Annotated in this window: 58 protein-coding genes and 1 tRNA gene (1 of these 59 cut by a window edge); 38 read left to right on the top strand and 21 right to left on the bottom strand. The window is 62.8% G+C overall.

The genetic code is table 11. The features are described from left to right. Window positions 1-244: 244 nt before the first annotated feature. From trxA to QN084_RS10745, 5 genes are all read right to left on the bottom strand, one after another. Window positions 245-571: a thioredoxin gene (gene trxA, locus QN084_RS10765; protein ID WP_021473158.1), complete on the bottom strand. Its 327-nt coding sequence runs from the start codon at window positions 569-571 to the stop codon at window positions 245-247. 31 nt (window positions 572-602) lie between these two features. Then, on the bottom strand, window positions 603-1,559 hold the full coding sequence (gene trxB / locus QN084_RS10760) for a thioredoxin-disulfide reductase (RefSeq protein ID WP_069696587.1): 957 nt from the start codon (window positions 1,557-1,559) through the stop codon (window positions 603-605). A gap of 239 nt (window positions 1,560-1,798) precedes the next feature. Further along, window positions 1,799-3,394, bottom strand: a complete 1,596-nt coding sequence (locus tag QN084_RS10755) for a hypothetical protein (protein WP_021473156.1) — start codon at window positions 3,392-3,394, stop codon at window positions 1,799-1,801. Window positions 3,395-3,535: 141 nt separating this feature from the next. After that, window positions 3,536-5,554, bottom strand: coding sequence for a murein biosynthesis integral membrane protein MurJ (gene murJ, locus QN084_RS10750; RefSeq protein ID WP_062098900.1), 2,019 nt, complete (start codon window positions 5,552-5,554; stop codon window positions 3,536-3,538). A gap of 27 nt (window positions 5,555-5,581) precedes the next feature. Next, window positions 5,582-6,085, bottom strand: a complete 504-nt coding sequence (locus QN084_RS10745; protein WP_021473154.1) for an NUDIX hydrolase — start codon at window positions 6,083-6,085, stop codon at window positions 5,582-5,584. Between the two features lie 184 nt (window positions 6,086-6,269). Here QN084_RS10745 and QN084_RS10740 point away from each other — a divergent pair, with 184 nt between their 5' ends. From QN084_RS10740 to QN084_RS10720, 5 genes are all read left to right on the top strand, one after another. Continuing rightward, window positions 6,270-7,736 carry a CCA tRNA nucleotidyltransferase gene (locus tag QN084_RS10740; RefSeq protein ID WP_021473153.1) on the top strand — a complete coding sequence of 489 codons (1,467 nt, stop codon included), beginning with the start codon at window positions 6,270-6,272 and terminating at the stop codon, window positions 7,734-7,736. Beyond that, the gene (locus QN084_RS10735; RefSeq protein ID WP_021473152.1) at window positions 7,737-8,315 is read left to right on the top strand and encodes a histidine phosphatase family protein; all 579 of its coding nucleotides are present in this window, start codon (window positions 7,737-7,739) and stop codon (window positions 8,313-8,315) included. Window positions 8,316-8,905: 590 nt separating this feature from the next. Then, the gene (locus QN084_RS10730) at window positions 8,906-9,046 is read left to right on the top strand and encodes a hypothetical protein (RefSeq protein ID WP_164888676.1); all 141 of its coding nucleotides are present in this window, start codon (window positions 8,906-8,908) and stop codon (window positions 9,044-9,046) included. Window positions 9,047-9,260: 214 nt separating this feature from the next. Further along, complete coding sequence (locus QN084_RS10725) at window positions 9,261-10,751, top strand: glycosyltransferase family 87 protein (RefSeq protein WP_285751673.1); 1,491 nt, start codon at window positions 9,261-9,263, stop codon at window positions 10,749-10,751. Continuing rightward, window positions 10,744-12,189, top strand: a complete 1,446-nt coding sequence (locus tag QN084_RS10720; protein ID WP_062098898.1) for a phytoene desaturase family protein — start codon at window positions 10,744-10,746, stop codon at window positions 12,187-12,189. The genes QN084_RS10725 and QN084_RS10720 overlap by 8 nt, the downstream gene beginning before the upstream one ends. Before the next feature lie 3 nt (window positions 12,190-12,192). Here the strand turns inward: QN084_RS10720 and QN084_RS10715 are convergent, their stop codons facing one another. Next, window positions 12,193-12,798, bottom strand: a complete 606-nt coding sequence (locus tag QN084_RS10715; protein WP_069696586.1) for an NAD(P)-dependent oxidoreductase — start codon at window positions 12,796-12,798, stop codon at window positions 12,193-12,195. Window positions 12,799-12,879: 81 nt separating this feature from the next. Here QN084_RS10715 and QN084_RS10710 point away from each other — a divergent pair, with 81 nt between their 5' ends. Beyond that, window positions 12,880-13,281 carry a winged helix-turn-helix transcriptional regulator gene (locus QN084_RS10710; RefSeq protein WP_021473147.1) on the top strand — a complete coding sequence of 134 codons (402 nt, stop codon included), beginning with the start codon at window positions 12,880-12,882 and terminating at the stop codon, window positions 13,279-13,281. Here QN084_RS10710 and QN084_RS10705 read toward each other — a convergent pair. Both QN084_RS10705 and QN084_RS10700 read right to left on the bottom strand, forming a co-directional pair. Then, window positions 13,278-13,976 (bottom strand): ABC transporter ATP-binding protein, encoded by a 699-nt coding sequence (locus QN084_RS10705; RefSeq protein ID WP_021473146.1) that lies wholly within the window; start codon window positions 13,974-13,976, stop codon window positions 13,278-13,280. The genes QN084_RS10710 and QN084_RS10705 overlap by 4 nt on opposite strands. A gap of 26 nt (window positions 13,977-14,002) precedes the next feature. Next, complete coding sequence (locus QN084_RS10700) at window positions 14,003-15,076, bottom strand: ABC transporter permease (RefSeq protein ID WP_069696585.1); 1,074 nt, start codon at window positions 15,074-15,076, stop codon at window positions 14,003-14,005. A 194-nt stretch (window positions 15,077-15,270) separates the two neighbouring features. On the opposite strand from QN084_RS10700, the gene QN084_RS10695 reads away from it, so the two are divergent. From QN084_RS10695 to QN084_RS10665, 7 genes are all read left to right on the top strand, one after another. Next, on the top strand, window positions 15,271-16,557 hold the full coding sequence (locus tag QN084_RS10695) for a sensor histidine kinase (protein WP_170828589.1): 1,287 nt from the start codon (window positions 15,271-15,273) through the stop codon (window positions 16,555-16,557). Next, window positions 16,554-17,210: a response regulator gene (locus tag QN084_RS10690; RefSeq protein ID WP_021473143.1), complete on the top strand. Its 657-nt coding sequence runs from the start codon at window positions 16,554-16,556 to the stop codon at window positions 17,208-17,210. Before QN084_RS10695 ends, QN084_RS10690 begins: the two co-directional genes overlap by 4 nt. Before the next feature lie 68 nt (window positions 17,211-17,278). Further along, complete coding sequence (locus QN084_RS10685) at window positions 17,279-19,267, top strand: penicillin-binding transpeptidase domain-containing protein (RefSeq protein ID WP_069696657.1); 1,989 nt, start codon at window positions 17,279-17,281, stop codon at window positions 19,265-19,267. 12 nt (window positions 19,268-19,279) lie between these two features. Next, the gene (locus QN084_RS10680) at window positions 19,280-20,539 is read left to right on the top strand and encodes an FAD-dependent oxidoreductase (RefSeq protein WP_031216747.1); all 1,260 of its coding nucleotides are present in this window, start codon (window positions 19,280-19,282) and stop codon (window positions 20,537-20,539) included. A gap of 97 nt (window positions 20,540-20,636) precedes the next feature. Then, window positions 20,637-22,319 carry an ABC-F family ATP-binding cassette domain-containing protein gene (locus QN084_RS10675; protein WP_285751772.1) on the top strand — a complete coding sequence of 561 codons (1,683 nt, stop codon included), beginning with the start codon at window positions 20,637-20,639 and terminating at the stop codon, window positions 22,317-22,319. Window positions 22,320-22,505: 186 nt separating this feature from the next. Beyond that, entirely contained in the window at window positions 22,506-23,261 is a 756-nt protein-coding gene (locus tag QN084_RS10670; protein ID WP_021473338.1) for a DeoR/GlpR family DNA-binding transcription regulator, read from the top strand. Then, window positions 23,258-24,457 (top strand): MFS transporter, encoded by a 1,200-nt coding sequence (locus QN084_RS10665; protein WP_069696584.1) that lies wholly within the window; start codon window positions 23,258-23,260, stop codon window positions 24,455-24,457. Before QN084_RS10670 ends, QN084_RS10665 begins: the two co-directional genes overlap by 4 nt. Here QN084_RS10665 and QN084_RS10660 read toward each other — a convergent pair. Continuing rightward, window positions 24,393-25,097, bottom strand: coding sequence for a phosphatase PAP2 family protein (locus QN084_RS10660; protein ID WP_069696583.1), 705 nt, complete (start codon window positions 25,095-25,097; stop codon window positions 24,393-24,395). The two genes, QN084_RS10665 and QN084_RS10660, sit on opposite strands and share 65 nt — an antisense overlap. 83 nt (window positions 25,098-25,180) lie before the next feature. Here QN084_RS10660 and QN084_RS10655 point away from each other — a divergent pair, with 83 nt between their 5' ends. The 9 genes from QN084_RS10655 (at window position 25,181) to QN084_RS10615 (ending at window position 35,225) form a co-directional block, all read left to right on the top strand. Continuing rightward, on the top strand, window positions 25,181-26,686 hold the full coding sequence (locus QN084_RS10655) for a bifunctional phosphatase PAP2/diacylglycerol kinase family protein (protein ID WP_021473335.1): 1,506 nt from the start codon (window positions 25,181-25,183) through the stop codon (window positions 26,684-26,686). A 167-nt stretch (window positions 26,687-26,853) separates the two neighbouring features. Next, window positions 26,854-27,801, top strand: a complete 948-nt coding sequence (locus tag QN084_RS10650) for an ABC transporter ATP-binding protein (protein ID WP_021473334.1) — start codon at window positions 26,854-26,856, stop codon at window positions 27,799-27,801. Further along, window positions 27,801-28,652 (top strand): ABC transporter permease, encoded by an 852-nt coding sequence (locus tag QN084_RS10645; protein WP_069696582.1) that lies wholly within the window; start codon window positions 27,801-27,803, stop codon window positions 28,650-28,652. Before QN084_RS10650 ends, QN084_RS10645 begins: the two co-directional genes overlap by 1 nt. An 18-nt stretch (window positions 28,653-28,670) precedes the next feature. After that, the gene (locus QN084_RS10640) at window positions 28,671-29,951 is read left to right on the top strand and encodes a sensor histidine kinase (protein ID WP_021473332.1); all 1,281 of its coding nucleotides are present in this window, start codon (window positions 28,671-28,673) and stop codon (window positions 29,949-29,951) included. After that, complete coding sequence (locus tag QN084_RS10635; RefSeq protein WP_021473331.1) at window positions 29,951-30,658, top strand: response regulator; 708 nt, start codon at window positions 29,951-29,953, stop codon at window positions 30,656-30,658. The genes QN084_RS10640 and QN084_RS10635 overlap by 1 nt, the downstream gene beginning before the upstream one ends. Window positions 30,659-30,677: 19 nt before the next feature. Next, window positions 30,678-31,979, top strand: a complete 1,302-nt coding sequence (locus QN084_RS10630; protein WP_069696581.1) for a M18 family aminopeptidase — start codon at window positions 30,678-30,680, stop codon at window positions 31,977-31,979. Window positions 31,980-32,215: 236 nt separating this feature from the next. Next, window positions 32,216-33,631, top strand: a complete 1,416-nt coding sequence (locus tag QN084_RS10625; RefSeq protein WP_021473329.1) for an amino acid permease — start codon at window positions 32,216-32,218, stop codon at window positions 33,629-33,631. A gap of 190 nt (window positions 33,632-33,821) precedes the next feature. Then, entirely contained in the window at window positions 33,822-34,802 is a 981-nt protein-coding gene (locus QN084_RS10620) for a DMT family transporter (protein WP_069696580.1), read from the top strand. A gap of 75 nt (window positions 34,803-34,877) precedes the next feature. Then, window positions 34,878-35,225 (top strand): ArsR/SmtB family transcription factor, encoded by a 348-nt coding sequence (locus tag QN084_RS10615; protein ID WP_069696656.1) that lies wholly within the window; start codon window positions 34,878-34,880, stop codon window positions 35,223-35,225. Between the two features lie 119 nt (window positions 35,226-35,344). On the opposite strand, the gene QN084_RS10610 is transcribed toward QN084_RS10615, so the two are convergent. Beyond that, window positions 35,345-35,698 (bottom strand): cupin domain-containing protein, encoded by a 354-nt coding sequence (locus tag QN084_RS10610; RefSeq protein WP_021473326.1) that lies wholly within the window; start codon window positions 35,696-35,698, stop codon window positions 35,345-35,347. Window positions 35,699-35,835: 137 nt separating this feature from the next. Between QN084_RS10610 and QN084_RS10605 the strand changes: the two genes are divergently transcribed. Beyond that, a tRNA-Leu gene (locus tag QN084_RS10605) sits at window positions 35,836-35,918 on the top strand. 82 nt (window positions 35,919-36,000) lie between these two features. Here the strand turns inward: QN084_RS10605 and QN084_RS10600 are convergent. Then, on the bottom strand, window positions 36,001-36,339 hold the full coding sequence (locus QN084_RS10600; RefSeq protein ID WP_021473325.1) for a YnfA family protein: 339 nt from the start codon (window positions 36,337-36,339) through the stop codon (window positions 36,001-36,003). A 225-nt stretch (window positions 36,340-36,564) separates the two neighbouring features. On the opposite strand from QN084_RS10600, the gene rpsF reads away from it, so the two are divergent. The 4 genes from rpsF to rplI all read left to right on the top strand — a co-directional run bounded on the left by rpsF (window position 36,565) and on the right by rplI (window position 38,282). After that, window positions 36,565-36,870 (top strand): 30S ribosomal protein S6, encoded by a 306-nt coding sequence (gene rpsF, locus QN084_RS10595; RefSeq protein WP_021473324.1) that lies wholly within the window; start codon window positions 36,565-36,567, stop codon window positions 36,868-36,870. Between the two features lie 50 nt (window positions 36,871-36,920). Beyond that, on the top strand, window positions 36,921-37,508 hold the full coding sequence (locus QN084_RS10590) for a single-stranded DNA-binding protein (protein ID WP_021473323.1): 588 nt from the start codon (window positions 36,921-36,923) through the stop codon (window positions 37,506-37,508). Window positions 37,509-37,571: 63 nt separating this feature from the next. After that, a complete protein-coding gene (rpsR, locus tag QN084_RS10585) occupies window positions 37,572-37,811 on the top strand; it encodes a 30S ribosomal protein S18 (protein WP_003800144.1) in 240 nt (79 codons plus the stop codon). 18 nt (window positions 37,812-37,829) lie between these two features. Further along, entirely contained in the window at window positions 37,830-38,282 is a 453-nt protein-coding gene (gene rplI, locus QN084_RS10580; protein ID WP_021473322.1) for a 50S ribosomal protein L9, read from the top strand. 140 nt (window positions 38,283-38,422) lie between these two features. On the opposite strand, the gene QN084_RS10575 is transcribed toward rplI, so the two are convergent. Next, window positions 38,423-38,845 carry a DUF1801 domain-containing protein gene (locus QN084_RS10575; protein WP_069696655.1) on the bottom strand — a complete coding sequence of 141 codons (423 nt, stop codon included), beginning with the start codon at window positions 38,843-38,845 and terminating at the stop codon, window positions 38,423-38,425. 57 nt (window positions 38,846-38,902) lie between these two features. Between QN084_RS10575 and QN084_RS10570 the strand changes: the two genes are divergently transcribed. Beyond that, window positions 38,903-39,754, top strand: coding sequence for a PhzF family phenazine biosynthesis protein (locus tag QN084_RS10570; protein ID WP_069696579.1), 852 nt, complete (start codon window positions 38,903-38,905; stop codon window positions 39,752-39,754). A 24-nt stretch (window positions 39,755-39,778) separates the two neighbouring features. Further along, a complete protein-coding gene (locus QN084_RS10565; protein WP_069696578.1) occupies window positions 39,779-40,678 on the top strand; it encodes a diacylglycerol/lipid kinase family protein in 900 nt (299 codons plus the stop codon). A 2-nt stretch (window positions 40,679-40,680) separates the two neighbouring features. Here QN084_RS10565 and QN084_RS10560 read toward each other — a convergent pair whose 3' ends face one another. After that, window positions 40,681-41,562 carry a hypothetical protein gene (locus tag QN084_RS10560; RefSeq protein WP_069696577.1) on the bottom strand — a complete coding sequence of 294 codons (882 nt, stop codon included), beginning with the start codon at window positions 41,560-41,562 and terminating at the stop codon, window positions 40,681-40,683. A gap of 110 nt (window positions 41,563-41,672) precedes the next feature. Between QN084_RS10560 and QN084_RS10555 the strand changes: the two genes are divergently transcribed. From QN084_RS10555 to QN084_RS10540, 4 genes are all read left to right on the top strand, one after another. Then, the gene (locus QN084_RS10555) at window positions 41,673-42,122 is read left to right on the top strand and encodes an SRPBCC family protein (protein ID WP_069696576.1); all 450 of its coding nucleotides are present in this window, start codon (window positions 41,673-41,675) and stop codon (window positions 42,120-42,122) included. A gap of 322 nt (window positions 42,123-42,444) precedes the next feature. Then, window positions 42,445-42,927, top strand: coding sequence for an alpha/beta hydrolase (locus QN084_RS10550; RefSeq protein ID WP_021473316.1), 483 nt, complete (start codon window positions 42,445-42,447; stop codon window positions 42,925-42,927). A 93-nt stretch (window positions 42,928-43,020) separates the two neighbouring features. Continuing rightward, window positions 43,021-43,644, top strand: coding sequence for an FMN reductase (locus tag QN084_RS10545; RefSeq protein ID WP_021473315.1), 624 nt, complete (start codon window positions 43,021-43,023; stop codon window positions 43,642-43,644). A gap of 49 nt (window positions 43,645-43,693) precedes the next feature. Further along, entirely contained in the window at window positions 43,694-44,047 is a 354-nt protein-coding gene (locus QN084_RS10540) for a TFIIB-type zinc ribbon-containing protein (RefSeq protein WP_236593392.1), read from the top strand. Here QN084_RS10540 and QN084_RS10535 read toward each other — a convergent pair. Continuing rightward, a complete protein-coding gene (locus QN084_RS10535; RefSeq protein ID WP_021473313.1) occupies window positions 44,044-44,619 on the bottom strand; it encodes a hypothetical protein in 576 nt (191 codons plus the stop codon). The genes QN084_RS10540 and QN084_RS10535 overlap by 4 nt on opposite strands. A gap of 8 nt (window positions 44,620-44,627) precedes the next feature. Continuing rightward, window positions 44,628-45,080: a hypothetical protein gene (locus QN084_RS10530; protein WP_062098863.1), complete on the bottom strand. Its 453-nt coding sequence runs from the start codon at window positions 45,078-45,080 to the stop codon at window positions 44,628-44,630. Between the two features lie 626 nt (window positions 45,081-45,706). Between QN084_RS10530 and dnaB the strand changes: the two genes are divergently transcribed. After that, a complete protein-coding gene (dnaB, locus tag QN084_RS10525) occupies window positions 45,707-47,092 on the top strand; it encodes a replicative DNA helicase (RefSeq protein ID WP_031216797.1) in 1,386 nt (461 codons plus the stop codon). Window positions 47,093-47,098: 6 nt separating this feature from the next. Here the strand turns inward: dnaB and QN084_RS10520 are convergent, their stop codons facing one another. The 6 genes from QN084_RS10520 to QN084_RS10495 all read right to left on the bottom strand — a co-directional run bounded on the left by QN084_RS10520 (window position 47,099) and on the right by QN084_RS10495 (window position 51,763). After that, the gene (locus tag QN084_RS10520) at window positions 47,099-47,482 is read right to left on the bottom strand and encodes a VOC family protein (protein WP_069696574.1); all 384 of its coding nucleotides are present in this window, start codon (window positions 47,480-47,482) and stop codon (window positions 47,099-47,101) included. A 21-nt stretch (window positions 47,483-47,503) separates the two neighbouring features. Continuing rightward, a complete protein-coding gene (locus QN084_RS10515) occupies window positions 47,504-47,773 on the bottom strand; it encodes a DUF1304 family protein (RefSeq protein ID WP_231942036.1) in 270 nt (89 codons plus the stop codon). A 102-nt stretch (window positions 47,774-47,875) separates the two neighbouring features. Continuing rightward, on the bottom strand, window positions 47,876-48,334 hold the full coding sequence (locus tag QN084_RS10510; protein ID WP_021473308.1) for a ribose-5-phosphate isomerase: 459 nt from the start codon (window positions 48,332-48,334) through the stop codon (window positions 47,876-47,878). Window positions 48,335-48,344: 10 nt separating this feature from the next. Next, on the bottom strand, window positions 48,345-50,084 hold the full coding sequence (locus QN084_RS10505) for a dihydroxyacetone kinase family protein (RefSeq protein ID WP_069696573.1): 1,740 nt from the start codon (window positions 50,082-50,084) through the stop codon (window positions 48,345-48,347). A gap of 33 nt (window positions 50,085-50,117) precedes the next feature. Further along, window positions 50,118-50,891, bottom strand: coding sequence for an SDR family NAD(P)-dependent oxidoreductase (locus QN084_RS10500; RefSeq protein ID WP_021473306.1), 774 nt, complete (start codon window positions 50,889-50,891; stop codon window positions 50,118-50,120). Next, window positions 50,888-51,763, bottom strand: a complete 876-nt coding sequence (locus tag QN084_RS10495; RefSeq protein ID WP_021473305.1) for a sugar phosphate isomerase/epimerase family protein — start codon at window positions 51,761-51,763, stop codon at window positions 50,888-50,890. The genes QN084_RS10500 and QN084_RS10495 overlap by 4 nt, the downstream gene beginning before the upstream one ends. Window positions 51,764-51,964: 201 nt before the next feature. Here QN084_RS10495 and QN084_RS10490 point away from each other — a divergent pair, with 201 nt between their 5' ends. The 4 genes from QN084_RS10490 to QN084_RS10475 all read left to right on the top strand — a co-directional run. Beyond that, on the top strand, window positions 51,965-53,302 hold the full coding sequence (locus QN084_RS10490) for an MFS transporter (protein WP_021473304.1): 1,338 nt from the start codon (window positions 51,965-51,967) through the stop codon (window positions 53,300-53,302). Between the two features lie 63 nt (window positions 53,303-53,365). Next, window positions 53,366-54,256, top strand: coding sequence for a transketolase (locus QN084_RS10485; RefSeq protein WP_021473303.1), 891 nt, complete (start codon window positions 53,366-53,368; stop codon window positions 54,254-54,256). Continuing rightward, entirely contained in the window at window positions 54,253-55,263 is a 1,011-nt protein-coding gene (locus QN084_RS10480; RefSeq protein ID WP_021473302.1) for a transketolase family protein, read from the top strand. Before QN084_RS10485 ends, QN084_RS10480 begins: the two co-directional genes overlap by 4 nt. Window positions 55,264-55,374: 111 nt before the next feature. Beyond that, window positions 55,375-56,000, top strand: partial view of a GntR family transcriptional regulator gene (locus QN084_RS10475; protein WP_021473301.1) — the 5' portion only. 31 nt of this gene lie beyond the right edge of the window; the window shows 626 of its 657 coding nt (coding positions 1-626); it begins with the start codon at window positions 55,375-55,377; its stop codon lies off the right edge, out of view.

Raw genomic sequence — 56,000 nt, 5'->3', positions numbered from 1 at the left:
GTTTCACGTGAAACCACCCACCACGATTCAGCAGCACCGTGGCTGAGAAGCGCTCCGCCCTAAGCGTTTCACCGCCATACGGGTACCTCATACCCATCCAAACACCAGACCGCTCAGGGAAAGCTCGTCCACGGCATAGAGCACGCAAAATAAACCGAAGTGAATTTATTTCAAAGAAAAACAGCAAAGACCGGCGGCTCCACTCCCGCAGGAGCGGAACCGCCGGCCTTCTGAGCCCGGAAGACTAGGACAGTACGTCCGCGAATTCCTTTTCAAAGAACTGCTTCGGCTTGGCGCCGATGACGGTGCTCTTCACTTCGCCTCCGCTGAACAGGTATACAGCGGGAATGGAAGTGATGCCGTACTCGGCGGCAATGGCGGGGTTGTCGTCTACGTTCAGTTTCACGACGTCCACCTTGTCGCCGTACTCGACAGAGATCTCATCGAGGATCGGGCCGAGCTTGCGGCAGGGACCGCACCACTCTGCCCAGAAGTCAACGATGACAGGCTTCTCGGAAGCCAGGACATCGGTGCTGAAGCTTGCGTCGGTAACGTCTTTAGCGTTGCTCATAACTCTTCCCTTCTTTTGGTTGCGATGAAGCTTAGGAGTTCAGGTCGGCCAGGTAGTGCTCTACATCCAAGGCAGCTACACAACCGGAGCCGGAGGCGGTGATTGCCTGGCGGTACGTGGGGTCGATGACGTCGCCGGCAGCGAAGACACCCTTGATGCTCGTGCGTGAACTACGGCCCTCAACAGCGATGGTGCCCTCAGGAGTCAGTCCCACCTTCCCCTTCACCAGGTCGGTGCGGGGATCGTTGCCGATAGCCACGAAGACACCGGCGACAGCGAGTTCGGACTCAGTACCGTCAACCACGTTCTTCAGCTTCAGCCCGGTGACCTTTTCGCCGCCGAGAACATCGTCGACTGCGGTGTTCCACAGGAAGTTGATCTTCTCGTGGGCAAGAGCACGGTCTGCCATGATCTTGGAAGCCTTGAGGGTGTCGCGACGGTGCACCACCGTGACGGACTTGGCGAACTTGGTCAGGAACAATGCTTCTTCCATTGCGGAGTCGCCACCACCAATAACAGCGATGTCCTGGTCCTTGAAGAAGAAACCGTCACAGGTTGCACACCAGCTGACTCCGTGGCCGGAGAGGCGCTTTTCGTTCTCCAAGCCCAGCTCGCGGTAGGCAGAACCGGTGGACAGGATAATGGCCTTGGCCTGGAAGGTCTCCCCCGTCCCGATCGTGACCTTCTTGATGTCGCCGTCGAGATCCAACGCGGTGACGTCCTCGAAGAGGATCTCGGTACCGAAACGTGCGGCCTGCTTCTCGAAGTTTTCCATGAGATCCGGGCCCATGATGCCCTCGGGGAAACCAGGGTAGTTCTCAACGTCAGTGGTGTTCATGAGTTCGCCGCCTGCGGTGACGGAACCGGCAATGAGCAGAGGCTTCATGTTGGCGCGAGCGGTGTATACGGCAGCTGTGTAGCCGGCCGGGCCTGAGCCTACGATGATGACGTCACGCACCTGCGATGCGTTGTTTTCTGCAATGCTCACGTGGCGTGAACCTCTTTCCTGATCGAAGCTGCGGCTTTCGGGGCAGCCACCTGACTCAACCCCGGCAACTGTTCAAATATTCCGTTGCTTCAGGGGACGCGAAGGGACCCCAAAAGCCACCATCATTCAGGGTACCGGTTGAAGGGGCGCTGAATCGAAGCGGTGACGCCAATGTAGGTAGCAGTAGGGGCCGTTCTGACGAATCAAAACGGCCCCTACTGCGACTTAGTTGGGTGGAGCTACTGGACGGTGACCTCAGCCAACCGTAGTCCGTAGCCGAACCGGGTCTTGGGGGCAGCCAGCTTGGGCAGCGACTTGATGACCACAATGACGTACTGGGTCTGTGTCGGCGCCGCCAGTGGCATGGTCAACTCAGGCGACGTGAAGCTGTTGGTGCCCACCAGCTTGGCGCCATCCATCGCCGGACGGTCGTTGGTGAAGACGCTGATGCTGCCGCCGGATCCGCCCAGCTGGTTAAGGACAACCGACTTAACCTCTGCCGGTTCCTTGAGCTTGATGACGAGCGGCATCTCCCCCGAGAGTCCGCCCCAGTCCGGAGTAGCGAATTCCATGTCGGACCAGTAGCTGGCAGCGTTGCCGTCGAAGGCCTTGGGCAGATCCTTGTCGAACGTCGCTGCGAAGTCGAAAGTACCGAGGCGGGTGATCGAGTCAACGGCCGGCGGCGCCGAAGGGGCTGAGCTCTCGGTCGGTGTCGGTTCCTGGGACTGCGTGCCCGTAGCCGGCGGCTCGGTGGTGGTTTGGGCAGCCGTAGGCTGGGAGCTCGGCAGGAGGCTGCCCAGGTTCGTGACAGCCAGGACCAGACCAACAATGAGCACGGCAGCCAGGAGCCCACCTACCAGCCAGCGCAGCGACCGCGGCTCCTTGGCGGGCGCTTCGTCTTCGTAAACCTCGTCATCGTAGTCTTCGTCCACCACGGCGGCGGAAGCGGGGAAGCTACTTGCCGCACGGTCATATCCGGGGTCGGTGGTGTTTGAACCCGCAGCACCCCCCGCAGCACCATAGTCTTCCTCGGACCACAGTGACACCTTCGGTTCGGCAGCCGGTTCGCGGGGAGGCTGGGGTGCGGTCTGTGGCTTGCTCACAGGCGCAGGAGGCGGCGAAGAAACCGCCTGGGTCGGCGGCTCCACGTCGTTACCCGCGGCTCCGTTCCCGGCAGCGCCAGCGGCCACACCGGCGTCGTGGTTCTTGGTACCTGCCTGCTTCAGGGCAGCAGCGGCAGCGGCTCCTGCTGCTCCCGCTCCGGCAGCCGCGGCAGCGATCTTGGCCCCAAAACCCTTTGCGGACCCCGGGCTGGCCTCAGGCCTCGGCGGAACTGCGGGCGCGGCAGGAACTTCTGCGTCACCCTCCCGGTGGATGGGGTAGCCATCGCGGTCATATTGGATGTATTCGGCCTCGTGCTCGTCGTCCTCGTAGAGGCCGTCATAGGTTTCGGGCTCGTAGGTACGGGACTGGCCGAAGATTTCGCTGCCGAGGGTTTCGGTGAAGAACGGCTCAACGTACGGGGGGTTGGTGGCAACCACCAGGTCCAGGAGATCCGGAGCCGTACTGTGGTTGGTGATCAGGTAGGTGGTGTTGTCGCTGACGCCGAGGTCCAGGATCTGCACGTGGCCAGGACGTTCCCCCGTAGCCACTTCCCGTGCGCTCTGGGCTACCTGCTCTGCGTTTCCCGGCCCGGCAACAAGAATGCTCACGGGACGGTTGAGAACCTGGTCGACGCCGTCGAGCACCAGATCTTGGTCATGCGAGGTCAATACGGTGGCTGTGACTTTATAGCGGCCGCCAAGCACTGATCCGACGTCGATCGGGTGGGACACGTGTTCCTCCTAGGCTGTCCGGGAGCTGCGGGTCCTGCAGGCGGCACGCCCACTGAGCCGGGCCGAACCGCTTTTGCAACTACCAATATTCGTTTCTAGCCTAGCCGATAGCCACCCGGCGCCCGTGTTGACGGCACCGGTTTACTTGCTTCCTTGGTCCTCGGACGGGAAGTAGGGATTCTGCCCGGCCTCCCCTTGGTAAGTCCTGCGCCCCGGGAGCGGCACCTGCGGACGGAACCGTCCGCCCTTAGCGGTGCTGGGTACGTCCTCGTCCGGAAGATACTCGGAGGCCCCCGGCACTTCAGGGTGCTGTTCAGCCGACTGTTGTGGTTCCACAGCCGGCCCGGCGCGGAAGGACGCGGCGTCGAACTCGCCCGAGATGCGTGGAATCAGGCCGGTATCGTCGGAAACCGTGGCGCGTGCCGGCGTCGTGCTTTCTTGTTCCTGGTCCCGTCCACCAGCACTGACGGGCACGCCGCGGCCGAAGCGTCCCAGGAGCGGTCGCATGAGGTCGCGCAGTTCGGTGACCCGGAAGGCCTTCAACAGCAGGAGGTAGGCAACCAACATGACAGGCCCGACGACGACCACCGTCACCACTGCGGCGGGGCGGCTGCTCCACGCAAAACCGTCGGCACGGTAGCTGCCCAGGAGCCACAGGGCCAAAGCGCCTGCCAGGGCGGATCCCAATCCCGCGTAACCCATGCGGATATAGGAATTGGCAATGCGCGGACCGTCGAGGTGGCCCAGCATGCGGCGGAGGAAGACGACGCTGATCACGACGGAAAGTATGTTGCCCAAGGTATATAGGACGGCGATCGCGTAGATGATCTGGCCGACGGGCAGGAACTGGATGACGAAGGCCCCCACCACGTAGACCACGGCCAACAACAACTGGACGTAGAGGGGCGTGCGGGCGTCCTCGTTGGCATAGAAGACGCGCGACATCATGAAGTTCGCGCTCATGAACGGCGTGCTGAGCGCCAGGATAGTGAGGGTCTGCGCCAGCATGACGCCGTCCTGGGGTTCACCGCCGGAGAAGAACATGCCCAGTGGTCCGGCAAGCGCGAACAGCGCCAGCGCCCCGAAGACCGTAGCGACTGCCATGGTCCGAAGACCGTGGGAAAGGGCGTCACGCAGTTCGTCCTTGTTCCCGTCCTGGGACGCCCGGGTCATGCGGTTAAAGAGGACAGTGGCCAGGGACAGCGCGATGATGGAGTGCGGCAGCAGGTACAACTGGCTGGCGACTTCGAGGATGGCGTTACCGGGAAGCGTGGAGGCCGCGGTGGTCTCCCCCGCATTGGCAAGGCGCAAACGCTCGGCGCCGGGGATGGTGGCCACCTTCATGACGTACAGGAAGGCCAACTGCCCGACGGCGGCGGTCAGCAGCGTCCAGACGCTCAACTTGGCGGCCTGGCCAAGTCCCACGCCACGCCAACCGAAGCGGGGCCTGAGGCCAAGCTTCAAGCGAATGACAGGGATCATCAGGATGGCTGTTTGGGCCACGACGCCGATGGTGGAGAACCCTGCCACAAGGAAAGTCTGCGTGGGGCCCCAGTTGTCCAGGGTGTGCGGATTGGTGGCGTTGGCGCCGAGGAGCCAGATGAACATCCCCAAGCCGGCGATGGCTACGAGGTTGTTGAGGATCGGCGCCCACATGGCAGGTCCGAAGGCGCCGTGCGCGTTCAGTACCTGCGTCAGGAGTGCGTACAGGCCATAGAAGAAGATCTGCGGCAGGCACCAGAACGCAAAAGTGACAGCCAGTGCCTTTTGTTGTTCCGAGTAGCCCTGGGTAGTGAGTTCGATGACCAGCGGCGCAGCCAATGTGACGAGCGCCGTGAGGGCGAGCAGGAGCAGCACCGCGAGGGTCAGGAGCCGGCTGAGGTAGTCCGCTCCACGGTCGGGGGCTTTGCTGGCCTTGATGATCTGGGGAACCAGGACGGCGTTGAAGACACCGCCGGCTACCAGGAGGAAGATCAGGTTGGGCAGGTTGTTCGCGTTGATGAACGTGTCAGTGACCGTGGATCCGAGGCCCAGGGCGGCGGCCAGCATCCAGGTTTTGGCGAAGCCAAGGACCCGGGAGACCAAGGTTCCAGCCGCCATAATGGCGCTGGAACGGGCTTCACCGGATTGAACGGACTGGGTGGTTTTGGCTTCAGACATCGCCTTTATCGTCCCACGTCGAGGGGCTCAGAGGTGTTCCGGCAGCACTTCCCGTGCCAGATCGGCAATGCGGCGCTCATTGGGGAACGACAGTTTGCGTGCCAGTTCCTGAATAGGAACCCATGCTGCGTCCACCGCTTCCTGGTCCGGATCGTTCTCAATGGTCAGTTCCCCGCCCGTTGCCCGCAGGAGGAAGTGATGGACGGTCTTGTGGACGCGGTGGCCACTCACAGTGAACCAATAATCGATGCTTCCCAGCGGGGCCAGGATGCTGCCCTCGATGCCGGTCTCCTCCGCGATCTCGCGGACAGCGGCTTCCTCATTGTTCTCCCGGCCCTCAGGGTGTCCCTTCGGCAGGCACCATTCAAGCCGGCCACCCCTATTAAGGCGGGCGATAATCGCAACCCTGAGTTCGCCGTCGGACGTATCTACTACGACGCCACCGGCCGAGATTTCCTCAACGGTGGGAAGCGAGGCCTGGACCGGGTGCTGCGGGGCAGGCGCGACGTGCGCTCCGATTGCCGACGGCAACGGTGCGTTTGTCCTCCTGCCAGGAGCGCTCGGGATCGGGTTGGCCATGAAGTCCACTCTAACGACTCTTGCCCGGGAGTGATGACCGGGACATGGCCGCAAGATGGACTGGAAACGACGGCGGTTGCATTTGACGCCTGGTCTGGCCCAATGCGGCCCAAAAATCTGCCAAGCTTAAGGGACTATGGCGCACGTATTGGACAGCTCTTCTGTTAACTTCACCATCGATCCGGTGGTGCTCGACCTCGGGCAGCGCTTTGTCGATGCCGGATTCGAGCTGTCCTTGGTCGGTGGGCCTGTGCGTGACCTGTTCCTCGGCCGGACCTCCCCCGATCTCGACTTCACTACCGATGCAACACCGGACCAGACCATCTCAGTCATCAAGAAGTGGGCAGATAACTTCTGGGAGATCGGACGGGCGTTCGGCACGATCGGGATGAGGAAGGACGGCTTCCAGATCGAGGTCACCACCTACCGCGCGGAGGCCTACGATCCCGACTCCCGCAAGCCCGTGGTGGCGTTCGGCAACTCGCTGACCGATGACCTCCTGCGCCGGGACTTCACTATCAACGCCATGGCCCTGCGGCTCCCGAGCCTGGAACTCGTGGATCCCTTTGGCGGCGTACGCGACCTGCACGCTTCCGAACTCTCCACCCCGGGCGCGCCGGAGGCCTCCTTCTCGGATGATCCGCTGAGGATGATGCGCGCTGCCCGCTTTGCATCCCAGCTGGGGGTTTCCGTCCACGATGACGTCCGGCACGCCATGACCCACATGGCTGAACGGATCAAGATCATTTCCGCAGAACGCGTTCGCGACGAACTGGTCAAGCTCATCAACGGCGCCCATCCGCGGGTTGGCGTGGATTTGTTGGTGGACACGGGACTGGCCGAGTTCGTGCTCCCCGAGGTCTCCGCCTTGCGGCTTGAATCCGATGAGCACCACCGTCACAAGGACGTATACCAGCACTCGCTGCAAGTCCTGGAGCAAGCAGCGGCCCTGGAAACGGACCGGGACGGAGCCGTGCCCGGGCCCGACTTCGTGCTGAGGTTTGCGGCCTTGATGCACGACGTCGGCAAGCCCGCTACGCGCCGCTTCGAACCCGGCGGCGCGGTGAGCTTCCGCCATCACGACGTAGTAGGTGCCAAGCTGACGGCCAAGCGGATGAAGGCCCTGCGGTTCGACAACGACACCATTAAAGCGGTGGCACGCCTGGTTGAACTCCATATGCGCTTCTACGGATACGGCGACGCCGGATGGACCGATTCCGCCGTCCGCCGCTACGTGACCGACGCCGGACCCCATTTGGAACGGCTCCACCGCCTGACCCGATCCGATGTCACCACGCGCAACCAGCGCAAGGCCGATCGTTTGGCCTTCGCCTATGACGACCTCGAACAGCGGATAGCCGCCCTTTTGGAACAGGAATCCCTGGCTGCCATCCGTCCCGATCTTGACGGTGCACAAATCATGGCGCTCCTGGGACTCAAGCCCGGACCCGTGGTTGGGCGGGCTTACAAGTTCCTCCTTGAGGAACGCATGGAGCACGGGCCACTCGCTCCCGAGGAAGCCGAGTCCAAGCTTCTGGCATGGTGGCAGGAACAGCCGGAGTCCGCCGTCGTCGAACCTTCAACCGAAACAGAGGAGTCCTAATTGAACGCGATCTCCCCGCGCCCGCAACTGTGGATCCTTCGCCATGGCGAGACTGAATGGTCCAAGAGCGGCCAGTACACCGGGTTGACGGACCTTCCCCTGACGGTGGAGGGCGAGCAGCAGGCCGTCGAGGCGCGCAAGGTGTTGGAAGGCATCGACTTCGACCTGGTGCTCACGTCACCGTTGCGCCGCGCCCGGCGTACCGCGGAGTTGGCCGGCTTTCCGGACGCTGTCCACGAGCCCTTGGCCGTGGAATGGAATTATGGGGATTACGAGGGCATCAGCTCCGACCTCATCCGCAAGGACAACCCGGACTACCTCATCTGGACCGACGGCGTGCCCAACGGGGAAACCCTGGACGAGGTGGCTGCCCGGGCCGACAAAATCATCGGCAGGGTCCTTGAATCCGGAATGGACAATGTCCTGGTGGTTGCGCACGGCCACTTCTCCCGCATCCTGACCGCCCGTTGGCTGGAAATGGACGCCAAAGAAGGGCGGCATTTCCTGTTGGGAACCGCGAAGGTATGCACTCTTGGGTGGGACAAGCGGACACCGGCGATTATCCGCTGGGGCCTCTGAGGAAAGAATTTCCAAATAATTTTGGGAATTTCCCAATTCCTGCTGGTATTTATGTCGGTGCTGCTGTACCTTGAATCTTGTTCCCAGAGCGTCTTGCCGGGAACGCGGCGTGCTTTCCCGGGTTAGTCAGTCCGGTTGAAGGCCATGACAGGTCGGCAACGGCCAGAGAAGGAGGTTGGGAAAATGATTACTTTGACTAGCGGATGGAAGATGACTTTCATTGCTGCCCCGGCCTCTGCTGTTGTCGCGCGCCGTCTTCGGAATCACCGGCACTAAAGATCTACCGGACCGGCGTTGACGCCGGCGGAGATTGGATCCTGTCCCTGCATCCCGGGGGGACAGCAGTGCGTTGTTCCCATGAGCGGAGCCCGGAAGCCGGGTACGCAGTTTCCCCATAGTTCAGAACCAGCTTCTTGTTGGGTGATTGCCGGCCTTTGCATGCAATTCCTCCGGCTCCTGAATTAGTCCGCTCTCCCTTTAAATCCATTTGGGATATTTTCTGTCCAATGATGGCCGGATTCTTTTGTGAATTCAAAGGCTCTAATTGGCGTGCCCAAATACTGAACAAACAATGAAAGGAGGTGAATCTGATGGCAAAACGCCCCGAAGACCTGCGAGTTCACAAGAGCAGCGATGCTCCCAAGAACCGCACCCTGTTTAACGGCCAGTTGCTGGATCAACACCGCGAAGACGTTTACGTGGTCCTGCACCAGATGGGACTCATCCGCTGACATCGTTCAGCCACTGCAAAGGAGCTCCCATGGCGCACGCTCATGCCGAACCCCAGGAAGCCCACGCGGCTACGCGTGGGCTTCCCCCTTTTAAGGAAGCCTGTCCAGGAAGTGCATTCCGGGCGCGGGGAAGTGACTGACGGACCGGCGTCGACCGATCGAAGCGTGGTCCACGCGGTGACGCCCCCGCCCGGCCGGACTGTAAGCTCGACTCATGCAGGAGACGAAGCCGCACCAGCAGCGAAAACGTGCCCGCTTTGTGGTTCCCAGCCGCAACGATTCCCTGCTCCGCAACTTCACCGAAGTAGTTGGTGGACCCATGGGCCGCCACTCTGCCCCCGGCGAGGTCTCCCCCGGGCCGTTCACCGTTGAGCGGGTCCTTGTCATCCTGACCGTGGTCGCCGCCTTGATCGCTGTGGTGGCCAAAGACTATTGCCGCGTCAACGGCTGGGAAACACCGTCACAGTTCTACGCCACCTGCTACTCCGACTTCCCCGAACTGTTCAAGAACCGCGGCCTCGGAGATGGCGTTTTTCCCTTCTTTACCCAGGGAAGCTTGTTTGAGTATCCGGTCCTGATGGGAATCATCGCGGGGCTCACTGCCCTGGTGGTTCCGGGCAATGGTCCAGGGCCGGAACGCATCCTGGGGTACTTCGATGTCAACGCCACGCTGATCGTAGCCATCTGGATCGTCACCGTGTTGCTGACAGCGCGCATGAACAAACGGCGGCCTTGGGACGCCGCCATGGTGGTTGTGGCGCCCGGCATCATCCTGGCCGGGTTCATTAACTGGGATTTGTGGGCGGTCGGACTACTTGCCTTGGCCATGTTCCTGTTCTCGCGGAACAAACCCGTCCTGGCAGGCATCTGCATCGGCTTGGGGACCGCCACCAAGCTCTATCCGGTCCTGATTCTCGGGGCGGTTTTGGTGCTCGCCATCCGGAGCGGGAAGCTGCGGACATTCTTCACCACCGCGGGTGCGGCGCTTGCCGCCTGGCTTGCGGTCAACCTTCCCATTGCCGCGATGAACCCGTCCGGGTGGCAGTACTTCTTCGAATTCACGCAGGACCGGCCGGCCGGCTATAGCTCTCCCTGGTTCGCCTACAACCTGGCGGCGGAGAGGCTGCAATGGACCCAGCTCACCGCCTCCACCATTAATTCCCTGGCGTTGAACCTGTTCATTGTTGCGTGTGTCCTGGTCGGCATGCTGGCGTTGACAGCCACCCGGAGGCCAAGGCTCGCCCAGCTGGCCTTCCTGATCGTGGGTGCCTTCATCCTGACCAACAAGGTTTACTCCCCACAGTTCGTCATCTGGCTTATTCCCCTCTTGGCACTGGCCAGGCCCCGCTGGCGTGACTTCCTGATCTGGCAGGCAGCAGAAGCCCTGCACTGGGGGGCCATCTGGATGTACCTCGGGCAGGCAACCAGTGGCGGCGCAGCCCAGCACAATATCGATATGTCCGCGTACGTCCTGGCCGTCATCCTGCACATGGCCGTGACTGCGTACCTGATGGCACGGGTCGTCATGGACGTCCTGGACCCGTCGCAGGATCCCCTGCGGAGCCACGGAGACGACGATCCCCACGGTGGTCCGTTCAACGGCGCCAAGGACTGGTTGAGGGTCAACCTCCGGCATCCATCGCTATCGGTTCGTCCGTGGTCCCGCAAAGAACCCCGATCAGTGGAGGTGGGCAGCGATGGTTGATGTCGCCGTCGTAGGTTCCGGTCCCAACGGTCTTGCCGCTGCTGTGGTGATGGCCCGGGCCGGTTTGGACGTACACGTCTACGAAGCGGGTGCCACGATCGGGGGTGGCACAAGGACCTCCGAGCTGATCGAGCCGGGGCATTTCCATGATGTCTGCTCGGCGGTGCATCCGATGGCTGTTGCATCGCCGTTCTTCAAGGACTTCGAGCTTGCCAAACGCGTTGAGCTGGTGGTCCCTGAAGTGCAGCATGGTACGCCGCTGGATTCAGGAGGTGCCGCGGTGGCGTACCAATCGCTGGAGCGTACTGCGTTGGAACTCGGCAACGACGGTGCGGCCTACCGGCGCCTGCTTGAGCCGCTGCTGAACCGCGTGGACGGAATAGTGGACTTTACGTCCTACCAGCTGCTGCGTGTGCCGCGCGATCCCCTGGCAGCTGTGCAGTTGGGACTCGCAACCCTGGATCAGGGTTCGCCGCTCTGGAACCGGCGCTTCCGCGAGGACGCAGCACCGGCCCTGCTGACGGGCGTCATGGCGCATGCAGTCTCGGCATTGCCCGCCCTGACCGCTACCGGTGCCGGCCTGATGCTGGCTGTGTTGGCCCACGCCGGTGGTTGGGTCATTCCGACGGGAGGGTCGGCCTCCATCGCACAGGCCATGGCCGATGACGTGGTGGCGCACGGCGGAACCATCCATACGGGACAGGCTGTGGAGTCACTGGACCAGGTGCGTCCGGCCCAGGCCATCCTGCTTGATGTGGCGGCGCCTGCGCTGCTTCGCCTGGGTGGATCCGAGGTGCCGGACAGGTACCGGCGTGCCTTGGAAGCATTCCGTTTCGGAAATGCCGCCTGCAAAGTGGACTTCATTCTTTCCGCACCCGTTCCTTGGCGCGATGCTGCCCTGGCGAAGGCAGGAACGGTCCACGTGGGCGGATCCAGGACCGCAATGGCTGAATCCGAGAACCTCGTGGCCATGGGAAAGCATCCCGGCGAACCCTACGTCCTGGCCTCCCAGCCATCGCTGTTCGATTCATCGCGGGCACCCCGGGGAAAGCACATCCTGTGGACCTACTGCCACGTGCCCAAGGGTTCCACCGTGGACATGGGTGAGGCCGTCATCTCCCGCATCGAACGCTACGCCCCCGGCTTCCGGGATGTGGTGGTGGCATCAAAGACCACGACGGCGGTGGAACTGGCCGACTACAACCGCAACTACGTGGGTGGGGACTTCAGTGCGGGGCAGATGGACCTGCTGGGACTCCTTCGAAGGCCCGTAGTCTCCCCCGTCCCGTGGCGCACTCCCCTTCCCGGGGTGTACCTGTGTTCCTCCTCCACGTCCCCGGGACCGGGCGTCACCGGCATGCCCGGATACAACGCCGCCAAATATGCCCTTAAGGACATATTCAATAAACGCGTACCCGGGCTTGGCCTGGTGTCCTGACGGTTAGTTTGCTGCGGTGAACCGGGTGCGGCGGTGGCTCGGAGACTCGATCTCGTCCAGCATCGCTACTGCGTAATCCTGCGAGGAGATGGACGCTCCGGCCGGTGTATCCCTGGCCACCTTGTATGCGCCTGTGCGTTCTCCCGGGTGGATCACCGGGGCGGGAGCAAGGACAGTCCAGTCGAGTTCTTCCGGTGCCTCACGGACTGCCTCCAGTGCTTTCGCTGCGGTAGTGGCCTCGGCTTTGTAAGCTTCGGGGAACTCAGGTGAGTCGAGCAGGCGGACCCCGTCCACCTCGAGCGTGCCGGCTCCGCCAACGATCATCAGGCGGGTGCCCGCGGCGTTGCTGTAGGCCGTGGACATGGCCTCGAGCCACTCGGCGTGGTCGCCGCCGGTGCGGCTGGGGCCCGTCGCCAGCACAACGACGTCGTGGTCCCTGGCCACTGTGGAAAACGCCTGGCTGTCAGCTTGGTCGGCGGCCTTCGAGGTGGCTCCGGGGACTTCGGTGCCACTGCGGGAGATGGCCGTGACGTCATGACCACGGCTGAGGGACTCCTTGACGATCTCGCTGCCGACCATTCCGCTTGCGCCATATACTGCGATTTTCATAGCTCTCCTCGGTTGCTAAGCTGGTGATGAACCAAAAGTATCTTTCTGATACTGATAGCTTCAAAGGAACCTAGTTACCTCGTGGATACCTCCAAACTGCCGGCAAACGTCTTCGATCCCAACTGCCCGTCCCGGGTGATCCTCCAACGGATCGGGGACAAATGGGCTTCGCTGGTCATTCAGGTCCTGGGCGACGGCCCGGTCCGTTTCTCCGAGTTGCGGAAGATGGTCAACGTGGTGACGCCCAAGGTGCTGACCCAGACGCTTCGGACTTTGGAGAGGGACGGGCTGATCACCCGGACCATCCACGCCCAAGTGCCACCACGCGTGGATTACGAACTCACCGAGATGGGCGCCTCCCTCCTGGAACCGCTGAGGATGTTGCGGGAGTGGGCCGAGAGTCACGTTCCCGCCATCCTCGAAGCACGCGATGCCTATGACGAGGAGCAGGACAAGGCGGTGCTGGGCCCCGCAGGAGGCTAACTCATCTGCGTGGAAGGGATGCTTTCGCGGCTGAGGCGCCCGTCCCGCATCACGGCCACCGCATCGGTCAGCGGAAGGAACTCGGTGTCGTGGGTGACCATCACGGTCGCTGTTGCGAACTCGTCCGTAATTCTTCTGAGCAACCGGACGATCGACTCACTCCGCTGGTGGTCCAGCGCGGCGGTGGGTTCGTCGACAAGGAGGACGGAGGGGTTCCGCATGAGCGCCCGGGCAATGTTGACCCGTTGACGCTGCCCGCCGGAGAGCTGATGGGGACGCTTGTCCAGGACTGAACCGAGGCCAACCGTGTCCAGGAGCTCCCGCGCTTTGCGCTGTTCTCCTGCCCCGGCCTTCCCCCGCAGATGCTCCCGCATCAGCAACTGCTCGACGGCGGTCAACGACGGCAGGAGGTTGGGTTGCTGGAAGACGATGCCAACCTTTTCACGCCGCAGCACGGTGCGTTGGGCCGGCGTGATTGCGGTGACGTCTTCGCCGTCGATGATGACGACGCCATGTGTCGGCACGATGAGCGTGGAAGCGACGGCAAGCAGCGATGACTTCCCTGAGCCGGAAGGCCCGACCACGGAGAGGAACTCACCCTGGGCAACAGTGAGGTCCACGTGGTCGAGTGCTTTAAGGGTGGAAGAACCGTCCGCGTACTCCAGCGAGACGTTGACAAGGCCAAGGGCTGACATTGGACATATACCTTTCGTGGAATGAATTAGTTGCCGCCGAGGGCAAGCAATGGATCGACCTTGGTGACGCGTCCAACGGCCAGGACCGCTCCGGCCAATCCCAGGACCACAATGCCCATTACGGGAAGCAGAGTGGTCAACGGGGTGATCAGGAAGGGTGCAGCTTGTGCGGCAGCCGTACCGCCGATCAACCCCAGCAGTCCGCCCGCACCAGCCCCGGCACACAGCACGATTGCCGCCTGGGCCAACGCATCACGCAGGACGTAACCCGTTGATCCCCCAAGAGCCCGGAGAACGGCAATGTCCCGGGTCCGCTGTACGGTCCACACAGTCAGGAAAGCCATGATTACCAAGGCCGATATGCCGTAAAGAAATGCCTGCATCAGCATGAGTGAGCCGTTTTCGCTCTTGTAGGAACCGAGGGCCTGGAAAGATCCCTGGACGTCGCTGCTGACCGTCCCGGCCGCCGCGTTGGCGGCTTGGATATCCAAGGAGGTTCCGGCGTCGGACTTCACGCCCAGGACGGTTGCCGTATCAGGTGCGGAGTGCGAAATGGAGCGCCAGTCGGACAGCGTGGTCCAGACGACCGGAGTGTGTGAGTACCACTGGTCCCCCACAACGTCCGAGACCACGAACGTGGTGCCGGCGAGGCGAACGCGGCTCCCCGGCTGTACGTCCAGTTCCTTGGCCACACTCTCACTGACAACCGCTGTCCCGTCATCCACATCCACCAGGTCTCCGCCGAAAACTGCCACGTTGGCTGTGCCACTAGCCTCCCCGTTTCCGTTGACCGACTGGAAGCGGGTTTGGCTGATGCCGAGTTCATGGACCGAGGCGACGCCAGGCCTTCCGCGCCACGACTGGAGCTGGTCCCTGGACACTTCGGATTCCGTATAGGACAACGTGGGTTGGCTGCCTGCGGGCGCGCCGAACACGATCTGTTGCACAGGCAACGCGGCAATGGCCGACGTGGATTGGTTGCCCAGGCCGGCAGTCAACCCGGACAACATGACGAGCAGGAGCGTTATGAGGGCCACCACGCCTCCCATGAGAGCGAAGCGGCCTTTCGCGAAACGGATGTCGCGGATGGCAAGAAACATTTGATTCCTTCGTATTGGTCCGGGCCTGTCCCGGCACTCCCAACTTTTCCGTTACACGCCCGCCATTCCATCGGGAACAGGGATGAACGACGGGAATCGTTGGGTTGAAGGGCGAATCAACCGAAAGGTTGATTCGGGTGCGGATCCGCCACATTCCCCCGTTCCCGCCACGGCCCGAAGATACGCTGGAAGACGTGCAGCTCCAGGAACGCGATACCCCGACTACGGCGATTCTCCGCGTGCTTCGGGTGAGCCTTCACGTGGGCTTCGCGGTTCTGCTGCTGGTCGCAGTGGTCCGGCTGCTGGCAGGACCCGGCGTGCCGCAACTTGCCCTCACAGCCGGCTTGGCACTTTCCACTGTGCTTGTAGTCGTCTACTTGACCGGGACGGTCCTGGAAAAGCGCCACGCCAACTCAGCCGAAGCTTTTGATCCCTCGCCCTACGCAGGGTGGTGGCTTGGTGCCGTCATGCTTCTGTGGCTCCTGCTGCTGCTGGTCAGCGGCGACTTCGCCTGGGTTGCCTTCCCGCTGTTCTTCCTGCAGTTGCACCTCCTGCCTCGTTCCGCCGCACTGCTTTCGATTGCGGCTACTACCGCGCTGTTGGTGGGTGCCCTCTGGTTCCACGGCCAGGGGACGGCCGACGGCGGGCTTCAGCCGGCCATGGTTCTGGGGCCGGTGTTCGGGGCCGGCTTCGCCGTGGTCACCGGGATGGCGTATCGGGCCCTGTTCCACGAGGCAGAAAGCCAACGGCGCGTGGCGGAAGAACTCAGGCGGACCCGCGCCGAACTCGCCCGGACCCAGCACGAGGCCGGCATGGTCGGTGAGAGGGAACGCTTGGCACGCGAAATTCACGACACTTTGGCGCAGGGCTTCTCCAGCATTGTCCTCATGGGCCGATCCGCAGAGAAGGCCTTGGCTGAGGGAAATGTAGACGTTGCCCGGGAGCGGCTCAGGACGGTTCAAGAGACGGCTTCCGCCAACTTGGCCGAAGCCCGCAACTTCGTGCGGGGCCTTCGCTCCCCGGACCTCGCGGAGTCGGGGTTGGTGGACACTCTCCGGCGACTTTGCATGAAGACGGAGACTGAAGCCGCTGCCCGCGGGGCGGATCTTCGGTGCCGGTTCGAGTTGGTGGGTACGCCGGTAGAACTGCCCAACGCCTATCAAACCACCCTGCTCCGGGCCACCCAGGCTTCCCTCGCAAACGTGTGGGCACACGCCCACGCGCGCTCCGCCGTCGTCACCTTGTCCTTTCTCGACGCGGATCCGGGCACGGAGGTGACACTGGACGTTTTCGACGACGGCGTAGGTTTCGATCCCACGACGGCGGCCGGTACGGCGCGCGGTGACGGAACCGGCGTCGGGCTTTCCGGCCTGCGGGAGCGGGTAACCGCACTCAACGGCAGCTTGGACGTTGAGTCGTCGCCGGGAGAAGGGACGGTGGTGGCCATCCGGCTGCCACTTCGAGGGAAGGATCCGGCATGAAGGACATAAGGGTCTTGTTGGTGGATGACCACCCGGTTGTCAGGGCAGGATTGCGCGCCATGTTGGCCGACTTCCCCGGGGTCGCCGTGGTGGCCGAAGCGGCTGATGGCGCCGCCGCGCTGGCTGAGTTGACCAGATTGAACACCCTGGGCGAACCCGTGCAGCTGGTGCTCATGGACCTGCAAATGGGTTCGGGAATGGACGGCGTCACCGCAACGGGAAAAATCAGGGCCGGCGAAGGCGGCAGTCCGCCGCCGCCTGTCCTCATCCTCACCACCTACGACACCGATGCGGACATCCTCGCCGCAGTGGAGGCGGGCGCAAGCGGCTACATGCTGAAGGACGCGCCACCCGAACAGATCCGGCAAGCCGTGCTGGCTGCCGCGTCGGGCGAAACCGCCTTGGCCCCGGAGGTTGCCGCCCGGCTCATGGGCCGCATCCGGAACCCTTCGCCGGCGCTGAGCGGCAGGGAAGTCGAACTGCTTGAACTGCTGGCCACAGGTATGAGCAACCGTGCCCTGGCGAAGCAATTGTTTATCTCCGAGGCCACCGTAAAAACCCATCTGGTGCATATCTACGCCAAGCTCGGAGTGGACAACCGGACAGCCGCAATCGCCGCCGCAACCAAGCAAAGGATCATCAGGGGCCAGTAGGCACGCGCGACCGTCCGATGTGTGGTCGGGACGGGAAACTGTCAGTGGAACCCGGCATAATGACGCAAATGGGGAAACTTAGGAATCTGGTCTTGGGACTCGCTGCGCTGATGATGGCCGGCTCTTTGACAGCCTGCGGCGATGGCCGTGAGGGTGCCGAGAACGCCGCCAAGCAGCTGGCCTCGTCGCTGGAAGCGCTCGACGTCGGTCAGCTCGCCGTTCAGGGCAAGGACGCCGCGGCGGCGAATGACGAACTTAAGGCGGTGTTCCAGGGACTCGGTGCGAAACCTTCGGTCCAGTCCGGAGAGGTGAAGCTCGACGGAGACACCGCAACCGTCCCTTTGAATTACAGCTGGAACATCGGGTCCGCCCAATGGGAGTACAGCCTGGAGGCCTCCCTTAAGAAGGACGGGGACAAATGGGCCGTTCAGTGGAACCCCGGGCTCCTGGCGCCTGAACTGACAGACGGAGAGACGTTGTCCGCCAAGACGGTTCCGGCCCAACGCGGCGGGATTCTTGGTGCCGGTGACACGCCGATCGTTGAGGACCGGCCGGTTTTCCGTGTGGGGATCGACAAAACCAAGGTTTCCGAGGATCAATCCGATGCCTCGGCCCGCGCCATGGCTGCCTTGCTCGGCTTGGACGTTGAAGAATACGCGAAGCAGGTTGCCGCTTCCGGACCGCAGGCGTTCGTTGAAGGAATTGTGCTCCGGGCCTACACGGCAGACATCACCGAGGCGAAGATCAAGGCAATCCCCGGCGGTGCGAGCATCGCCGATTCCATGGCGCTGGCACCGACGCGTACCTTCGCGCGGGCCCTGCTGGGCTCCGTGGGACAGGCCAGTGCCGAGCAGATCGAGAAGTCGAACGGTGCCTTGCGGGCAGGCGACAGCACCGGGACCGGTGGCCTGCAGCAGAAGTACGACTCCCTTTTGCGCGGCAAGGACGGCGTGGAAGTGGTTGCTGTCGCCAAACCCGCAGCGGAAGGCGGGACCCCGGACACCAAAGTGCTCTTCTCGACCCCGGCTGAAGCGGGTACCACCCTCAAGACCACGCTGGACCTGAAACTCCAACAGCTGGCTGAAGAAACCCTCGCCAACATTGAACCGGCGTCCGCGATCGTTGCCCTCAGGCCGTCCACCGGGGCTGTGCTCGCGGCAGCGTCGGGTCCCGGCAGCAACGGTTACAACACGGCTTTCCTGGGCCAGTACGCGCCGGGTTCAACCTTTAAGATCGTGGACTCGCTGGCCATGTTCCGCAATGGTGCTACGCCGGATTCCAAGGTCGACTGCCCGCCGACAGTCACCGTGGACGGCCGCACTTTCAAGAATGCCGAGGGTTACCCGGAAGGTTCCCTGGGATCGGTCGCCCTCCGGGATGCCTTTGCACACTCCTGCAACACCGCATTCATCAATGCCCGGGATACCGTCAGCCAAGCCCAGCTGGAGTCGGCGGCAACGGCACTTGGTGTGGCGGTTGAGGCCCCCAAGCTGGGTGCGGATGCATTTCTTGGGTCCGTGCCCGGCGAAGCTGAAGGCACCGAACACGCGGCGTCCATGATCGGCCAGGGCAAGGTCCTGTTCTCGCCCTTGGCGGCAGCGGTGATGGCCGCATCCGTGGACAACGGAGCTCCGGTCTCACCCCAGTTGGTGTTGAATGCAGACGCCGCTGATGCGGAAACCCGGAACCCCGACGCCGGTGCTGCGCCAGCGGAAGGCGGCACCGCGTCGCCGTCGTCGGCTTCCGCCACGGCGACCACAACGCCGTCCCCGGCGTCCACCAACCCGATCACCAAGGAAGAAGCCGCTGGGCTCTCGGACATGATGCGGGCCGTGGTGACGTCCGGGCACGCCGGGTTCCTGGCCCAGGTTCCGGGGGCGCCTGTGGGCGCGAAGACCGGAACGGCTGAGTTCGGCAACGAGGATCCGCCAAAAACCCATGCATGGATTGTTGCTGTTCACGGAGACCTTGCGGTGGCAGTATTTGTCGAGGACGGCGGCTTGGGCGCAACCACCAGCGGACCCTTGCTGAAGTCATTCCTGACTGCGGCAGGCTAACGGGAGGCTGGCATGGAGAAACCCACTCAGTGCGCTGTGGTCGGCGGAGGTCCGGCCGGCATTGTGTTGGGTTTGTTCCTTGCAAGGGCCGGAGTCCACGTCACCGTGTTGGAGAAACACGCCGATTTCCTCCGGGACTTCCGCGGTGACACGGTGCACGCCTCCACCCTCCGTTTGCTCGATGAGTTGGGGCTGGGTGACGGGTTCCGGCAACTCCCGCAAAGCAGGATGGACAACTTCCGGCTCCCCGCCGGCTCCGGGGAGTTTGTGTTGGCGGATTTTGGGCTGCTGAAGGAGCCGTACAACTACGTGGCCATGGTGCCGCAATGGGACCTTTTGAACTTCCTGGTGGACGCTGCCCGGCAGGAACCCTGCTTCACGCTCATCATGAATGCCGAGGCGACGGACCTGCTGACGGATGGCTCCGGGGCGGTCGCCGGCGTGCGCTACCGCATCAAGGATCCAATCACCGGTGGAACTTTGGAGACCCATGACCTGCAGGCTCCCCTGACGGTTGCCTGCGACGGCCGGGGATCGGTGCTGCGCGCAAAGTCGGGCCTGACCCCCAAGGAGTTCCCGGTCCCCTTCGATGTGTGGTGGTTCAGGCTCTCCCGCGACCCGGAAGAAATAGAACGGGTGGCCTCCATTTCCCCGCGCTTTGGCGACTCGGATGTCCTGCTCAGCCTGACCCGCAGGGATTACCACCAGATCGCCTACCTGGCAGCCAAGGGCTCGGACCCGGAGTTGCGGGCCGAAGGAGTGGACGCCTTCCGAAACCGGATCGCGCGGTTGCGCCCCGATCTCTCCGACCGTGTGGGTGAGATCCTGTCCATGGACAATCTTCACCTGCTCGATGTGAAACTCAACCGGCTTGCCACCTGGCACAAGCCCGGTCTCCTCCTGATCGGCGACGCAGCCCATGCGATGTCCCCCGCGGGCGGGGTGGGAATCAACCTGGCGGTCCAGGATGCGGTGGCTGCCGCCAGGATCCTGGCGCCGGCACTGTTGGATGGCAGTTTGGATGACCACACCCTCGCTGCGGTCCAGAAGAGGCGCTGGCTGCCCACAGTCATCGTGCAAACGTTCCAGCGACTCATGCACCGGGCCATCTTCAACCAGGTCATGGCGGGCAAGCAGCCGAAACCACCCAGAGCGCTGGTCTTCCTGAGCCGCAAGTTTCCGCTCTTCCGTAAGATCCCTGCGCGGATGTTGGCCTTTGGTCCGCTGCCCGAACACGCACCCGGCTTTGCTCGACGGAAGCCCGACGCGTAGCCAGCCATCCACATGGTCTGTTGCGCCGACGGTGCGGTGCGACGCGTAACCGGGCACCGCCGTCGAGCATTAACCCGTGCCGTGGGAAGATTGGGCGGTGGCCCATGTTGACGTTTCCGGCATCGACTACTTCCTCTCCGACGGCACCCAGCTCCTGAACGGCGTGACCTTCAAGGTCCCTGATGGCACCAAAACGGCCCTGATCGGTCCCAACGGAACCGGCAAAACGACGCTCTTCAAGATCATCTCCGGCGATCTCACTCCCGACGAGGGCGTGGTGGGACGCTCCGGAAACATGGGCATCATGCGCCAGTTTGTGGGACAGGTGCGCGACGAGTCCACCGTCCGCGACCTCCTTGTCTCCACGGCCCAACCCAACCTCGCCGCAGCTGCCAAAGCGGTTGAGGAAGCCGAACTGGCGATGATGGAGCGGGACGACGAGCCCACCCAGATGAAGTACGCGCAGGCCATTGTGGATTGGGGCGACGCCGGTGGTTACGACGTCGAGACCGTGTGGGACGAAGTTTGCATGGCTGCTTTGGGGATCTCCTTCGACAAAGCACAGTTCCGCCGCGCCTCAACACTGTCCGGCGGCGAGCAGAAGCGGCTGGTGCTGGAGGCGTTGTTCGCCGGACCGGATGAACTCCTGCTGCTTGACGAACCGGACAACTACCTGGACGTTCCGGGGAAGCGCTGGCTTGAGTCCAAGCTCAACGAATCCAAGAAGACTGTGCTCTTCATCAGCCACGACCGCGAGCTGCTCAACAACGCTGCCGGACGCATTGTGACGCTGGAACCAGGCATCAACGGTGCCAGCGCGTGGATCCACGGCGGCGGTTTCGCCTCCTACGTGGAAGCCCGGGCCGATCGGAACGCCCGGTTCGAAGAACTGCGCAAGCGGTGGGACGAGGAGCACGTCAAGCTCAAGGAACTCGTCAACATGTACAAGAACAAGGCTGCCTTCCGCTCGGATATGGCCAATCGCTACCAGGCTGCGCAGACGCGCCTGGCCAAGTTCCTTGAGGCCGGACCACCGGAAGCGTTGCCCATTGAGCAGAATGTGCGGATGCGGCTGAAAGGTGGACGAACCGCCAAACGTGCAGTGGTTGCGGAGAACCTGGAGTTGACCGGCCTCATGAAGCCGTTCTCCACGGAGATCTGGTTTGGCGATCGTGTCGGCGTGCTTGGCTCCAACGGATCAGGCAAGAGCCATTTCCTTCGTTTGCTTGCCACCGGCGGCACCGACCCGGAGCGCGAGCATTTGCCGGTGTCCGACGTCGTCATCGCCGAAGTCCCGCACGAGGGGACCGTGAAGCTGGGCGCCCGCATCCGCCCCGGGTTCTTCGCACAAACGCATGTCCGGCCGGACCTCCTGGGCCGCACCCTGCTGGAGATCCTGCACCGTGGCGACGAGCACCGTTCGGGACTGCCCCGCGAAGCAGCCGCCGGTGCGCTTGATTCCTACGGCTTGGCCGGCCAGTCCGAACAAAAGTATGAGTCGCTCTCCGGTGGCCAGCAGGCACGGTTCCAGATCCTGCTGCTGCAACTCTCCGGGGCTACCCTACTGCTCCTCGACGAGCCGACCGACAACTTGGACCTGCACTCGGGCGAGGCCCTCGAGCGGGCTATTGACGCTTTCGAGGGAACTGTCCTGGCCGTGACCCACGACCGGTGGTTCGCGAAGTCGTTCGACCGCTTCCTGGTGTTCGGGTCCGATGGCAAGGTGTACGAATCCGAGGAACCGGTCTGGGACGAGAAGCGCGTGGACCGCGCCCGCTAGTCCGTTTCCTCTCCCACATCCCACCCCCTTTTGACCGATGCTCTTGCAGATACTGCGAGAGCATCGGCGGTTGAGGGGCGGGATGTGAGAGGAGGATGGTGGGAACGTGTCGGGATGTGATAGAGCAACGGTGAGCAAATGATCACACCTGGTGATCATTTGCTCAAGAGCTGATAGCCTGAAGACATGGGAACAGCCGACCGCCACCGCTTAATCGGTGAATTGCTGCGAACCCGCGAGGCTGTGACAGTCGATGAGCTGATGGCCGAATGCGGTGCTTCCGGTGCCACCATCCGGCGCGACTTGGAGATCCTCGCCGCCAACGGAGTGCTTAAGCGCGTCCACGGAGGCGCGCGGAGCCTCCTCTTCAAGGGCGATAACCCCGGCTACGGCCAGCGGGAGTTGGAAGACCACCAGGGCAAAGTCAGGATCGCGGCAGCCGTGGACGCCCTGCTCCAGGACCGCGAACACGTCTGGTTGGACAGCGGTTCGACGGCAACGGAAATTGCCCGCAGCATCGGAAAGCGCCAACTGACCGTCATGCCCATGTCCCTGCACAGTGTGGATGCTTTGGCAGGGGGACGTCCTGAGCTGATCCTGCCCGGAGGACGGCTGGTCCCCGGCGAGCTCTCCTTCCGCGGACCCATGGCTGAAGCCAACGTGCGGTCACTGCGTTTTGATACGGCCGTCATCACGCCGTGCGCGTTCAACCTCAAAGACGGACTCCTTGCCCACGACCTCGATGATGCGGCAGTGAAGCGGGCCGGCCTGGAATCAGCGTCGAGGGTGATAGTGGCAGGCTCCGGCAGCAAATGGAGGGCCAGCGCCCTTGCCTTGGTGGCTGCGATGGACGCAGCCGACGTACTGGTTACCGATGTGGAACCGGCCCCCGAAGATCTTTCCTTGCTCGACGAACTCTCTGTGGAAGTTGTGATTGCATGACTACCAGCACCCGAACCGTCCCCAACGTGAACGCGGCCGCAATAGCCACGTTCTTCGTCTTCGGCATGAACGGGCTGGTCTTTGCCAGTTGGGCTGCCCGCATTCCCGCCGTTACCGAAGCGCTCAGCCTCACGTCCGGACAGATGGGCAGCCTCCTGCTCTGCACCGCGGTGGGCTCCCTCCTGGCGCTGCCAACGGCGGGCTGGGTCGTAGGACGGATCGGGACCGCCAACACGGTCCGGACGGCCGGGGCGGTGGCAGCGGCAGCCGGGGTAGGGATCGCCGTTGCCCTCATGGCGGCCTCTGTTCCCGTGATGGCCGTCTCGCTGTTCTTCTTCGGCATTGGCATCGGCCTGTGGGACGTCGCCCAAAACATCGAGGGCGCCGACGTCGAACACCGGCTCAGGCGCACCATCATGCCGCAGTTCCATGCCGCCTTCAGCGGCGGCGCGTTCGTTGGCGCGCTCATCGGTGCGGGCCTTTCACACCTTGGCGTGGGCCTGCCTGAGCATCTGCTGGTCATTGCAGGCATCGCATTGGTACTGGCGCTGACGGCGCCGCGCTACTTCCTGCCGCACGCGCCAGTTGTTGAAGTGTCCGACGGCGGCACTGACGTCAAGCGCGGACCTTCTGCCTGGCGGGACGGCAGGACGCTGCTCATCGGCGTCGTGGTCCTGGGGGCGACCCTGACGGAAGGCGCGGGCAACGACTGGATTGCCAAGGCAGCGGTCGATGGCCTGGGAACGTCGGAAGGGGGAGGCGCCCTGCTCTTTGCCCTGTTCGTTGCCGGCATGACCCTCATGCGTTTCCTCGGTGGCAAGGTGATCGACAAGTTCGGTCGGGTGGCCGTACTCCGGGCAAGCATGGCTGCCGCTGCGGTCGGCTTGGTCCTGTTCGTCCTGGCGGACAATGTGGTTCTGGCTGGAGCCGGCGCAACCCTTTGGGGCGTCGGAGCCGCCCTGGCCTTCCCCATGGGGATGTCCGCTGCCGCCGACGACCGCAAACATGCTGCAGCCAGGGTTTCCGTGGTGTCGACTATCGGGTACGTAGCTTTCCTTGCGGGTCCTCCCCTGCTGGGTTACCTGGGCGACCACACAGGTATCCACAATGCGCTCCTGGCCATTGGAGCACCTATTCTGGTTGCCCTTCTGCTGGCTGGCGTCGCGAAGCCCTTGCCTGCCACACAGGAGAAGTAGCCGCAGATAGATTCTCCTGGATGCATATCTTCATGAAAGGGACCCACAGCAGCAGCGTCACGCCCACTCCCACGCATGCACCACCAAGGACATCGCTGAGCCAGTGGGCGGAGAGATAGGTTCGGCTGGCCATCGTGACGAGGATTCCCGCGATGGCCAGAAGCTTGAACCACAGCTTGCCTGTGAGCAGTACGAGGGTCATGAGAAAGACGGCCGTTGCGGATACATGCCCTGAAGGGTATGAACCAGTGTCCGTCAGGACCTTTGCGCCTTCAGGACGATCGCGCCCAACCACTGCTTTGGCAAGCTGGGTCACTCCCAACGCAATCAACGCCGCGAGGGCGGAGAAGAGGGCCATCTTCGGCCTGCGCCAGAGGAGCAACACCGCCACCAAGAGGACTTCCAGAATGAGCACGCCCACATAACCGAGCCAGTTCAGGAAGGCATTGACCTGGTCCCAGAACGGCGAATGAAGCGTAAAGATCAAGGCCTGCCACTGGGTGTCTACCCCGTTGAACGCCGGTTCGCCCTGCCCGGCGAGGATCAAAAGTCCGGGCACGAGGAATGCCGTCAACAACAGCGCGGCAGGTGCGACGAGCAGCGAGCTTGGCCGGTGGCGGGGTTCCAATATGCGTGGCATGCCTTCATGGTAGCCAGAGCTTCCTGGGCATTCGGGGGAAGGGACCTCCGCCGAACTCCGGAGCGGGGCGATACTGTGGGTTGATGCGAGGCTTCCCGGGCATAGGTCCCCACAACGTGACGAAATTCGATCACTTCCTCGTGCGGGCCGTATCCCGCCAGCGCCAGGGCAACCACGACGACTTCTTCCGTTACCTGTCCGCTGCCGCCACCAAGGGCAAGCTGTGGTTCGGCATCGCGGGGGTCATGGCGACCGTTCCGGGCAGGCCGCGCCGGGCCGCGCTGCACGGTTTGCTCGCCTTGGGCGTCGCGTCCGCCGTCACGAACCTGGTTTTCAAGACCGTCCTGCCGCGCACCAGGCCCTCGCCCGATCACCTTCCTGTTTTCAGGTTCGTGAATCCTCAGCCCACCAGCTCATCGATGCCGTCGGGACATTCCGCCTCGGCAGTGGCCTTCGCGGTGGGAGCCGGGATCGTTTCACCGGCAATCGGCCTCGCTTTGGCTCCCGTGGCTGCCGGTGTGGCCTACTCGAGGGTCCACACGGGCGCCCATTGGCCCTCGGATGTTGTCTTCGGTTCGGCCCTCGGCGCCGGAGCCGCCTTATTGACGCGCAAGTGGTGGCCGGCCCGTCCGCCGGAGCCTACGCCCCGGCGGACTCCAGCGGACGTACCGGCAATCGCCGACGGCGACGGGCTGGTGATCGCCGTCAACGCCATGGGAGGGTCTTATACGCCAGAGACCGGCGAGCTGCTCAAGAAACTATTCCCCAAGGCGCATATACACGAGATCGCTGAGGGAGAAGACGTCGAGGCAGCTGTCCGCACTGTGGCGTCAAGACCCGAGGCCGTCGCCCTGGGGGTATGGGGCGGTGACGGAACGGTAGGCACTGCGGCGGCTGCCGCCGTCGAACATTCCCTTCCACTACTGGTCCTGCCGGGCGGAACGCTCAACCACTTTGCCCGCGACCTGGGCAGCAACTCCATGGACGATGCCGTGGAAGCGCTCACCAAGGGCTGGGGCGCCTCTGTGGACCTGGGCTGGGTGGTGGTGCAGCGCGGTCTGCCGGAGATGCCGGAAACCATCGAGCTGGCCATGCTCAATACGGCCAGCGTGGGTGTTTACCCCAACCTGGTGAGACGGCGTGAACGTTTGCAGCCGGCACTCGGTAAGCCGCTGGCGAGCCTGGTGGCATCGCTGCGGACCTTCGCGGTGAACTCCCCCACCACGCTCAGAGTCGACGGCGTCAGGCACAAGCTGTGGATCATGTACATGGGCCGTGGACGCTACTACCCCGCCGACCATGCGCCCATTCGCCGCCCGGTGCTGGACGACGGCGTCCTGGACTTGCGGATGATTTCGGCGGACGAGCCGTTCGCCCGTGCCCGGTTGCTGTGGGCAGTGGTGACCGGCACTGTAGCCTCCTCCAAGGTGACGCACCTGTCCGAGGCCGGCAGCATCACGATTGAGGCCGCGGACCAGCCCCTGGCCCTGGCCGTCGACGGTGAGGCGAAGGCGAACGTCCGGAGTGCCGAATTCTCGATCCGGACAGGCGGACTGCGCGTGTACTCGCCGCTTCCCCCGGTGGGATAACCGGCCGGATATCCGGGCGGATATCCGGGCGGGTCATCCGGTAGGACTACCCTGACCGGACCCTGAATCATCCCTGGGACAGGCGATTTCCTTCTCTTCCCTGACTAGCGTTTAAGTACATTCACAACTCATCTGCACGTACACGTGTCTAGGGAGGGAACGCTTCCATGATCGAAGCAAAAGGCCTGACGAAGGTCTACGGCGAAAAAACAGCCGTAGGTGGCGTCAGTTTTACGGTCCAGGCCGGCCGGGTAACGGGCTTCCTCGGCCCGAACGGTGCCGGCAAGTCCACCACAATGCGCATGATTATGGGACTGGACACGCCCACGTCCGGCTCCGTGACCGTGAACGGCGTGCCATTCGAAAAGCATGTGGCTCCCCTGCGTGAGATTGGCGCCCTGCTGGATGCCAAGGCAGTCCACACCAGCCGCACTGCTTACAACCACCTGCTCGCCATGGCAGCAACCCACAGCATCCCCAAGAGCCGTGTGCGTGAAGTGATTGAGATGACCGGCCTGGGCGATGTTGCCAAGAAGAAGGTCAAGGGATTCTCGCTCGGCATGGGACAACGCCTGGGCATCGCCGCTGCGCTGTTGGGTGATCCCCAGACGATCATCCTGGACGAGCCGGTGAACGGCTTGGATCCCGAAGGCGTTGTGTGGGTCAGGAACCTGGTCAAGTACCTGGCGTCCGAGGGCCGCACGGTCTTCCTGTCCAGCCACCTCATGAGCGAAATGGCACTCACGGCAGACCACCTGATAGTGATCGGCCGCGGCAAGATCATCGCCGATGCACCCATCGCTGACATCATCACCGGCAAGGGCCAGGTCCGCACCCGCGTCCGCACCGATCAGCCTGAACACCTCATGCAGCTGCTGGCCGGGCAAGGCGTTTCGGTGGAGGTCCACGAACGCGAGCTTCTGGAGGTCAGTGGACTTGATCCACGCGCCATCGCACGCACCGCGTTGGACAACCAGGTCATGGTCTACGAACTCACGCCTCTCCAAGCGAGCCTCGAGGAGGCCTACATGGAGCTGACCAAGGACGAGGTGGAGTACCACTCGCACATCAACACCGGGACGTCGGTTCCCGCTTCGGCCGGAGGGAAGAACTAGTGAGCACCGCAATCACGGACAGCAAACCCACACGCACCCCGGTGGGCCCAGGACCGGCTTTCCACCGGGTTCTGAACTCCGAATTCATCAAATTCCGCACTCTGCTTTCGACCCTCATCCTCCTGGCCTCCACGGCTGTGGTCATGGTCGGCTTCGCGGCCTTGGCTGCATGGGGAACAGGACAGTTCGCCGACCAGGCAGCCCGCGATCCTGAAGCGGCCGCCGCGATGGCAGCCCAGGGCGGAGACCTGGCCGTCAGCATTCCGACGTCCGGAATCTCGTTCGCCCAGCTCATCCTTGGCTCCCTGGGCGTGCTGCTCATGAGCTCGGAATTCACCACCGGCATGGCACGTTCCACCTTCGCCGCCGTGCCCAAGCGCCTCTCCCCGTTCCTGGCGAAGCTCATTGTGGTGGTGGTGAGCGCGTTCCTTCTGACCGCTGTTGCCACGTACGTAGCAGGGCTCGTTTCATTGCCGATCGTGGATAACTACAACCTCAAGCTGGACCTTGGCAGCTCGCAGTCCATCAAGCTCCTGCTGGTGAACAGCATCTATGTGGCCGCCGTGGCTGCGATCGGCATGGCCCTGGGAACGATCGTCCGGAACTCGGCCGGTGGCATCATGAGCCTCGTCGGCCTGTTGTTCGTGGCTCCCATCGCATTCCAGCTCATCCCCGGCGATTTCTTCAAGGAAGCCAACAAGTACCTCCCCACCAGCACCATCAACCCGATGACCGCCGTCGAGCACGTCCCGGACACGCTGGAAGCGTGGCAGGCCGCGCTGGTGCTGACCGCCTGGGTTATTGTGCCGGTGGCAATTGCCATGGTTCTGCTCAAGAAGCGGGACGTCTAGGGCGTTTAGGCTCTCTTCATGATCGAAGTCCCACAAAGGAAGGACGCGTTGGCCGGTCCGGCTGACGCGTCCTTCGCGGAAATCACCCAGCGCCGCCGCGGACGCGTGCGGCGCTATTTCTACGAGCACCCGCTGGCCATGGATGCCGTGGTGGTCTCTTGCTATGTGCTTCTGGCGCTGCCCACCATCATCTCTTCGGTCATCGAGGGCAAGTGGCTGGTCACGTCATTCCTTTTGCTCATCGCCCTGGCACTGTGGTTCCGGCGGCAGAGCCCGATTCATGTGGCGGCCGCCGTTGCCCTCCTGGAAATCGCCGCTACCATCCTCAACCCTTGGGGATCGAACGTCTCGGCGGGTCTTTGGTTCGCCCTTTACGCCGTAGCATCCGCCAGAAAGCGTCCCGTTGCCTTCGTGGTGCTGGGCGCGGCCAGCCTCCCCCTGAGCTTGCTCTATCTCTTCATGTGGACTAGCCCCAGCAACATGGACACGCTCCGGGAGGTTCCGGAGAACTTCCACCTCATCAACAACATCGCCACGGCCGTGACCATCATGCTGTCCAACCTCCTGGCCACGGGAATCGGCATTTCGGTCCGGGAGCGCCGGGAGCATGAGGCAGAGATCGCCGCCTGGGTGGCTCGCACGACCCAGCTGGGCAAGGTCACCGAGCGCAACAGGATCGCCCGCGAGATGCACGACGTCGTGGCACACTCGCTCACGGTCATGGTGAGCCTTTCCGACGGTGCGGCAGTGGTAGTGAAGAAGGATCCCGAACGCGCCGGCGAGGTGCTTGGTGAACTATCCAGGACGGGGCGGAACGCCTTGGCTGACATGCGCAGGGTATTGGGCGTCCTAAGGGACGATTCCGGCCGTCCGGCGCCGCTCACACCGTTGGAATCGGGACACAACCTTTCCAAGCTGCTGGATGGATTCCGGACGGCAGGGCTTCCGCTTCACTATGCTCATACGGGACCCGCGCTCCCGGCCGATCCTGCGTTCGAACTGACGGTCTATCGGATTGTCCAGGAATCGCTGACCAACGTCCTGAGGTACGGAAGGTCGCTGAGCCGGGTGGACGTGCAGGTGGCGCGCAACGGCGACCTGGTCACCATCGACGTGCTCGACGACGGCCGCGGAACCAGGGACGGCAACGGGAAGGGAAGCCTGGGCACCGGCCAAGGAATTGCAGGCATGCGGGAGCGGGCCGGAATCTACGCCGGAAAAATCGGGGCCGGACCTGGCAGGAACGGCGGCTGGGCGGTACACGCCGAGCTGAACTGGAACGGCGACAAGGGGGAGTAATGAGGGACTACGAACTGACAGGTCAAGGGACCATCAAGATCCTGTTGGTGGATGACCAACCACTTCTGAGGATGGGCTTTCGGCTGATCCTTGAGGGCGAAGATGACCTGACGGTGGTGGGCGAAGCATCGGATGGCGCAGAGGCCGTCCGCCTGGTGGAAGAGCTGCAGCCGGACGTCGTCCTCATGGACGTCCGTATGCCCGCCATGGACGGCATCGAAGCCACCCGACGCATATCGGCCGCGGGTGCTGATGCGAGGGTCATCATTCTTACCACCTTCGACCTCGATGAATATGCTTTCTCCGGTCTGCAGGCCGGGGCGTCCGCCTTCCTCCTGAAGGACGTTGCTCCCGCTGAGCTGGTCCACGCGGTTCGGGTGGTGGCCAGCGGGGACGCAGTGGTGGCACCGAGGATCACCCAACGTCTGCTGGAGACTTACGTCCGCGGGGGACACACGCCAGGGATCACGCCGGCCCGCCGTGACCCTCTGCTGGATGAACTGACTCCGCGCGAAACGGAGATCCTCACCACCATCGCCGAAGGCCTGTCCAACGCCGAGATTGCCCACAAATTCTTCTTGTCCGAGGCAACAGTGAAGACCCACGTGCGCCGTATCCTGAGCAAGCTGCAGTTGCGGGACCGCGTGCAGGTGGTGGTCTACGCCTACGAAACCGGACTCGTGGTGCCCAGCAACCCGGACTACTGATCCGGATAGACTCGGGAGCATGCCTACGAACGCCTCCGCAGCAGAGCACATCAAGGACCTTGGCGAGTACGTTTCGGCGTCGCCGTCGAGCTTCCATGCCGTCGATGAAGCGGCCCGCCGCTTAGATGCAGCCGGCTTTACGGGGCTGAATGAGCTGGAGCCGTGGTCCGGGGGCGCGGGCGGCTATTACGTCATCCGGGACGGCGCCCTGATTGCTTGGGTATCGCCGGAGAACGCAGGTCCCGCCACGGGGTTCAACATCCTTGGCGCCCACACCGATTCCCCGTCCTTCAAGCTCAAGCCGAAGCCCACAACGGGGAAGTTCGGTTGGCTGCAGGCGGGCGTGGAGGTCTACGGCGGCCCGCTGCTCAATTCCTGGCTGGACCGGGAACTGCAGCTTGCCGGCCGCCTGGTGATGCGTGACGGTACCCAGCACCTGACGGCCACTGGCCCCCTCCTGCGGTTCCCGCAGCTCGCCATCCATCTGGACCGGGCAGTCAACGAAGGCCTGACGTTGTCCAAACAGCAGCACATGAACCCGATTTTCGGGCTGGGAGATCCCGCAGGGGAGGATCTTTTGGGCCTGCTCGCCTCGCGCGTGAAGGACGCCTCGGTGGATGCTGCGGAGATCGGCGGGTACGACGTCGTCGTGGCAGACACGCAAGCGCCCGCGGTTTTCGGGGTCAATAGTGAGTTCTTCGCCTCCGGACGCTTGGACAACCTGTCGTCGACCCATGCGGGTTTGGTGGCGCTCATCGCCCACGCGGGGTCGGCGCCTGCCGACGGACCCATCGCAGTCCTTGCCGCCTTCGACCATGAGGAAATCGGCTCCAACTCCCGCTCCGGTGCTTGCGGACCGATCCTGGAGGACATCCTCGCCCGGATCTCAGACGGTTTCGGGGCTTCGGTGAGCCAGCGGCGGCAGGCGTTGTCGGCGTCGTTCTGTGTTTCTGCCGATGCCGGCCACGCTGTCCACCCGAACTACGCCGAGCGCCATGACCCCGCCAACCGTCCGCTGCTCAACCGGGGCCCGTTGCTGAAGATCAATGCCAACCAGCGCTACGCAACAGATGCCACAGGCGCAGCTTTTTGGGCCCGGTTGTGCGCAGAGTCGGGTGTTCCGTACCAGGAGTTTGTTTCCAACAACGACATCCCCTGCGGTTCCACCATTGGTCCGTTGACGGCCACGCGCCTCGGCATCCGCACGGTTGATGTCGGAGTTCCGCTGCTTTCGATGCACTCCGCGCGTGAGCTGTGTGGCGTGGAGGATCCCTACTCCTTGGCCAGGGTGACGGACCTGTTCTTCGCCACGGCCATGTGACCCCCGCCACGGCCCAAAGCCTCAAGGGGTCGTTTCAGGACGGTTTCAAAAGTTCTCAATAAGAAACATTTGATGCTTTAAGCGATACATTTTGTGCATACTCCCGGTTTGGCTGACGTCAAAATGTTTGTCTGCACAGCATCAGCCCCGGTATGGGGTGGCTAGTGTGGGAAAGCCAAGTGGCCCTCTGCACATCTCCGTGGGCCTTCCAAGTACTCACAGGACGGCGACGTTCCATGCACGCTGACCAACAACTTTCCAAATCGCTTAAGCCCCGGCACCTGTCCATGATCGCCATTGCGGGCGTCATCGGCGCAGGCCTCTTCGTGGGCTCGGGCGCAGCTATCCAACAGGCGGGACCAGGAATCCTCGTGGCCTACCTCGCCGCGGGCCTGGTAGTCATCCTGGTGATGCGCATGCTGGGCGAAATGGCTGCAGCCAATCCGGAGACCGGCTCGTTCTCCACCTATGCCGACAAAGCGCTTGGCCGATGGGCCGGGTTCAGCATCGGTTGGCTCTACGCCTGGTTCTGGATCATCGTGCTGGGCATCGAAGCCACTGCCGGTGCCGCCATCATGCACCGCTGGGTGCCCGGCGTCGATCAGTGGATCTGGGCCCTGATACTCATGGTGCTCCTCACCCTCACCAACCTCGGTTCAGTGAAGTCCTACGGTGAGTTCGAGTTCTGGTTCGCGTCCATCAAAGTCGCGGCAATCGTCATCTTCCTGCTTGCAGGAATCGTCGCCATCCTCGGTTTCATGCCGGGCGTTCCTGCACCGGGAGTGACCAACCTCCTGGACCAGGGCGGCTTCATGCCCAGTGGGCCGGGCGCGGTCCTCGCCGGCATCCTCGTGGTCGTCTTCTCCTTCTTTGGCGCGGAGATCGCAACCATTGCTGCCGGGGAATCCGAGAATCCGGTGGACGCCGTCAAGAAGGCCGTGAAGTCCACCGTGTGGCGCATCCTGATCTTCTACATCGGCTCCATCGCCATTGTGGTCACCTTGCTCCCGTGGAACAGCGCCTCCGTTGCCAAGAGCCCGTACGTTGCAGTGATCGAGCTCTATGGCATCCCGGGAGCCGGCACCATCATGGACATTGTTGTCCTTACTTCGGTGCTTTCCTGCCTCAACTCGGGCCTCTACACCGCCAGCCGCATGCTGTTCTCGCTGTCCCGCCGCGGAGATGCTCCGAAGTCCTGGACGCGTATTTCCAAGCGCGGTGTGCCTGCGGCGGCCGTCCTGGCCTCCACAGTGGTTGGATTCATCACTGTGGGACTGAACTACATCGCCCCGGACACGGTGTTCCTGTTCCTCGTCAACACCTCCGGTGCCATCGCACTGTTCGTGTGGTTGGTCATTGCAGCCTCCCAGCTGGTTCTCCGCCGCCGCATGGGCGCTGCGGCGAAGGACCTCCAGCTCAAGATGTGGTTCTTCCCGTACCTCACGTGGATTGCCATTGCGAGCATCGTGGCACTCATCATCGGCATGGTCATCCTGGAATCCACCCGCGAATCGCTGTTCCTGTCGCTGGCCTTGGCGGTAATCGTCGTAGGCATCGGCGTCTGGCGCTACCGCAAGGGCGGAGCTGCGCCCGCCCAAGCGACCAGTGGCGAAGAGGAGCCTGCAAGCGTCGGTGCCGGTCCGGCGTCGTAAGCGTCTGTTTTGCTGCGGGGCAGCTGCCGTCAATAACGACGGCGGCTGCCCCGTTCGCGTTAAAGCTTGGCAACTCACAGCCCAAAAAAGTAGTTGACATTGGACTCCCAGTTAGCATATTTTCATGTTTGTAAAATTACATAATTTTGCTACTACGAAACTGGGGGGTTTCACTATGCATCGACCTTTCATGCAGTTATCAACCGCGACCCGCGGCCTCATCCTCTGCCTCATCCCTCCTCTGATCTGGGGCGGCATGTTCCCGATCGCCAACGATCTTGCTACGACCGTCAACGCTTTTCACATGACTTTGATCAGGTATGTCATTGCTGCGGCCTTCCTCGTTTTAATGCTCTGGCGGGCCGAGGGTCTTCGCGCGCTCCGCGTCGATGGTCGCTTGGGCAGGTTGTTCCTGCTGGGCAGCGCCGGGTTCGCTGGATTTGGCCTGCTGGCATTTACGGCTTTGCGATATACGAGCTCGCCCAACGTCAGCCTCATTATGGCGATGATGCCCGCCATTGGGGCGGTTGTAGGTGCGATGGCTACGAGGAAACTGCCTGCCAGCTACACTGTCGCATCAATCCTGGTGGCGTTTGCCGGAGTTTCGCTTGTCATCACCGACGGCGACTATGGCCGACTGTTCAGTGGCCAACTCGGACTGGGTGAACTGCTCGCCCTCTTGGGAGCCGTCTGTTGGGTGACGTACACCCGGGGAGCCATCGGGTTCCAAGGGTGGTCCGCACTGCGGTACACCACGGTTACCACGGTGCTCGGCTGCATCAGCATTCTGTTTGCAGTCCTCATCGCTACAGGGGTTGGCTACGTCACTGCACCAGATCTTGGAGCTATTCTGGGCGGCTGGTTACACCTTGCCTACCTCATAATCTTCGCTGCAGTGGTTGCTGTTCTCTCATGGAACAAAGGCATCGGCTTGCTGGGACCGCTCAATGGAACTCTGTTCATGAACGTCGTCCCCGTCGTTGCCTTCGCCATTGCGATGATCCGCGGATATCAACCGACTGTGACTGCTCTTGTCGGGGCTGTTCTGGTTATTGCGGCGCTGCTCACGAACAACTACTTCTCCAGGCGGTCTGCACGCGCCATCCGGGCGCAGCAGGTGCCGGCCAGTGCTGAGGCGGCCAGCGAATCAGAGGGGGTCCGCGCACGCTAATCCGAGCATGCTAGGATCAATCTTCCATAATTATGAAAATAGCAGTGTATAAGCCTTTTCGTGGAAGAGAAGATCATGGCCACCCAGCTCCATCACCCGGACCTGAACGGTATCAGCGTCGTTAGCATGCTCCGAGCAGTAGCTGACCCTGTAAGGCTCCGCGTGGTCGAGCTCCTCAGGGATGGACCGGAACGGACCTGCTCCTGGCTCGCCGAAGAAGTCCAAATTCCGCTCCCCACCATGAGTCACCATCTCAAGACCCTGCGTGAGGCTGGTGTTACGTTGTCCCGCAAGGAGGGGACCACCCGGTGGACGGGCCTGCGTACTGAGGAGCTTGAAGCGCACTTCCCGGGATTTGTCGAACAACTGGCCCAGCTTGCCCGGGCAGAGCATAGGCGGGAAACGCAGCGGCGGGAGGGGTAGTCCTGAGCGTGCAACGGTGGCTGCCCCGCTGGCTTCAACGTGACGGCAGTGAGCTTTGACTCGGTGGTCCACGCCCGTAGCCAGGCGTGCGCAGGCAAGGTGCCGCCGTCGTTCTCCAATCACGCCGACGGCTGCGCCTGACGGTCGGTCTTGACTACTGTGAAGAGCACCGCTGAGTCCTCTTCCGCTTCGAGGCTGTGGCGGCCGTCCGGCACGATCAACAGGTCTCCCGTTTTCCCCTGCCACGAGTCTTCGCCTGCCTTGAGCCAGACATTTCCCTTCAGCACGAAGACGGTAGCCTCGCCGGGGTTCTGATGTTCGCTGAGCCGCGTGCCTGCGCGGAAAGCCATGACTGTTTGCCGGAGGGTCTTCTCATGCCCGCCGAATGCTGTGTCTGCAGCGCGTCCGCTGGGTGCGGCAACTGCGGCTTCGATTTGCTGGCGGGCGAGAGCCTCGATCGATATTTTCTGCATGAGGTCACCGTACCCACGTTTCCTTGTTCTGCCGAGGGGTGTTGCCGTAGGTCCCGAATCAACAGAATGGCCAATGACGTGTTAGTGTTTTTGACGCTGTTGAGGAGAAAAAGGAAACTGGTTCTCCGAATCACCCTGCGCGGGTGGCGGAATGGCAGACGCGCTAGCTTGAGGTGCTAGTCCTCGAAAGGGGGTGGGGGTTCAAGTCCCCCTCCGCGCACACAATGAGCCCTGGAAGGTCAATGATCTTCCAGGGCTCACATGTTTAAGCTCCCGTGTTCCAGCCGGTAAGCCGCCGGCCGTCACGCGCCCGTGCGCGGCGCGAACATGATGACGCCGACGCCCACTATGCAGATGACGGCTCCAATGATGTCCCAGCGGTCCGGGCGGAATCCGTCAACCAGCATGCCCCAGGCAAGTGAGCCGGCTATGAAAACGCCCCCGTACGCCGCGAGAACCCTTCCGAAATGGGCGTCGGGCTGGAACGCCGCGAAGAAGCCATAGATTCCCAAGGCAACGACTCCCAGCCCGGCCCACCACCAGGCCTTGCCCTCCCGGACTGCCTGCCAAATGAGCCAGGCGCCTCCGATTTCGGCTGCCGCGGCCAGAACGAAGAGGACTGTGGACTTGAGGATGGTCATGGCTCAAGTATTCATTGGCCCGTTATCCACATAGGCCTTCCCGGTGCTTTCGGCCACGACACACCGCCGAATAGCTTTGGATGCAGGAGATGCACTAAGATATTGAAGTCTGTGCTGCGCCCTCCTTCCGAATCTTTGGCGGGGGAGCGAGGCACAGCAATCGCAAATGAACCTCCTGTTACGGAGATACCGTAACCGCTTAGCCCAAAGGAGGTGGGTTCACATATGCGTCCTTACGAATTGATGGTAATCATCGACCCCGAGGTCGAAGAGCGTACCGTAGAGCCGTCGCTTCAGAAGTTCCTGAATGTCATCACCACCGATGGTGGAACCATCGAAAAGGTAGACATCTGGGGCCGTCGTCGCCTGGCATACGACATCAAGAAGAAGTCCGAAGGTATCTACGCAGTGGTGAACTTCACCGCTGAGCCTGCTACCGCCAAGGAACTTGATCGCCAGCTGTCTCTGAACGAGACGATCATGCGCACCAAGATCATCCGCCCCGAAGACCAGAAGGTTGTTGCTGAGTAATCAGCCCCTTCCGGATCTTTACCCCGCAGGAACGAACAAGGAGGCAGTAGATGGCAGGCGAAACCACTATTACGGTCATCGGTAATCTCACCAATGATCCGGAGCTGCGGTTCACCCCGTCTGGCTCAGCAGTAGCGAACTTCACCATCGCTTCTACTCCCCGGACCTTTGACCGCCAGTCGAATGAATGGAAGGACGGGGAAACCCTGTTCCTCCGCGCGTCCGTATGGCGGGAAGCAGCCGAGAACGTTGCCGAGTCCCTCACAAAGGGAACACGCGTCATTGTTTCCGGCCGTTTGAAGAGCCGTTCTTACGAAACCAAAGAAGGCGAGAAGCGCACCGTTATTGAGCTTGAGGTCGACGAGATCGGCCCGAGCTTGCGTTACGCGAATGCCAAAGTCAACCGCACCCAGCGCTCCGGCGGCGGGTTCGGCGCCGGCAACGGTGGCCAAGGTGGCTTCGGTGGCGGCAACGCAGGTGGCTTCGGAGGTGGCCCCGCTGGTGGAAACCAGGGCGGCAACTCCGGTGGAAACTGGGGCGGCAACCAGCCCGCACAGCAGGATGACCCTTGGGCTACGCCCGGTGTCAGCAACGCTGGTGGCTGGGGCAACGGCCCGGACTCCGAACCTCCCTTCTAAACAAAAAAACACCACCATCCCGTGGATCAATATCCACGGGCTCCATAGAAAAGGAGCTCCACGATGGCTAAGGCTGAACTCCGTAAGCCCAAACCAAAGTCCAACCCCTTGAAGGCCGCTGACATCACCGTCATCGACTACAAGGACGTAGCATTGCTGCGCAAGTTCATCTCTGACCGCGGAAAGATCCGCGCTCGTCGCGTCACTGGCGTTACCGTTCAGGAACAGCGCAAGATCGCCCAGGCAATCAAGAACGCCCGCGAAGTTGCCCTGCTGCCCTACTCCGGCGCTGGCCGCGGCTAAGGGAAGGGATTAACTAACATGGCAAAGATCATTCTGACCCACGAAGTAACCGGTCTCGGTGCTGCTGGCGACGTTGTCGAGGTAAAGAACGGTTACGCACGTAACTACCTTCTGCCCCGCGGCTTCGCTCTGACCTGGACCCGTGGTGGCGAGAAGCAGGTTGAGAGCATCAAGGCAGCCCGCGCTGCCCGTGCCCACGCAACTGTTGAAGCTGCACAGGCACAGGCACAGGCACTGTCCTCCAAGAAGGTCAAGCTCGAGGTGAAGGCCGGCGAGTCCGGTCGTCTCTTCGGCACCGTCAAGCCTGCTGACGTCGCTGCTGCTGTTGAGGCCGCTGGCCTCGGCGCCATCGACAAGCGCAACGTTGAACTGCCGAACCACATCAAGTCTGTCGGTTCGTACCAGGCCAACGTTCGCCTGCACGAGGATGTTTCCGCTGTCATCGACCTTGAGGTCGTTGCCAGCAAGTAGTCCCCGACTACGCCTGAAGGACCCCGCTCCCGGATTCCGGGTGCGGGGTCCTTTTTTGCATGCACCGAGGTGGCATTTGATGACAATGTTGGAGCCCCGGATTGCCATTAAATGCCAACTCGCGGAGGGCTCGCGCGGGGTTAGGGCCTATGGATCTCCGTCATGGTGTGGCGGTAGCCGGTACGGATCAGCTCGGCCAGCACATCCCTGTCCACGTCGTCCAGCTTGTTGACGTACAGGCAGGACGCGCCGGTTTTGTGCTTACCCAGTTCTGGAAGCAGACGGTCCGCCTCCGGCCCCATGGTCAGTCCGTAGAGGGCCAGGTTGGTCTTCCGGGGTGAAAAACCGACGGCCGCGGAATCACCCTCACGGCCGCTCGCATACTTGTAGTGGTACTTGCCGAAGCCGACGATCGTGGGACCCCACATCACGGCTTCCTGGCCGGTGAGCTCCCGCATCATGTTCAGCAATTCAAAGCCGTCCGCACGCCGCGTCGGGTGCTCCACGGCACCGAGGAACTCCTCTACGGACGCGTCGGTCGGCTGCGTCTTGTTCTCTGCCATGCAGGTAGTCTTGCAGACACGCCACGGGCTCACCAGCATCGGTGATAGCGTGCACCGGTGAGTCTCCATGTCCCCCGAAACCGCCCGTTCCACGAAGTAGACGTCTTCTCGGACCGGCCGTACTTCGGCAACCCGCTCGCCGTCGTCGTAGATGCCGAAGGGCTCAACAGCGAAACCATGCAGCGGTTCGCCAACTGGACCAATCTCTCCGAAACCACCTTCCTGATCCCGCCCACGCATCCGGACGCGGACTACAAGGTGCGCATCTTCACGGGCAGTGAGGAATTCCCGTTTGCAGGGCACCCCACTCTCGGTTCGGCGCACACGTGGTTGGAGGCCGGGGGAGTGCCCAAGTCTGCTGGCGTAGTGGTTCAGGAGTGTGGAGCGGGTTTGGTGCGCGTAAAGCACGACGGCGGCAGGCTGGCTTTTGCGGCACCGCCACTGACCCGCTTCGGCCCGGTAGAGGACGCTGTGCGGAAGCAATTGGCGGCGGGACTTCGTCTAAATGAGGCTGACATCCTCGATGCCTCCTGGTTGGTGAATGGTCCGGAGTGGATTGGCGTCCTCCTCGAATCTGGCGGCCAGGTCTTGGGATTGGAGCCGGACATGGCTGCTTTGGGTGACTTGAAAGTGGGAGTCATAGGGCCGTATCCGGCGGGTTTCGAGGTGGATTTCGAGGTTCGGACGTTCATCCCGGGTGACGCGATGATCGAGGACCCGGTGACAGGGAGCTTCAACGCCGGAGCAGCTCAATGGCTCATAGGGAGTGGGCGGGCACCGGAGGACTACGTGGCCGCCCAAGGGACAGTACTTGGGAGGGCGGGACGCATCCACGTCAAGGCTGAAGGGGACCAGATCTGGGTGGGCGGTGATTCGACTACCTGTATCCAGGGGACAGTACTGTTATAGGCCTGGGCAACTAAAGGAGAACGCATGGGTTCCGCACGGACATTCGAGTCGATCGTCATCATCTTCAACCCCAACAGCACGGGGAATGCCCCGGAGCTTGCGGAAGAGCTGCACGGGAAGCTAACCAAAATGCTGCCGTACTCCCCGGAGATCGTCCTGGAACCAACTCAACACGCAGGGCACGCGGTGGATCTGGCCCGCGACGCCGCAGGCAGGGGTGGCGACGTCCTGGTGGTCTCGGTGAGCGGCGACGGAGGCTACAACGAGGTGGTCAACGGCGTGATGCAGGCGGAAAACCCCAAGGCAGTGGCCGCGGTTATGGCTGCCGGTAATGCGAACGACCACCGGCGGACGGTTGGTACCAAGCCCCTGGAGGAAGCCATCCTGGAGGGCAACGTCCATAACATTGACCTGCTCAGGATCCACACAGGCCAGAAGGAAAATGAGCCGCTGGAATACGCGCACTCGTACATCGGCTTCGGTCTGACTCCGGTTGTGGCGACTGAGCTGGAAAAGGGAAGCAAGGGCGCCTTGACCGAGATGGTGTCCGTGATCAAGACCTTCTCAGAGTTCAAGCCGTTCGAAATCCGGTTGGACAACGGCAAGCGCCAGAAAGTGGACAGCCTCGTTTTTGCGAATATCCCCGAGATGGCAAAGTACGCCACCCTTAGCGAGGCCGAGGAGACGCCGCGCGACGGCAAGTTCGAGGTCATCTTCTTCCCTCATATGCCCAAGTGGCGGGTGGCATTGAACGCCCTCCGGGCTACCACCCAGGGTCTGGGCGATCAGCCAAGCGTCAGCAGCTATGAATTCACTACGCTGAAGCCCCTGCCGTACCAAATGGACGGGGAAGTAAAGAACGTGGAAGCCGGGATCAAGGTCCGCGTGGAGAGCGCACCGGCGGCGCTGCCCACCATCGGCTGAGTTCAGCCCGCGCTGCAGGCAGCGGTGACAAAGTCATGGATGCGTCCGCGCAGATCTGCAGGAGCCGGCACCTTCAGGGCACCCTGACGGTTGCCGATGGCCACATTCAATGGAACCAGTGTTCCCACCTTGTCTTCAGCGACGGCATGGGGGTCGCAGCGGGCAGGGCGTACGCGCAGGGACAGCACCCGGGCGTCCGCTGCGGCCGCAATGGCGACGTCGCGGGGCCACGGGTCCGACGGCTGCTCCGCCAGTAACGTGGTGCCACCGATCGACTCGATGACCAGGGTCTGGTTGGGCGTAGCGGTTCTGGTTGGGGTGATAATCAGGCGCACGACGGCGGTTCTTCCATCCGGCGCTACGTCCAGTTCCGGGGCCAAGGCGATGGATGCCACCGCCGCGGCCTCCTTGGCGAGGCAGAGTTCGTCCGAGTTGCGCTGCAGGACGCCGAAGGGATCTTGGCCTTCGGCGTTGATTTGTTGTTGCTCATTATTGGTGCGGGCGTACTGGATAGTGGCTGCCGGGGCGTCACCCCCTTGGCTCCCGCAGCGTGGCTCCGTAAGGTTGACGGGGAGGCTCTTGGGTTGGTTCGGCGGGAGTTCCAGTGGACCGTTCTCCGGCCTCCATGTGATGTCCTGCTGAAACAAGCCTGAGCGGAGGTCCACGCCGCTGACCGTGACGGGCGACCCGGAGGTGTTGGTCAGTTGGATGAGGATGGCTTGCTTTCCGTACTGGTCGCGGGACTGGTTGATGTTCACCACGATCTCTGCGGCCGGCTCACTGGTGCCCGATTCCGGAGCGGTCACGGGCTGGCAGGAAGAGACCGCACCCGCGGCACACAGCAACAAGATGAGTGCCAACCATGAATGCCGCTGCCGGGCCATGCGATCAGTCTAGGCCTGGCGTTGGGAACCTGTACGGGTTCCTCTGGCGATAGCTTCGTAAGCATGCTTAGCTTAATTCCCAATACTGGTGCGCCACCGGAAAGGAAGTCATGTCCACTGTTACCCGGCCCTTCAAGTCTTCAGCAGCCGACGTCTGGAAAGTGATCGCCGACGGCTGGCTTTACCCTGGCTGGGTGGTGGGTGCCTCACGGATCCGCGCTGTGGATGATCAGTGGCCCCAGGTCGGTGCGAAGCTTCATCACTCCGTAGGCGTATGGCCCTTCCTGATCGATGACAGCACCAGCGTGGCTGCGGTCCAGACCGGACGCTCCCTTGAGCTCCTTGCCCGTGGATGGCCGATGGGTGAGGCCAAGGTGCTGATCACGGTGGAAGAGGCCGGTCCGGACGAATGCCGCGTCTCCATCTCCGAGGACGCAGTGCGAGGTCCCGGCAAGTTGGTTCCCAAAGTCCTGCGGGATCCTGTGATCGACGTTAGGAACAACGAGACCCTGCGACGACTGGAACTGATGGCAGTCGGCGGGGCTGGGCGGCAGAGGTAGCCTTTTCGGCAAGATCCTTCGCCCAGGGCCTCTTCCGTCCTGGCATGGTCCGCAGGTGCGCACACGGACGGTGCACAGGCGGGGGATGGGTTCATGGGGTCATCGGAAGCGGCAGAAGCCAGGGTGGCGGCAGCGGCCAGTGCAGGGCCTCCCAAGACGGAGAGTGAGCCGGGCAGGCGCAGGCGTCCGCGGAGAATCCGAAGGCTGGAGCTCGCCGTCGTGCTGGTCCTGGCCGTACTCCTGGCCCTTTCTGCCACCCCGTGGCCATCGGCGATGGTGATCCGTGGGGTGGGACTCTGCGGGTGCACAGCTGGCCAGCCAAATGGCCACCCTGACAGTCAATCCTGCCTACGCCAACCTGCTCGGCGTAGAGCCGGCGTTGCGCAAGGAGGATCTGGCTGCCACCATTCTTCACTGCGGTGTTTACGATCTGGACGCCATGAGCAAGCTCAACGGTCTGGTGGAGTGGGGTCTCAAGACGTCTTTGTGGTCCTACACGGGCACCAAGGACTGGTCCGCCACCTATGCCGGGGCAACCATGTCTACCATCGGGTTCGTCACCGGTGACTTGCCCCCTACGTTCATCAGCGGCGGCAACGGAGACGGGTTGACCTGGTTGCAGTCCGTTCCCTACAGCAATCGCTTGAAAGCAGCCGGAGTTCCCGTGACAGAGCTTTTCTGGCCAGCCGACCACACTCCGGCACTTCCTCATGAGTACCAGTTCCAGTTGAATTTCTCCGAAGCCAAGGATGCCAAGGACAGGACCCTGGACTTTCTGGCCGCTCACGTGCGCCCGGGCCGGTAGAAGCGTCCGGGAATACTTCCGGAGCCCGCCCGGTTCAACCACATAGATGCATATGCATGTAAGCTGAGTTGAATCGAGCAACAGGAGAACGCCATGGAAACCCGCCGCATAACCGTCCTTTCAGCAGGGCTTGGCGTGCCGTCGTCGAGCCGTCTGCTGGCCGACCAATTGGCTGCCTCCACGGAACGGCAGCTGCAGGCAGCCGGGTACCAGGCGAAGATCGACATCGTTGAACTAAGGGACTTGGCGGTGGACATCGCCAACAACTTCGTCACCGGATACGCAGCTCCCCGCCTCGCGGAGGTGATCGCCGGCGTCGAAGACTCCGACGGCATTATCGCCGTCAGCCCCGTTTTCAGCGCCTCCTACAGCGGCCTCTTCAAGTCCTTCATCGACGTTCTGGATCCCAAGTCGCTGGACGGCAAGGCGGTCCTCATTGGCGCCACGGGCGGCACCGACCGCCACCAGATGGTTCTGGACCACGCCATGCGGCCGCTCTTCAGCTACCTGCGGACCAGGATGGCGGCGACTGCCATCTTCGCCGGGCCCCAGGACTGGGGTAATGACGACGGCGGCTCACCGCTTTCCGCGCGCGTGGACCGGGCGGCCGGTGAGCTCGTGCAACTGCTGAGCGGCCCCCAGCCCGGGCGGAAGTCGCCCGCCTTGGAGTCGTTGCCGTTCGAGCAATTGCTGGCAGGAATCTCTGCTGCGCAGTAGGCCGAACTAATCGCCGTGCCGGGTCGTTGGGCAAGGCATGAAATGTCCTGTGGATTCTGTAGACCTGGTGATGAGCGAACGCAGCGGGGTTGAGATTGATTACTGCCCGCAATGCAGGGGTGTGTGGCTGGACCGCGGTGAGTTGGACAAAATCATCGATCGGGTGGCCGCCGACCCCGCACCCGCTCCGGCGCCGCACGTTCCAAGCCAACCTCCCATAGCCCCTCCACCGCTCTACAACCCGTTCGAATCGAGGCCCGGGCAGCCGCGGTACGACGACCGGGGTGGCCGCCGGGACTATGAGCGGAGGGACGCTGATCGGCGGGACTACGACCGTCGCGATGACTATGGCCGCAAGCGGAAGAAGAAGGAAGGCTGGCTCGGAGACCTGTTCGACTTCTAGTCGTCCAGCAGCTCGATGAATTCGCGCGCCTGCTTGATGGTGATGTCCGAGTGGCGGGTCAGGGCCAGCGCTGCGCCCTCCACGTCCCCGCTTTTGGCGAGGGTCCTGATCCGCCCGTAGATCTCGTCATTGAGCATATTGCTGCTCACCTCGCGGGTCACATCGCCCTTGCTGACGATTGCACGGTACCGGTAAGGGAACCGCTCGGGCTCGTCGTCATCGTCCGCCAGCAGGTCCTTGGCGGGAGCTTCCGGCCGGTAGGGCTGTGGATGGGCGGCGAGGGCTCCGACGGCGTCGCGAGAGGCCCGCAGACCTTCTCCGGTGGCCTGCAAGTAGAGCTTGATGGCCGCCATCCCTTGGCCCTGCGCTATGAGGGAGTACAGGCGACGGTGCTGTTCCTCATTTAGTTTGGCTGCCGACTCCTTGGCGAGGGTGACTGCATCCTTGGGCACGTTCAAGGCCGCGGCGTCGGCACGGGTCTCGGCAGATCGCTTGGTGTAGGAGCGAATGAGCAGCAGCACGCCCGCAATGACCGCAATGAGGATCACGAGCGGGATGAGAAGCGAATCCATGGCGTTTATCAGAGCCGATCTATGTAGTTCTTGGCGGTCATGAGATCTGAGTGTGTTGCCTGCCGCAGTACCTTGATGGCTTGGATCTTTTGGCCGCTGCGGACAAGGTTTTGGAGCTCAAATGCCAACTGTGGGTTGAGCTGGCCGTTGGGAAGTATTGCGGGTTGCTGACCCCGGGCAGGGGAATTCGGGGACTGCTGGCCAGGGGCCGGGCGCGAAGTGTGGGAACGGTTCTGGCTGGGCTGCGCGGAAGCTTCTATGCGTGCCCGCTGGGCCAGTGCCGCCTGGATTTGCGAGGCTTGGTGCGCGGCGGAGCGTGACGCCAGTTCACGTTGGTAGCGCTCCGCCTCGGACACTCCGGTATCACGGGGCCGAAGCGCCGTGGACACGGCCCATAACAGGCCAATAAGGATCACCAAAGGGAGGGCTGTCAGGAGCAGGTCGCCAAGGTTGTTCCCCATGCTTAGAGCTTATGCCAGATTGAGGTTATCCACAGCACATTCCATGAGCGGCATAAGCTTCCGAGAGGGAAGTGTCAAATGCGGCATGAACTTGTTGAATGCATCACATTCTGGGCATGTTTGTGCCTCGTCGAGGCGTGATGGGCTTCCCTCCTGGTGAATGTACCTGTGGATGGTTATCCACTAAAAAATCTTTTGCTCCACAAGCTGTGAGGGACGTTTTCCCATGTCAAAAGCGGTTTTGAGCGAAAAGAATTTTTGTATCCACAGGTTCACGCACAGTCTGTGCACAACCAATGGGGCTTATTCCACAGGTTATCCACAGATGTGCAAGACGGCCGGCTTTGTGCTTCCCAAGAGCGCGGATAACGTGGCTCAGGTACCTGTTTCAGGATGGAAATAACCCTCCCGAATACCCTCAGCCGACGGCGCGCAAATCAGCTTGAGGATACTTCTGTGGATAAGTTGTGGGTAACGGGGACGGCCCTAAAAATGTCGGTCCCGGACGATATAACAGGAGCACTCGGCTGGTCCGGATGCCAAGGTTATCCATTCCAGGTCCACCCGCGCTTTACGCACCGCCGAGGGACGGAATCTCTGCAGCGGTACACATATGGAGGACGGCTTTGTCAGTAACGCACTTGGACTCACTCGAGGGCACCCGGGCTTCGGATTCGAGCCGCAAACCTCCGCAGGACATCGCGGCTGAACAATCAGTCCTCGGTGGCATGATGCTCTCCAAGGACGCCATTGCCGACGTCGTGGAGATCGTTCGCGGGCACGATTTTTACCGCCCGGCGCACGAGACCATCTACGAATCCATCATTGACCTGTACGGACGCGGAGAACCCGCTGACGCAGTGACCGTCTCGGATGAACTGACCAAACGCGGCGAGATCAACAGGATCGGCGGGCCGGCCTATCTCCATGAACTGATCCAGACTGTCCCCACCGCCGCAAACGCCGGCTACTACGCGGAAATCGTTGCAGAACGCGCAGTCCTGCGCCGGTTGGTCAATGCCGGAACCAAGATCGTGCAAATGGGCTACGGCCAGGACGGAGAGGTCGAAGACCTCGTCAACCAGGCCCAGGCCGAGGTCTACGCTGTTGCTGAAAAGCGCACGGCTGAAGACTACGTTGCGTTGAAAGACGTCTTGGAGTCCACCGTGGACGAGATCGAGGCGTCCGGGCACCGTGGAGAGGGCATGGTGGGTGTTCCCACCGGCTTCTATGAACTGGACGAACTCACGCACGGCCTCCACCCTGGCCAGATGATCGTGATTGCAGCACGCCCCGCGGTCGGTAAGTCCACGTTTGCGCTGGACTTCGCCCGTTCGGCAGCCATCAAGAACAACATGGCGACTGTGATGTTCTCCTTGGAAATGGGCCGGAACGAGATCGCCATGCGCCTGCTCTCCGCGGAGGCCACCATCAGCCTCCAGGATCTCCGCAAGGGAACCATCAAGGACGAGCAATGGTCCAAGATCGCCACCACCATGGGCCGGATGAATGATGCGCCCCTGTTCATCGACGACAGCCCCAATATGTCCCTCATGGAAATCCGGGCCAAGTGCCGCCGCCTCAAGCAGCAACATGACCTTAAGCTCGTGGTGCTCGACTACCTGCAGCTGATGAGCTCGGGCAAGAAGGTCGAATCCCGCCAGCAGGAAGTGTCCGAGTTCTCGCGTGCGCTGAAGCTGCTCGCCAAGGAACTCCAGGTCCCCGTGATCGCCCTCTCGCAGCTGAACCGTGGTTCAGAACAGCGTCAGGACAAGCGGCCCATGGTTTCCGACCTCCGTGAATCCGGTTCTATCGAGCAGGACGCGGACATGGTCATCCTCCTCCACCGTGAGGATGTCTACGACAAGGAGTCCCCGCGCGCAGGTGAAGCGGACATCCTGATCGCCAAACACCGTAACGGCCCTACCAAGGACATCGTCGTGGCATTCCAGGGCCACTACTCCCGGTTCGCCAACATGGCCGGCGATTCCGGCGGAGGCGGCGGTTTCTAGCACCCGCTAAGCAGCGTCCTCAAGCTGCCGCCGCAGCAGGCAGAACTCGTTGCCTTCGGGGTCTTGCAGCACATGCCATTGTTCCTCGCCCGTTTGCCCGACGTCGGCTTGCCGGGCTCCGAGGGCAAGCAGGCGCTCCAGCTCAGCAGCCTGGTCCCGGTCCACGGGATTGACATCGATATGGAGCGGCAGGCGGCCCGCCCGCGGGTTGCTGCTGGGGCTCAGGATGATGGTGGGCTGCAGGCCGCCGAAGCCGGCATCGGACGGCCCGATCTCAATCGAGCCCTCATCCCTGTCGAGTTCGACGTATCCGAGCACGTCACTCCAGAACTTGGCGAGCAGTTCGGGATCTTTGCAGTTCAGGACCAGTTCGCTGATTCGGCAAGACATGGACGCCAGTGTAGTTGGGCTTCAGCCCAGTAAGAGATAGAACACGATTGCCAATCCGGGGATGAGGGCCTGTCCTATCGCACTCGTCCACAAGCGTTTCTCCGTCACCCAGAGCCAAAAGCCCAGGAACACGTGGCTTGCGCAGCAAAAAAGGACGATTGACGTTCCACCAGCCGCGTTGCCTGTGTTCACCATCAACAAACCCACGGCCAATCCAAATGCGAAGGCAAAGTTGTAGGCACCTACGTTCATGGCCCACATCCTGACGGCCCTCACGTCGTCCGGTTGGATCAGAAAGATCCGGTGGAAGCGTTGATCGCCGTGGAAGAAAATCTCAAGAATGCCGACGCTGCCCAGCGTCAGGAGTGGAGGGCCGCAGATCCTCCGAGACAGCTAGCAGCCTTCGAAGTCGCTGAGGACCTTCACCTTCTCCGCGGAAGCGGACGAGGGATCGAAGGCGTAGCCAACCCACTCCTTGGCCAGCCGCCGGGCGAGTTCCACGCCCACCACGCGCTGTCCCATGGTGAGGACCTGGCAGTCGTTGGAGAGGATGGAGCGCTCCACGGAAAACGAATCGTGGGCCGCGGTGGCACGGATACCGGGCACCTTGTTGGCGGCGATGGCCACGCCGATGCCGGTACCGCAGAAGAGGATGGCGCGATCAGCCTTGCCGTCGCGGATCATTTCGCCTGCCGCGATGCCCACGTACGGGTACGGCCTGGTGAAGTCCGCATCGGCACGGTTCACTCCGATGTCAATCACTTCGGTGATCCGGTCGTCTGCCTCCAGATCCGCGAGGATCCGGTCTTTGTAGTCAACGCCGGCTTCATCGGCGCCCACGATGATGCGCATGGTTACTCTCCTAGTTGGCGGCTGCAGCTACGGGAACTGCCGTGAAGTGGGGCCCGACGGCGGTGAACACCATGGCGAGCGACGTCGCCCCGGGGTCGGGGGTGCCGATGCTCTTCTCGGCGAGCGGACGGGCGCGGCCTTTGAGCGGGCGAAGATCAGCGGTGGCGGCTGCTGCCGACGTTGCTGTTGCAGCCGCGGCAGCCCACGCCTCCTCTGCGGGGGACCCTGCAGCCACGGCGTGAGTGAAGGAAGAAGCAAACGGCAGCAGGGAGTCCACCATGGTCTTGTCGCCTATCTTGGCTTTGCCCAGGCCAGTGATGCGGTCGGCGAAAGCGCGCACAGCGGCCGCGAGGAGGTCCGCCGTCGGGCTTTCCGAGTCGCCCAGCCGCTCGCCAAAGGCGCGCAGCCCGGCACCCCAGAGGACACCCGACGTTCCGCCGGCTTTGTCGGCCCACGCGTCGCCGCCGGCGATCAGCACGGAGCCCGCCCCGGCACCGGCCGAGTAAGCGGCGGCAGCGGCCCGAAGGGCGGCAGCGGACCCACGGACCATGCCGCGGCCGTGGTCACCATCGCCGGCGATTGCGTCCATGTCTCCGAGCATCGACTCCGATTCGCGGAGCAGCTCCGCAGTGGCTTCCAGCGCGGCAAGGCACTTGCCGGCGTAGGCCCGCGATCCCTCTGTGGAGGAGTAGTTGGCGGCGTCCGAGGCAACGACTTCTTCCACAGCGTCGCCGGGCGCGGCGATATCGAACCCAACCGAACCCCGGCGATAGGCCGGAGTCAGGGCAGGAGCCGTCCAGTACTCCTCCAGTTCCTCGTCCAGCCATGTCAGGGTCAAGGAAACACCTGCCATGTCCAGGCTGGTCACCAGTTCTCCGACCTCGGGCATGACCAGGGTGTAGCCCGCCTCGCGGAGGAGCGGGGCGACCGTGCGCCACAGGACAAAAAGTTCCTCGTTCTTGGTGGAGCCAAGCCCGTTGAGGATGACGGCAACACGACCGGACGCGGCTGCGGGCGCTTCCGCCAGGACGCGTCGCACCAGTTCGTGGCCAAGTTCGACGGCGGTAGGCAGTTCAGTATCGAACAGTCCCGGTTCGCCGTGGATACCCAGGCCCAGGCCCATGTGACCCTCGGGAAGGCGGAAGAGGGGTTGCTCCGCTCCCGGGAAGGTGCAGCCGCTGAATGCCGTTCCGATGGTGCGGGTGCGGTCATTGGCCTTGCGTCCCAAGCGCACCACCGAATCCAAGTCCAGCCCGGCTTCGGCGGCTGCACCCATGACCTTGAAGACCACGAAGTCCCCGGCAATGCCACGGCGCTTTTCAACCTCGGACAAAGGAGCACTGGCGATGTCGTCCGTGACCAGTACGTTTTCCGCCCGGATTCCCTCGGCATTCAACCGTTCACTGGCCATGCCGAAGTTGAGGACATCGCCGGCATAGTTGCCATAGGTGAAGACGATGCCGGCACCCGAGTTCGCGGCCTTTGCCACGGAGTAGGCCTGTTGGGTGGACGGTGAGGTGAAGATGTTTCCGACCACGGCCCCGTCAGCAAAGCCCGGGCCGATGATGCCGGAGAACGCGGGGTAATGCCCCGAACCGCCGCCCGTAATAACTGCCACCTTGGGAGCGGAGGGCCGGTTGCGGCGAACGGCGCCACCCTCTACCTGGCGTACGAGGTCCGAGTGGGCGTCGCAGAAGCCGGAGAGGGATTCATCGGCGAAGTCGGCGGGATCGTTGAAGATTCTGGTCATGGTGGGTCCTGGTGTTCCTCGGAATGCGGGGGACTAGTGAATGTGGCTGCCGCCGTTGATGTCGATGGTGGTGCCGGTGAGGTACGCGGAATCCTCGGAGGACAGGAACGTGATGACGGCGGCAACTTCCTCGGTAGTGGCGTTGCGGCCCAGGGGGATGCCGGCGTTGATGGCGTCTTCCTGCTCCTGGGTGCTGCCTACGCGGATGTTCGTGTCCACCGCTCCGGGGGTGATGGCGTTAACGGTCACGCCGGTTTCGCCGATTTCACGGGCCAGGGCTTTGGTGAAGCCGAGGATGGCTGCCTTGGCTGCGGAGTAGGGAACCTTGCCGAACACGCCCCCACCGCGCTGGGCGGAAACGGATGACATGTTCACGATGCGGCCCCAGCCGTTGGCGATCATGTCCGGGAGGAATGCCTTGGTCACCAGGTAGGTGCCGGTGGCGTTGACGTCCATGACCTTGTGCCACAGCTCAAGGGTGGTTTCGAGGAACGGAACGGGGGAGGTGATGCCGGCGATGTTCGCCAGAGCGCCCACCACCGGGAGGTTTCCGGCCGATACTTCAGCCGCAACGGCAGCCTGGGCCCTGGCAACGGAGGCTTCATCGGCCACGTTGATTTCGTAACCGAACGCGGGGACGTTGAATTCGTTGCCGATTTCGGCAGCGACCTTCGCCGACTTCTCGCCGTCGAGGTCGAGGATGACGACTCCCCAGCCCTGAGCGGCGTAGCGGCGGGCTGTGGTGAGGCCGATTCCGCGCTCGGAGGTGGCTCCGGTGAGGACTGCGGTGCGCTGGGTGGTGGTCATGATGCTCCTTGAATGGTGTGCAGGGGGTACTGGATGAGGTCTGTGATGAAGCTGCCGGCCTTGGCTGCGGCAGCGGGTCGCTCGTCATGGGTGACGTCGCGGGTTTCGAGTTCCAGGGAGAAGTGGCCCGTGTAGCCGATGTCCCGCAGGGCGGAGAGACCGGCCGCGAAGTCCGCTTGGCCGTTGCCGATACTGAGGTTGATGTTCCCGGGCCCGGTTTCGGTGGCGGGCACCGCATCGCGCAGGTGCACGTGGGTGATGCGGTCGCCGAACCGTTCGATGAAGTCCACCGGATTGCCCCCGGAGGCCACGATGTGGCTGAAGTCCATGACGATTCCGACGTTTGAACCGATGAGCTGGTCGGCAAGGAGCTGGGCCCGCTCTGTGTTCCAGCACAGCCGGAAGTAGTGCAGGGATTCGGTCCACAGTTCTACGCCGAACTCTTTGGCCCGTTCGGACGCGTGGATGAGTTGGGCGCCAACCGTTTCGATATCTCCCTCGAGGCTGCCCACGGGTTCGTGGTCGATCGCACCGCACGGCAGGACCAGTGCTTTCGCCCCGGTTTTGGCAGAGAGGCTGAGCAGCATCTCAAGGTGGCGTTCGCGTTCCAGCCGGGCGTCGGCGTCGAGCGTTGCATTCAGGTCCCCGATGTCGCCGTTTACGCTGCGGACGCGCAGTCCGGACTCACGCACGACGGCGGCAACCGCCTCCACTGCCTCGGCGTCCAGTACGTAGGGCACGTGGTCGCAGACGCCGGGGAGTGCTCCGAGGTCGATCTCTTCGAAGCCGAGACCGCTCATGGTGTGCAGGGCTGTTGCCAGGTCCTGATGCCGGAAGCTGATGGAAGAACAGCCCAGTCTTTGATGGAACATCGTCGTTGATCCTCAGGTTGCGGCTCTCGACGGAGAGAGCCTTTAGTGATGCGGACCACGTTATCGGAGTTAACTGTCAACAGTCAACCCTCAAAGTTGACTGTTGACATTGCTGGTGGTGTCGGTCACAGTTGACGTATTATGTTGACTGTCGACAGTGGTGTTGCGGAATGCAGCCCACTCTTCGAAAGGGAATAAGCAATGAGCAATGATGCTCTGACCATGCGTGGTCCGGTTCATGGAACCAAGGAAGCCAAGCGAGTCGCCGTCGGTTCTGGCGTCGGCGCAGTCATCGAAACCTACGACTTCATCGGGTTCGGCACCGCTGCCGCACTGTACTTTGGTACGGCATTCTTCCCGGGCGCCGATCCGGTGACCGGTACGTTGGCGTCCTTCGCGACACTCGGTGTTGGCTTCGCTGCCCGTCCTTTGGGCGGCATCATTGGCGGCCACCTTGGCGACAAGCTTGGCCGTAAGCCCGTCCTCGTTGCCTCCCTCATCCTGATGGGCCTGGCGACCTTCGCTATTGGCCTCCTCCCGACCTATCAGCAGGTCGGCCTGCTGGCTCCCGCACTGCTGGTGATCGTGCGCATCATCCAGGGCCTGGCATTCGGCGCCGAATGGGGCGGTGCCATCCTGATGAGCTACGAGCACGCACCGTGGAAGAAGAAGGGCCAGTTCACCGGCATCGTGCAGGCCGGCTTCCCCGTAGGACTGCTGCTGGCAAACCTCGTCTTCCTCTTCAGCGTCGGCCTCGGCAGTGAATGGGCCTGGCGCGTACCGTTCCTCGCCAGCATCCTGCTGGTCGCCGTAGGACTCATCATCCGTTCCAAGGTGCCCGAGTCCCCGGTCTTCGAAGACGTCAAGACCAAGGGCGACATTGTTAAGTCCCCGATCGTCGAGGTCATCAAGACCGACTGGCGCAATATCGTCCGCGGCATCGGCCTCCGCATCGCCGAAACCGCCGGCTACGCCGTCTCCGTGACGTACATGATCTCCTACCTCCACAGCACCAAGCTGGCCGACAAGACCCAGACCCTGGTGGCCCTCTGCATCGCAGCCGCCATCGGCATCTTCGCCACCTACGCCTGGGGCAAGCTGACCGACAAGGTGGGCCGCCGTCCCGTGTACATCTGGTCAACGGCCTTCGCCGTGGCCTTCGGCATCCCGATGTTCCTCCTGGTCAACACCGGCATGTTCATCTTCATCATCGCCACGATCGTGATCGCCTACGCCGTATGCCAGAACTCGCTCGCCGGCGCCCAGGGTGCCTGGTTCCCCGAGCTGTTCCAGGCCAAGACCCGCTCCTCCGGCGCATCCCTCGCCTACCAGATCTCCGCCATGGTCTCCGGGTTCACCCCGTTCATCACCACCCTGCTGTTCGTCAGCTTCGGCTGGATGGGCCCCGCGGCCCTCTTCAGCATCTACGGAGCCATCGGTCTCTGGGCCGCCTTGATCACCAAGGAAACCTGGGGCAAGCGTGAGCGCCGGCTCGCGGAAGAAGCCGCCAGCAAAACTCCCCAGACGGTAACCGCCTAAGCAACCACTCGACGTCGGGCGTGTTCTCCCCATCGGTACACGCCCGACCCCGGAAGGATTCCCGTGACTATTCCATCAGTCGAAGCAGCGCCCGCTTTGCCGGCCGCCGACCGCGTGGAGCGCATCCGCGCTGCCGCCTACCGCATCCGCCACCACGCCCTGAACATGGGTGAGGTCCAAGGCCAGGGCTACGTCGGCCAGGCCCTGGGCGCAGCGGACATGTTCGCCGCCGTTTACGCCGACCAGCTCACGTACCGTGCCGAAGATCCGCACTGGGAGGGGCGCGACAGGTTCCTGCTCTCCACTGGGCACTACGCGATTGGGCACTACGCGGCCCTGGCCGAAGCCGGGATCGTTCCCGTGGCTGAACTCGAAACCTACGGCTCGGACGATTCCCGCCTCCCGATGTCCGGGATGTCCACCTACACCCCGGGCATGGAAATCTCCGGTGGTTCGCTGGGACACGGCCTGACCATCGCGGTCGGGATGGCTCTTGGCCTCCGGGCGCAGGGTTCTTCCAACCGCGTCATCAACTTCCTTTCCGACGGTGAACTGGATGAGGGCTCAACCTGGGAAGCTGCCATGGGCGCCCACCACCACCAGCTGGGCAACCTGACAGCCATGGTGGACATCAACGCCCTCCAGGCCGACGGCGCCACCAATACGGTGCTGCGCACCGAACCGGTCACCGAGAAGTGGGAATCGTTCGGCTGGTACACCCAGCGCGTGGACGGGAACGACGTCGGTGCGCTGCTGGCAGCGTTCGACAACATCGCCGCAGTTTCGGCACCGGTCGGGCAGCCGTCCGTGATCCTCTGCGACACCAAGGTTGGGCGCGGGGTGCCGCTGCTGGAGACGCGGGAGAAGGCACACTTCATGCGCATCGAAGAACACGAATGGCAGATCTGCCGCGAGCAGCTGACCGCAGGATACGAAGGGACGGCATCAGCATGAGCACAGTCACCGCAGCGGCTTCGCCCGCAAAGCAGAAGTTGAAGACGTCGGCGATGATCGCTTCCTTCGCCGACCCGGGCCAGAAGACCACCTCCGCCCCGTTCGGTCACGCGTTGGTTGCCGCCGCCGAGGCTGATAAGCGGATTGTCGGTCTGACGGCAGACCTCGGCAAATACACGGACATGCATATCTTCGCGAAGGCTTTCCCGGAGCGGTTCTTCCAGATGGGCATGGCCGAGCAGCTCCTCCTTGGAGCCGCCGCAGGCCTGGCCGAGACCGGCATGATCCCCTTCGCCTCCACCTACTCCGTGTTCGCTGCCCGCCGTGCCTACGACTTCCTCTGCCTGGACATCGCCGAGCCGAACCTGAACGTCAACATCGTCGGTGGGTTGCCGGGGTTGACCACCGGCTACGGACCCAGCCACCAGGCAACCGAGGACATGGCGATCTTCCGCGGCATGCCCAACCTGACCATCGTGGACCCTTGCGACTCGGTCGACATTGAGCAGGCTGTTCCCCAGCTGGCAGCCTCGGAAGGGCCCACCTACCTCCGCCTGCTGCGGGGCAACGTTCCCACGGTGCTGGATGAGTACGACTACACGTTCGAACTCGGCAAAGCCAAAGTGCTGCGCGGCGGCAACGACGTTGTGTTCGTTTCCTCAGGTTTGATGACCATGCGGGCCCTCCAAGCGGCAGACGCCCTGGCCAAGCACAACGTTGACGTTGCCGTGGTTCACACCCCCACCATCAAGCCGTTCGACTCCGCGACCGTCCTCGCCGAACTGAACACGGACCGACTCGCCGTCACCCTGGAAAACCACACCGTTGTTGGCGGTCTGTTCGAAACCGTCGCCTCCGCCGTCGTAACTGCCGGTCTGGGCAAGCGCGTGGTGCCCATCGCGCTTCCGGACCAGTTCCTCGACGCCGGCGCGCTGCCGACGCTTCACGAGCGTTACGGACTCTCCGTCGACAGGATCGTTGCCAAGGTCCTGGCCGAACTCGGCTAAGAACAAACCCGCAAGAAGGGGCGCAGGACTGCCGGTCCTGCGCCCCTGCCCGTAGTATCAACTGTTAACACCGGACTGTTGGCAGTCGCCCGTACACATTGAGGACACATCATGGCCCTGACCGCATCCCTGTTGGGACTGGAAAAGAAGAGCTTGCGCGAACAGGCGCTCATCGCTCTGCGGAGTGCCATCACCAGCGGGGAACTGGAGCCCGGCCGCCACCTCGTAGAGACCGAACTCTCCGAGATGCTCCAGATCAGCCGCGGAACCCTCCGTGAAGCGCTGCGGCAGTTGGAGCAGGAAGGGCTGGTGTCTGCCGGGGCGCGGGGCCGGCTCTCCGTTCGCCACCTGGACGTCAAGGAAATCCGGGACATCTTCGCGGTCCGGGGCGTCCTCGAATCGCTCGCTGCGCGTACCCTGAGCGACATGCCGGACAAAGAGGCCGCCCTCGCTGAACTGCGTGCCGCCGTCGAGAACATGGGCAACGCCGCAAAGCTCTCACTCGAGGAACAGATCGAAGCCGACCTCGAGTTCCACCGGACGCTGTGCCGGCTCTCCGGGAACGAAACGCTGCTCCATCAGTGGGAATCACTGGAAGGCTCCATCCGGATGTCCATTATGTTCGCCGGTTTGGAGCGTGCCACCAGGAACATGAGCGTCGGACGGCATCACGACATTGTGGCCGCCATCGAAACCGGAGACGCTGCCAAGGCGCGCGAAACCATCATCGGACACAT

The organism is Paenarthrobacter sp. R1, from assembly GCF_030264015.1.
Taxonomy (GTDB): domain Bacteria; phylum Actinomycetota; class Actinomycetes; order Actinomycetales; family Micrococcaceae; genus Arthrobacter; species Arthrobacter ureafaciens.
This window is presented reverse-complemented; position numbering and strand designations above follow the sequence as displayed.

Coding starts and splice junctions, on each gene's coding strand:
- trxA (WP_021473158.1), bottom strand. CDS start 571: ATGAGCAACGCTAAAGACGTTACCGACGCAAGCTTCAGCACCGATGTC.
- murJ (WP_062098900.1), bottom strand. CDS start 5,554: ATGTCTGAAGCCAAAACCACCCAGTCCGTTCAATCCGGTGAAGCCCGT.
- QN084_RS10740 (WP_021473153.1), top strand. CDS start 6,270: ATGGCGCACGTATTGGACAGCTCTTCTGTTAACTTCACCATCGATCCG.
- QN084_RS10730 (WP_164888676.1), top strand. CDS start 8,906: ATGGCAAAACGCCCCGAAGACCTGCGAGTTCACAAGAGCAGCGATGCT.
- QN084_RS10725 (WP_285751673.1), top strand. CDS start 9,261: ATGCAGGAGACGAAGCCGCACCAGCAGCGAAAACGTGCCCGCTTTGTG.
- QN084_RS10720 (WP_062098898.1), top strand. CDS start 10,744: ATGGTTGATGTCGCCGTCGTAGGTTCCGGTCCCAACGGTCTTGCCGCT.
- QN084_RS10715 (WP_069696586.1), bottom strand. CDS start 12,798: ATGAAAATCGCAGTATATGGCGCAAGCGGAATGGTCGGCAGCGAGATC.
- QN084_RS10705 (WP_021473146.1), bottom strand. CDS start 13,976: ATGTCAGCCCTTGGCCTTGTCAACGTCTCGCTGGAGTACGCGGACGGT.
- QN084_RS10700 (WP_069696585.1), bottom strand. CDS start 15,076: ATGTTTCTTGCCATCCGCGACATCCGTTTCGCGAAAGGCCGCTTCGCT.
- QN084_RS10690 (WP_021473143.1), top strand. CDS start 16,554: ATGAAGGACATAAGGGTCTTGTTGGTGGATGACCACCCGGTTGTCAGG.
- QN084_RS10685 (WP_069696657.1), top strand. CDS start 17,279: ATGGGGAAACTTAGGAATCTGGTCTTGGGACTCGCTGCGCTGATGATG.
- QN084_RS10680 (WP_031216747.1), top strand. CDS start 19,280: ATGGAGAAACCCACTCAGTGCGCTGTGGTCGGCGGAGGTCCGGCCGGC.
- QN084_RS10670 (WP_021473338.1), top strand. CDS start 22,506: ATGGGAACAGCCGACCGCCACCGCTTAATCGGTGAATTGCTGCGAACC.
- QN084_RS10665 (WP_069696584.1), top strand. CDS start 23,258: ATGACTACCAGCACCCGAACCGTCCCCAACGTGAACGCGGCCGCAATA.
- QN084_RS10660 (WP_069696583.1), bottom strand. CDS start 25,097: ATGCCACGCATATTGGAACCCCGCCACCGGCCAAGCTCGCTGCTCGTC.
- QN084_RS10655 (WP_021473335.1), top strand. CDS start 25,181: ATGCGAGGCTTCCCGGGCATAGGTCCCCACAACGTGACGAAATTCGAT.
- QN084_RS10650 (WP_021473334.1), top strand. CDS start 26,854: ATGATCGAAGCAAAAGGCCTGACGAAGGTCTACGGCGAAAAAACAGCC.
- QN084_RS10640 (WP_021473332.1), top strand. CDS start 28,671: ATGATCGAAGTCCCACAAAGGAAGGACGCGTTGGCCGGTCCGGCTGAC.
- QN084_RS10635 (WP_021473331.1), top strand. CDS start 29,951: ATGAGGGACTACGAACTGACAGGTCAAGGGACCATCAAGATCCTGTTG.
- QN084_RS10630 (WP_069696581.1), top strand. CDS start 30,678: ATGCCTACGAACGCCTCCGCAGCAGAGCACATCAAGGACCTTGGCGAG.
- QN084_RS10625 (WP_021473329.1), top strand. CDS start 32,216: ATGCACGCTGACCAACAACTTTCCAAATCGCTTAAGCCCCGGCACCTG.
- QN084_RS10620 (WP_069696580.1), top strand. CDS start 33,822: ATGCAGTTATCAACCGCGACCCGCGGCCTCATCCTCTGCCTCATCCCT.
- QN084_RS10615 (WP_069696656.1), top strand. CDS start 34,878: ATGGCCACCCAGCTCCATCACCCGGACCTGAACGGTATCAGCGTCGTT.
- QN084_RS10610 (WP_021473326.1), bottom strand. CDS start 35,698: ATGCAGAAAATATCGATCGAGGCTCTCGCCCGCCAGCAAATCGAAGCC.
- QN084_RS10600 (WP_021473325.1), bottom strand. CDS start 36,339: ATGACCATCCTCAAGTCCACAGTCCTCTTCGTTCTGGCCGCGGCAGCC.
- rpsF (WP_021473324.1), top strand. CDS start 36,565: ATGCGTCCTTACGAATTGATGGTAATCATCGACCCCGAGGTCGAAGAG.
- QN084_RS10590 (WP_021473323.1), top strand. CDS start 36,921: ATGGCAGGCGAAACCACTATTACGGTCATCGGTAATCTCACCAATGAT.
- rpsR (WP_003800144.1), top strand. CDS start 37,572: ATGGCTAAGGCTGAACTCCGTAAGCCCAAACCAAAGTCCAACCCCTTG.
- rplI (WP_021473322.1), top strand. CDS start 37,830: ATGGCAAAGATCATTCTGACCCACGAAGTAACCGGTCTCGGTGCTGCT.
- QN084_RS10575 (WP_069696655.1), bottom strand. CDS start 38,845: ATGGCAGAGAACAAGACGCAGCCGACCGACGCGTCCGTAGAGGAGTTC.
- QN084_RS10565 (WP_069696578.1), top strand. CDS start 39,779: ATGGGTTCCGCACGGACATTCGAGTCGATCGTCATCATCTTCAACCCC.
- QN084_RS10560 (WP_069696577.1), bottom strand. CDS start 41,562: ATGGCCCGGCAGCGGCATTCATGGTTGGCACTCATCTTGTTGCTGTGT.
- QN084_RS10555 (WP_069696576.1), top strand. CDS start 41,673: ATGTCCACTGTTACCCGGCCCTTCAAGTCTTCAGCAGCCGACGTCTGG.
- QN084_RS10550 (WP_021473316.1), top strand. CDS start 42,445: ATGGCCACCCTGACAGTCAATCCTGCCTACGCCAACCTGCTCGGCGTA.
- QN084_RS10545 (WP_021473315.1), top strand. CDS start 43,021: ATGGAAACCCGCCGCATAACCGTCCTTTCAGCAGGGCTTGGCGTGCCG.
- QN084_RS10535 (WP_021473313.1), bottom strand. CDS start 44,619: ATGGATTCGCTTCTCATCCCGCTCGTGATCCTCATTGCGGTCATTGCG.
- QN084_RS10530 (WP_062098863.1), bottom strand. CDS start 45,080: ATGGGGAACAACCTTGGCGACCTGCTCCTGACAGCCCTCCCTTTGGTG.
- QN084_RS10520 (WP_069696574.1), bottom strand. CDS start 47,482: ATGTCTTGCCGAATCAGCGAACTGGTCCTGAACTGCAAAGATCCCGAA.
- QN084_RS10510 (WP_021473308.1), bottom strand. CDS start 48,334: ATGCGCATCATCGTGGGCGCCGATGAAGCCGGCGTTGACTACAAAGAC.
- QN084_RS10505 (WP_069696573.1), bottom strand. CDS start 50,084: ATGACCAGAATCTTCAACGATCCCGCCGACTTCGCCGATGAATCCCTC.
- QN084_RS10500 (WP_021473306.1), bottom strand. CDS start 50,891: ATGACCACCACCCAGCGCACCGCAGTCCTCACCGGAGCCACCTCCGAG.
- QN084_RS10495 (WP_021473305.1), bottom strand. CDS start 51,763: ATGTTCCATCAAAGACTGGGCTGTTCTTCCATCAGCTTCCGGCATCAG.
- QN084_RS10490 (WP_021473304.1), top strand. CDS start 51,965: ATGAGCAATGATGCTCTGACCATGCGTGGTCCGGTTCATGGAACCAAG.
- QN084_RS10480 (WP_021473302.1), top strand. CDS start 54,253: ATGAGCACAGTCACCGCAGCGGCTTCGCCCGCAAAGCAGAAGTTGAAG.